The organism is Citrobacter portucalensis, from assembly GCF_002042885.1.
GTDB lineage: Bacteria > Pseudomonadota > Gammaproteobacteria > Enterobacterales > Enterobacteriaceae > Citrobacter > Citrobacter portucalensis.
Genome location: NZ_MVFY01000001.1, coordinates 229,292 through 286,218 on the forward strand (window position 1 = coordinate 229,292; position 56,927 = coordinate 286,218).

Here is a 56,927-nt window from a genome sequence, read left to right on the forward strand (position 1 = left end):
CAGGGGAATGACCAGGCCGACCAGTCCCATCACCACCGAAGAGATAATTGGTACAAAGCGGGTACCGCCGAAGAAGGCCAGTGCATCCGGCAGGCGAATGTTGTGGAAACGTTCATGCAGCATCCAGACGATGATCCCGGCAATAACAGCGCCGAGGATCCCGGTGTCGATCGACTGGATCCCCAGGATATTCTGTACGTTGTTAGCCTTCAGGATCGTGGCATCCGTGGTAGGCAAGATACCTTTCGCGGTTAACCAGAAGTTGACGGCAAGGTTCATCACCGCATAACCAACAAAACCGGCAAATGCCGCTACGCCTTTGTTCTCGCGGGCCAGGCCGAGAGGTATGGCAATACAGAACATCACCGGTAAGAAGCTAAACGCAAATGAGCCTACTTTGCTCATCCAGGTAAAAATAGCCTGCAGTACCGGATTACCCAATGCCGGAATCAGCGTTAAGACATCATGACTACTTAACGAGCTGCCGATCCCTAACATGATCCCGCAGAATGAGAGCAGAGCCACGGGCAGCATAAAGGTTTTGCCCAACTGCTGGAAAAATTCCCATAACGTAATTTTTGGTGTGGTTCTCGTCGTCATCAAACGACTCCTCGTAAAAGCTAGCTGACTAATGATGGCGAGAAGATAAAACGTTTTACCTAATTTTAGTGCGGTATAAATCACATTATCGAACGATAATAGGGCGTATAAATATAAGTGATTGATAAAACGTTTTATCCGTCACGTTATCAGGGAGTTTTCCGTTTTTATGGCTATAGCCAAAAAAATAACCATCCATGATGTTGCGCTGGCCGCGGGCGTTTCGGTTAGTACCGTCTCATTGGTGCTCAGTGGAAAAGGCCGTATTTCATCCGCGACCGGCGAACGGGTGAATGCCGCTATTGAGCAACTGGGGTTTGTGCGTAATCGCCAGGCATCAGCGCTGCGTGGCGGGCAGAGCGGGGTAATTGGTTTGATCGTGCGCGACCTCTCCACCCCGTTTTACGCCGAGTTGACGGCGGGTCTGACGGAAGCTTTAGAAGCGCAGGGGCGCATGGTCTTTTTATTACATGGTGGCAGAGATGGCGAACAGCTGGCGCAGCGTTTCGCTATGCTGCTTAATCAAGGGGTTGATGGTGTGGTGATCGCCGGGGCAGCCGGCAGTAGCGACGACCTACAACAACTGGCCGCCGATAAGGGGATTCCGGTAGTGTTTGCGTCTCGGGCCAGCTACCTGGATGACGTTGACACCGTCAGACCTGACAACATGCAGGCAGCGCAATTGCTGGTTGAACATCTGATACGCCATGGGCATCAGCGCATCGCGTGGTTGGGGGGGCAGAGTTCTTCATTGACCCGCGCAGAGCGTGTCGGCGGCTATTGTACGACGTTGCTAAAGTATGGTTTACCGTTTCATAGCGACTGGGTGCTGGAGTGCTCATCCAGCCAAAAGCAGGCCGCAGAGGAGGTGACCGCGCTGTTACGTCGTAACCCAACGATCAGCGCAGTGGTGTGCTACAACGAAACCATAGCCGTTGGCGCCTGGTTTGGCCTGATGAGAGCAGGGCGTCAGAGTGGTGAAATTGGCGTAGACCGCTACTTCGAACAGCAGATCTCGTTAGCTGGATTTGCCGATGTAGCGGAAAATGCACTGGACGATATCCCCATTATTTGGGCCTGTACGCCCGCGCGTGAAATGGGATATACCCTTGCTGAGCGCATGCTACAGCGCATTGGGCACGATGATGGTCATTCGCGTAACTTAACGCTTTCCGCCCGTCTGGTGGTGGCAAAATAAAAAAGGCCCGATAAACACACGGTTATCGGGCCTGTTGTCACGCGTATTTACTGTTGCGGAATAGCCGGGGCATCCGGTTCGCCGAGAGAAGGCATACCGAACATGCCAACAAACTCATCCAGCGACATTTTTTGTCCGTTTAAGGTAACCTGGCCGTTTGCGTATTGCAGGCTGGAGCCGATGACGTTGTCCTGCATCGTTGTAATACGGAACATCTGACCCATTGCCGCCAGGCCATTCACCTGTTGTTTCGCCAGATCGGCCGCTTGTTCCTGCTGATAGCCTTCAATTTTGGCAATCTGCGTCATGAACTCAGTCGCCATATCAACCGGAATCGTCAGCTTAGCATCCAGTGATTTGACCGAACGATCCACTTCCTGAGCCAGCGTTTGTGGTTCCTCAGTATTTGCTGTCGGATCTTTTAGCAGCAGTGACAGATTAAATGCAGTTTCACCTTTTGCATTTTTCCAGCTCAGCGGGGCTATGGTGATAGCCGGCTCGCCTTTCATCAGAATCGGCAGCGCATTGAAGAAGGCTTCAGTGACTTTTTGCTGATAAAGCTCAGGGTTTTGTACCACATCAATCTGCGCCATCAGCGCCTTGGTTTGGGCGCTATACTGCTGACTGAACTGGTGTAATGCTTCACCGTCAATCTGGCCAACTTTCAGCGTCAGTTTACCGCTACCCATATCCTGACCCTGCAATTTCAGACTGTTCAGCGTGTAATCCAACTGGCTGTTGACAGTTTTACCGTCGTTGATCAGATCGGATTTACCATCAATACCCATGCCTTCCAGAACCGCCAACTCTTTACCTTCGACGGAAATCGACAGTTTATCGAGTGACAATTTCTGGTCGCCTATGCGCTCACCAAAGCTGGCAATACTGCTGGAACCCTCAGTTTTCAGGTTATTGAAAGTCATTTGTACTTTCTGGTCATACTCGTTGACCGCATTGACCACGCCGCTTTGCGCATTGCCTGTCAGCGAGACAGCGTTACCTTCTTTGTCTGCTGTAAACTGGAATTCCCCGCCGCTGAAGGCTACTTTTTCGTCGCCTTTCTCATAGTTCAGTGGTTTGAGGGAGAGATCGGAACGGGTATCGCCGCTGTAGCCGATTCGGGAATTAATGACAAATGGCGACTCACCTTTGGCAATATCAAACAGTGGTTTGGTAACGTCGTTATTGACCAGAGTCGTTTTCACGGAGGCCATAGCCGGGACCAGATTCAGTGATTTCAACTGAGCCAGCGGGAATGGACCGTGATCGACGGTTTCATTCAGGACGATACTTTGCCCCGGTTTTAGCCAGGAATCTGCCTGCCCGGCGATTGGTTTCACCACCAATTGCAGTTGGCTATTGAACACCCCGCGCTGGTAGTTTTGATAACTCAGTTCAATGCCCGCCTCAGGGGAGAAACGTTTTAACTGATCGTTTGCCTGTGTCACCATCTCGGCGAGATGCGTTTCAAGTTTCTTACCTGTGTACCAGGCGCCGCCCGTCCAGACGATACCCAGCGCAACCACCACACCCGCAGCTACCAGCGATTTTTTCATTTCGATATCCATAAAATAAAACCAGGCGTTTGAAGACGCCTGGAGGAGTGACATGTCTTTAACACACTACAGCTTAGCAAGAGTTGTTAAAAATATCAGTATCTTGCTATAGCTTGTTATAAACCCGGGCTAAACGACCTGCGCCACTAATGTTAACCGGCGATTCATTCGCGCCAATAAAGGCCGATTCACCCGGTCGCAGAACCAGACGTTGCTCGCCTTTACTCAGCACGGCTTCACCCTCTATGCAGAACAAAATGGCTGCACTTTGCTGGCTGATATCTGCGCCATTGGTAGTAAGGTCATGCAGGGAGAACGCAAAATCGTCAACCGGGATTGGGAAGTCCAGTTCACCATCAGATTCAACCGGCGTGGTCAGTAACTGGTTTGCTGGCTTGGCGACAAACTTCACGTTGGCGACCAGTTCCGGGATATCAATATATTTTGGCGTTAGTCCGGCACGCAGCACGTTGTCCGAGTTAGCCATCACCTCAAGCGCCACACCTTGCAGGTAAGCGTGCGGGGTTTCGGCAAATAAGAACATAGCCTCGCCTGGATTGAGTTTCACCACATTGAGCAGCAGCGGGGAGAAAAGCCCACTGTCGTTCGGGTAGACGTCAGCGATCAGACGGATGGTTTGCCAGGGTTCACCCTGCTGGCTGTTCAGCGCTGATTTCAGGATCGCCAACGCATGGGATTTCTCCTCATCCTGCATATTCAGCAAGCTGGTGAAAAGATAGCTCAGACGTTCCGCACTCGGTTCTTCCAGGAAATGTGCAATAGCCGGATGTGCGGCGGAAACGGGTTGTAACAATGCAACAATGTCAGAGAACTCGCGGAATGCGTTCATCGCCAGGAAAGGCGTCAAAGCAAATACCAGTTCTGGTTTGTGGTTAGGATCTTTGTAGTTGCGCTCGGCGGCATCCATCGGGATCCCCGCGGCGTTTTCTTTGGCAAATCCAATTTCAGAATTGTGCTTGTTAGGATGAACCTGAATCGAAAGTGGTTGAGCAGCGCAGAGTACTTTAAACAGGAAGGGCAGTTCACCAAAACGTTGCGCTACGGCTTCGCCTAGCAGTGCGGATTTATCGTGCTCGATAACGTCGCGCAGAGCAACCGTCTGACCGTCAGCGCCCAGAACCTGCGAACTGCTTTTCGGATGCGCGCCCATCCACAACTCAGCCATCGGTTGCTGAGTGGGGTTGGCAATGCCATAGAGTTCCGTTAACGCCGTTTTACTTCCCCAGGCGTAGTTCTGCACTGAGTTGATGAGTTTTTGCATTATCAAGCCCTGTTTCAATGTTGAATTTTCTACGGCTATTAAACCAAGAAACCCTGAGGGAAGTAACCTGCACATGTAAAAAGTCGTACTTGTCTCAGTTTTTGTTAAAAAAATGTGTAGGATATGGTGACTCGCTTTTAATACCCTGAGTAATTCCGGTTGCAGAAAGCTCTTCCTTCTACAACCGGATCTGCGGCAGGGAAGCAGGGCAATGGAACATCTGCCCAGAGAATAACCAGACCGAGCAGTAAGTGAGAGCACAATGTCAAACAAACCCTTTCATTATCAGCATCCTTTCCCCCTCAAAAAGGATGATACCGAATACTATCTGCTGACCAGCGACTATGTCTCTGTTGCCGAATTTGAAGGGCAGGAGATTGTTAAAGTTGCACCGCAAGCCTTAACCCTGCTGGCTCGTCAGGCCTTTCATGATGCGTCGTTTATGCTGCGTCCCGCACATCAACAGCAGGTAGCTGATATTCTGCGCGACCCGGAGGCCAGCGAAAACGACAAATATGTGGCCCTGCAATTCCTGCGTAACTCTGACATCGCGGCAAAAGGCATTTTGCCGACCTGTCAGGACACCGGAACTGCGATTATCGTGGGTAAAAAAGGTCAGCGTGTCTGGACCGGTGGGGGTGATGAGGAGGCGCTGGCACGAGGCGTCTATAACACCTACATCGAAGACAACCTGCGCTATTCACAAAACGCAGCGCTGGATATGTATAAAGAGGTGAACACCGGTACCAACCTGCCAGCACAAATCGATTTGTATACCGTCGACGGAGATGAATACAAATTCCTGTGTATTGCCAAAGGTGGTGGTTCGGCGAATAAAACCTATCTGTACCAGGAAACCAAAGCGCTGCTAACACCGGGCAAATTAAAAGATTACCTGGTTGAGAAAATGCGTACGTTGGGCACTGCGGCTTGTCCGCCGTATCACATCGCGTTCGTAATCGGTGGAACATCGGCAGAAGCCACACTGAAAACGGTCAAACTGGCTTCTGCAAAATACTACGACGAACTGCCGACAGAAGGTAACGAACATGGTCAGGCATTCCGCGATGTAGAGCTGGAAAAAGAGCTGCTGATTGAGGCGCAGAATTTGGGGCTTGGCGCGCAGTTTGGTGGGAAGTACTTCGCGCATGATATCCGCGTGATCCGCCTGCCGCGTCACGGCGCGTCGTGTCCGGTTGGTATGGGCGTTTCTTGCTCAGCCGATCGAAATATCAAAGCCAAGATCAACCGCGAAGGTATCTGGATCGAAAAACTGGAGCATAATCCTGGCAAATTTATACCGGAAGAACTGCGCCAGGCGGGAGAGGGTGAAGCGGTGCGCGTTGACCTCAATCGCCCGATGAAAGAGATCCTGGCCCAGCTGTCGCAGTACCCGGTTTCTACGCGTCTGTCACTTAACGGTACAATCATTGTTGGTCGTGATATTGCGCATGCGAAACTGAAAGAACGGCTGGATAACGGCGAAAGTTTGCCGCAGTATGTTAAAGATCACCCGATCTATTACGCAGGTCCGGCAAAAACGCCGGAAGGCTATGCCTCTGGTTCGCTGGGGCCAACCACTGCCGGACGTATGGACTCGTATGTTGACCAGCTTCAGGCCGCTGGTGGGAGCATGATTATGCTGGCGAAAGGCAATCGCAGCCAGCAGGTGACCGATGCTTGCCATAAACATGGCGGCTTCTATTTGGGCAGTATTGGCGGCCCCGCCGCGGTGCTGGCTCAGGGCAGTATCAAGAGCCTGGAGTGCGTGGAATACCCGGAACTCGGGATGGAAGCCATCTGGAAAATTGAAGTAGAAGATTTCCCGGCATTTATCCTGGTAGATGACAAAGGCAACGATTTCTTCAAGCAAATTCAGACGTCGCAGTGCGCACGCTGCGTTAAGTAACGTCAGCCGCCCTTCGGGGCGGTTTTTTTTACCGCACGAACCACCAAACGACAGCTTTATCCTCGTTAATACTCATAAGACCAATGCAAATGGGCAATGTCGAAACATAACCTAATCAACTGTTAATGTAAGGAGCAGGTAATGGTAACGGTACGCCGCGAGAATGATTCAATGGGGGCGATTGATGTTCCTGCCGATAAGCTTTGGGGTGCGCAAACCCAACGTTCGCTGGAGCATTTTCGTATCTCTACGGAGAAAATGCCGGTCTCACTGATCCATGCGCTGGCGCTGACGAAACGCGCCGCGGCAAAGGTTAACCAGGATCTGGGGCTGCTGGCGGAGGATAAAGCCAGGGCTATTATGCAGGCTGCAGATGAGGTGTTGGCAGATAAACACCGCGATGAGTTTCCGCTGGCCATCTGGCAAACCGGCTCAGGCACGCAAAGCAATATGAATATGAACGAGGTGCTGGCAAACCGGGCCAGCGAATTGCTGGGCGGCGTGCGGGGGATGGAGCGAAAAGTACACCCCAACGATGATGTCAATAAAAGCCAAAGCTCGAACGATGTCTTCCCAACCGCAATGCACGTTGCCGCACTGCTGGCGCTGCGTAAATCTTTGATCCCACGTTTAAATGTGTTGACAAAAACGCTCAGTGATAAGTCCCACGCTTTCGCCGATATCGTTAAAATTGGTCGTACACATCTGCAAGATGCAACTCCACTTACGCTTGGCCAGGAGATTTCCGGCTGGGTAGCAATGCTTGAACATAACCTCAGACACATTGAAAACAGTTTACCGCATGTGGCAGAACTGGCGTTGGGGGGAACCGCGGTAGGTACCGGACTGAACACTCATCCCGAATACGCCCGCCGGGTCGCGGATGAACTGCGGGTCATTACCTGCGCGCCGTTCGTTACCGCTCCGAATAAATTTGAAGCGCTGGCCACCTGCGATGCCCTGGTTCATGCCCACGGAGCGCTAAAAGGGCTGGCAGCGTCGCTGATGAAAATCGCCAACGATGTACGCTGGCTGGCATCTGGCCCGCGCTGTGGTATTGGTGAAATTTCAATTCCGGAAAACGAACCGGGCAGCTCGATCATGCCGGGTAAAGTCAATCCTACCCAGTGTGAAGCGCTGACCATGTTGTGCTGCCAGGTGATGGGTAACGATGTCGCCATCAATATGGGCGGGGCGTCAGGTAACTTTGAGCTCAACGTCTATCGACCGATGGTCATCCACAACTTCCTGCAGTCGGTACGCCTGCTGGCGGACGGTATGGAAAGCTTCAATGAACATTGCGCGACGGGAATCGAGCCCAACCGTGAACGAATAGATCAGCTGCTCAATGAGTCGCTGATGCTGGTGACCGCGCTCAACACCCATATCGGTTACGATAAAGCGGCTGAAATTGCCAAAAAAGCGCATAAAGAAGGGCTGACGCTAAAAGCCTCCGCTCTGGCGCTGGGATATCTAACCGAAGCGGAATTCGACAGCTGGGTACGTCCGGAGCTGATGGTTGGCAGCATGCGGCCAGGCAGTTAATCCGCAACGTACAGGTGCAGCCGGGGAATAATCAATCTCAACGGCTGCGCCTGAGGTTTAAAGCGATGCTGAACGTTATCGGCATCGTAATTCAGTAACTCGCCGATATCCGGTACGGTCATACCGTTGTCGTTATTAAGCAAAGCAATCAGTGGCGTCGGGCAGGCATATTGCACCTGTTTTTGCTCTCCTTTGTACCAGACACGGGCAATAGGCTGCACTTTTACCGGCCTTTTAATTTTCAGGCGGGCCTGCTGCGGTAAGTCGGCGATATCCTGATATTCGCGTTCAAGCTTCGCCTGCCATTCTTCACGTGTCCAGGGATGTACGCTGCGCGGTGAGGTCAGGCTTTTTTCCAGTTGCTGCAGTACTTCATCACGTTTCAGGTTTTTAATAATGTGCTTGTTAGCCCAGCCGAATCGCAGGGTGGCAGGATCTCTGACAACGGTGAGCGTGCGATAGGCATTCAGTGTAATCAGCCCCGGCAGGTGGCGATGCACCCATTCGAAACGTGCTGCCGGCGCCAGCCCTGACTCTACTGTAACAATGCGCTCGAAGGTGGTTTTCAACTGGTTTATACGCTGGATTTGTTCTTCCAGAGCACATTGCGCCGCATTATCAACCTGGTAGCACAATACACCCGGTAGGCGGACGGCCGCTTTGCTGCTGCGGTTTTCGGACTGCTGCTGAATAAACAGGTGACGGTAATGGCGCAGTGCCAGCGCTTCAGCCTCTTTGCCTAAATGCTGCTTAACATCAATGCTCTGCAGAGGGGCATGCTCTGCCTCTTTGACCACTTCCGGTAACGAGAATACGCGGGCAATCAGCAGCGTCTGCTGCAACAGGTTTTCGTTCAGAAGCGCCAGTTCTTGTTCCATCTGGCGAAAGGTGCCGTTCAGGCGGTCAACGAGATCGTAACGGGCCATAGATTTACCATTTTAGTTACAACATACTTTTTTATAGCACAACATTCACCGCCTGGCCACCGAGCAGAATAGGTCAGGCAGCCGAAATTTCAGGAATGTTATGCCAGACGGGCCAACGGAAAGTAAACCGGGCGCCGCCAAGTTCACTTTCATCACAGACGACCGTCCCTCCCATAGCCAACGCTATTGAGTGGACGATGGCTAACCCAAGCCCACAACCCCCGGTCGCCCGGTCACGGCTGGGGTCAAGGCGTACAAACGGTTCAAAAACCTGTTCGCGAGCGTCTGGTGCAATACCGGGACCGTCGTCTTCCACTACCAGCGTGGCTTGATTGCCGTTCAGCAGCAGACTGGCTTGCACCGTTGACTGGCAATAGCGCAGGGCATTATTCAGCAAATTATCCAGGACCCGCTCCATCAGGCGCATATCCAACGCGCCGTAGTCGCCAGTTTCGAGATGACGTAATAGCACCGCACGGTCAGGATTTACGCTTTGCACATCCTCCAGATGGGTTGTCAACCAAGCAGGCAGGTCCGGTACGCTGAGTTTCAGTTCATTTTGTGGGCGATCCAGGCGGGCGTAGGTCAGTAACTCTTCGATCAACGCTTCCAGTTGGCCGATATCACGATTAAGCGCCTGAGATTCCTGCTCGGTGAGGTTATCACTCATTTCCAGCCGGTAACGTAAACGTACCAGCGGGGTACGAAGCTCATGGGCAATACCATCGATGAGCTGTTTTTTACTGGCGATCAGCGCATTGATATTGTCGGCCATTTGGTTAAACGCTACGCCCAGGCGCTCAAAGCTGGAACCGCTGTCAAAATGAAGGCGTTCACTCAGATGTCCTTCACCAAAACGTTGTGCGGCGGATTCGAGTCTGAGCATTTCCTGCCAGTGCGGGCGCATCCAGATCAGTACCGGGAAGGCCAGTGAGATAGCAATAAACGCCATCAGCGCGATGTCCAGCAAGCGCATTTGATGGAGAAAATAGAGGTAGGGAACCGGACCGACGGCCAGCACATAATGGCTGCGAGGAATGCGTTGAATGAAGGTGTATTGATCGTCAAGTGCCACAATATCGCCTTCGCGCAAACGCTGCATGGTTGGGGCATCCAGTGTGTACTTATTCAGCGGTTCAACGCGCAGGTCAAATGAGAGGTTTAAATCCATCTCCTTCAGCGTCTTACCCCAGTCGCGTGGCGGGATTTCGCGTAGTTCACTGCGCATCAGGTACAGCGAGCTTTTCATCAAATCGTCGAGCGACTGTCTGCCTGCGCGTTCTGCGGTGAATTTGTATACCAGACCGACCAACAGGGTCATCACCAAAAAGCAGACAAACAGCAGGAGGTAAAACTGCACAAACAGTTTCTTCATAAAAAATCACCGAACGCTCAATAAGTTAGCGAGTGCACGTGTCCCTCAGGGGAAAAGTGGGCACAGCGGTATCCGCCGATGCGTGGGTTCAGAAAGGTTCTCCGATCACCATCCGGCGTGCTTGTCCACGCAGAGTACACTGTATATCTCTTTTCTGCATTCTTATGGCTCCTACGGGCGCGGAATGACCTTTCGCTGGATCACGCATTGCTTTCTACGCTGTAAGTTAATCAAAATCGGGGTGGGGTTGTTCTGGCGTATGTCACGACCGCACCTAAAAGGTTACTTCGTTTCTCAACGTAGATGGTGTTGTTATATTCGTAGTTACCTTCGGGATAGCAAATTCTTATGTTAGTCCCGAGATCCGGATCGTCAACATCAGCCCCCGAACAGCTTTTAGAACTTCCTGTAGCATAGACGTATGTGGCGGTATAGGACGAGGGGACACCCGGAATGAACCAGGTTATCGCCATAACCATGATCACTGAAAACAGCACCATGGCAATGCTGATGCCACCAAATAATTTCAGATAGGTTTGGAAGGGACTTTTTTTCATTATCCCATTACCTACCAGAAATAAGGTAATTAACAATGACACTGCCAGAGAAATAAGCATGAGGTATTTGGATGTGAGCGGGTAGAGAAATGTCGCTCTGTATATCGTTACCTTCCACCAGTAAAAGAGAAAAATTGCGCCGAGAGATGAGACGGTAACAAAAAACAAATATGGATATGAGTATTTTCTCATCCTTGTGACTCCAGAACAATTTCTCCATTTGGGTTTAATAAATTACCATTTGTTTTGAATAATGAAAACGGCTCTCTTGTTTGAATTGTTAGGTACGCCGCAGACCAGAGAATTTGCGCTATCTTTGGGGATATAGGCATAATAATAAAAGGGATATTCTCACCCGTGGCAGGGATGACTGACCTTGCGTATAATGCGTGCCGATACTTCCTGAAAAGTGCTGTGACTGAAAATATGAATCTCAATCGCTGTTGTTATTCGCTACTCATTTTCGCAGCGGTCGGCTGCATTTTCACCGCTTATCCTCTTGTTATATGGTTTCTACTCGCCAACGTTCTGACGCTGCTGTTATACGGCGTGGACAAAATGGCGGCACGCAAGGACTGGCGCAGAGTGCCGGAATCCACATTGCTGGTGTTTGGCGTTGTGGGCGGATGGGGCGGCGCGATAGCGGGTCAACAAATCTTTCGCCATAAAACACAAAAGCAGCCTTTCAAAACCTACTTCATTATCAGTGTGATAGTGAGTGTTTCTGTGATGGGCGTGATTTATAAGTTCTATCCATTTTTACCTTCCTGAGCATGGTTGGTGAATAAACTGCGGTTTATTTGAGGCAGGAAATATATTTTTCACCTGAACGGCGCACAATCTCATCGGCATTTTGCGTAATATCTTTACCTTCAAATGCGCCGTAAAGTTGCTTAAATTTCACTGTTCTCAGGCGTTGGATGATGTCGCTGACGGTGGCGGCTGGCAACGGTAGCATATTGGGGTAGCTCCACATAAAAGAGACTGCATGGGCACCTGGTGTAACTTGAACGATGTCGCCAGAAAGCACCACGCCTTCGTCACGTGCCCAGTGCAGGACGCAGCCGCCAGCAAAGTGCCCGCCGAGACGTATCATCGTGACGTCACGGGTTAACTCAATGGTGTCGCCATCCCAGAATCTAATCCACGGGCTGTCACGCATTACCCACCTTCTGTCGCTGGCATGAAGGTAAATCGGCGCGCTAAATTCCGCAGCCCAGTCCTGCATGGTGGTGTAGTAATGAGGATGCGAAATCGCGATAGCCTTAAGGCCGCCAAGGGACGTTATTAGCGTTTTTGTGGCATCGTCGAGCGTGGCAATGCAGTCCCAAAGAATATTTCCTTCTGGGGTACGCACAAGAAACGCGCGCTGATCAATTGCAAAATCAGGAACGGTGCGGATGCTGAGGAGGGTACTGTCGTGTTGCTTCCACTTATTTGTATGCGATGCACACAGGGTGTCAAAATCGATCCATTTCTGCCCGCTTGTGGGGACATATTGACGTTCATCCAGGCAGATATCGCAATGTTCCGGATGGGCGCCAGTTACCTCATAGGATGTTCCACAGGTTTTGCATAACGTGATCATCGTGTCCTCCTCATATACCGAACACAGTCAGCATGGCACACAGATACACAAGGATGTGCCTGTTAGTGCTCTACCCGATAAGTCAGTGATGATGGAAGTGAGGGTTGTGGCTCAACCAAAAGAAAACAGGAATAATGCCAACACGGATCCTTTTGATTACCATCTTCCAGAGAAAAATGAGGATATTGTTTGGAAAATCGTCTGTTCAACACCTGGCTCAACCGTTGGGGGCTCACTCCAGATGGTGAACCGTTTGAAACGCACACATCGCAGCTTTTGCCTGTGGTGGTGGTCAAGGACGGGCAGAAAGCCATACTAAAGATCACCGATGATGACAGTGAACGGATCGGCTGTGAACTCATGGTCTGGTGGAACGGAAATGGCGCAGCGAAAGTACTTGCTCATGCAGCAGGGGCGATTCTGCTGGAACGTGCGACAGGGACAGAGTCTTTAGCGGACATGTCCTGGACTGGCAACGATGCGCAGGCCTGTCGCATTATTTGCCATGCTGCCAGTAGACTCCATCTCTCCCGAAATGCGTCTACGCCTGCGTTAACACCTCTGCACCATTGGTTTCGCGATCTGGCTCCTGCCGCGAAAAAGCATGGCGGTATCCTGACGCGTTGTGCTGCGGTGGCAAACTTACTGCTATCTTCACCCCATGATGCAGTCGTATTACATGGCGATCTACACCACGGCAATATTCTTGATTTCGGAACGAGAGGATGGCTGGCTATCGATCCCAAAGGGCTGGTGGGCGAGCGTGGCTTTGATTATGCCAATATCTTTACTAACCCCGATCTTGCCGAACCTACCAGACCTGTCGCCATTGAGCCTGAAAGATTCACGCAACGAGTCAACATTGTGTCTGAAATCGCCAGAATTGAACGGCAGCGTTTACTGATGTGGATTGTTGCCTGGTGTGGGTTGTCGTCCGTCTGGTTTCTGCAAGAGGGTGACAGCGCAACGGTACCTCTGCGTATTGCGGAGCTAGCGATGGCAGAACTTGCTTCAGGTGGTAATCAATTTTGATCTACGACACTGGGTTAGTAATTCTTAAGAGTTATCATTAGCCTGGTAAACGTTGTATTAATCAATCAATGAACGGCGGTGTGGTGTGTTGTTGAGCGAAAATTTGACAGGCCGGAAACAATGAACGCATTGTTTTCATTATTAAAAAAACGCCCGAATATTCTTTTGTTGATGGTCTTACTCATCGGGGCAAACATCGTAGCGTGGCTGTGGGCTTTCACCGCGTTTAGCAACAATACTTCCTTATTGGCACTGAGTCTGATTGCGTGGTGCTATGGTTTGCGCCATGCCGTTGATGCCGATCATATCGCCGCGATAGACAGCGCGACGCGTAAACTCATGCAGCAGAAAAAACGTGCCCTGACAACGGGGGCCTGGTTTTCTCTGGGACACTCTACCATTGTGGTGCTAGCCAGCATTGGCATTGCGCTAACTACCAGCGTGTTTAAGCAACATATGGCATGGTTTCAGAATGTCGGTGGTCTGATAGGAACTACGGTTTCTGCCGTATTTTTGCTGATTCTGGCTACCATCAATCTCATTATTTTCTGCCAGGTCTGGAAGGCATTCCGCCATCTTAAACGCACCGGTACTTACGATGGCACCACGGAAGACATTACAGTTTCAGGCCCTCTGAACTGGCTTTTCCGCTCAGCGTTTCGGCTGGTAGGTAAAGACTGGCATATGTATTTTGTCGGCTTTCTGTTTGGTCTGGGTTTTGATACCGCCACTGAAATTTCTCTGCTGGGAATTTCTGCTTCAAGCGCGTCCAGCGGCATGTCGATTTGGTCAATTCTCGTTTTCCCGGCGCTGTTTACCTGCGGTATGGCGTTAATTGATTGTCTCGACAGTATTCTGATGGTTGAGGCCTATGGATGGGCGTTCAATAAGCCGCAACGTAAGCTCTATTACAATATGACCATTACCGGGACTTCCGTGATTGTTGCGCTATTTATTGGCGGGCTGGAGGCGCTGGGACTTCTCTCTGACGCGTTTTCGCTTCAGGGGGGGGTGTGGGATACCGTCAGCAATTTGAGTGACCATATGGGGAATGTCGGTTTTGCGATTATTGGCGTCTTTATCGGCTGCTGGATTATCTCCGCCGTAAACTACCGTTGGAAAAAATACGACGGACTGACGTTTAGTTAGCTATCAATGTGACAGTGTAACGCCAGGTAATTAAGAGGGCCGATCAAAGTGACCGGCCCGGTTGGATTACTTATGAGGCTCGTCGTCCCAGGCGTGCGGTGCGAACAGATAACCTTTGTTGCGTACCGTTTTGATTCGATAGGGTTCAGTCGCGTTATCGAGAAGTTTTTTGCGTAAGCGGGAAATCGCGACATCGACGCTGCGATCCATACCGTCATAACTTACGCCACGCAGGTTTTTTAGCAACGCATCACGGTCCATAATCTGCCCGGCATGGGTTGCCAACTCCCACAGTAATTCAAAATCAGCGGTGGAAAGAGAGATTTGCTCGCCGCCGAGCAGCACGGAGCGGTTGGTGGGATCGATAGTGAGTGTGCCAAAGCGCAGCGTTGTGTGCGGTGTGATGGTTGCCGCTTGAATGCCTTTAGACTGTGCTGAGTGTTCATTCTGGCGCAGGTGCAGGCGCAGGCGAGCCAGCAGCACAGCTGGCGGCGTTGTCTTCAGGATGTAGTCACAGGCGCCCATTTCCAGCGCCAGGATATGGTTCATGTCGCTGTCCAGCGAGGTGAGCAGAACAATCGGGCCTTGCCAGCGTCCGCGTAGATCGCGGCAGATAGTCATCCCGTCTTTGCCCGGCAGCATGATATCTAATAACACCAGATCGGGTTGAACGTGCAGGATTTTCTCCTCGGCCAAATCACCACGAGGTTCAAGGATAACCTCAATATCATGCCGGGCCAGATAGGCTGCAATCAGTGAGCCAACTTCGGGATCATCTTCAACAAATACGATGGTGTTCATATCATTCATTTTGAATATAAAACGCCAACATACACCGCCCCGGTTTTTCCTTCCATTAATCTTTTCTAAACAAGAACGCTTCCGTTATGCTAGAGGCTGATGTTATTGATGTGTTAAGGCAGAGTGATGGGACTCGTTATAAAAGCGGCGCTCGGTGCGCTGGTGGTGGTGTTGATAGGTTTGCTGGCGAAAACAAAGAATTACTATATTGCTGGATTAATTCCACTGTTCCCGACGTTTGCGTTGATTGCCCACTACATCGTGGCCAGTGAGCGTGGGATCGAGGCGTTACGTACAACCATTGTATTCAGTATGTGGTCGATTATTCCCTATTTTGTCTACCTTGTTTCACTGTGGTATTTCACCGGGTTTATGCGCTTACCCATCGCGCTCGGCGGTGCAGTAGTGTGCTGGAGCCTGAGCGCGTGGTTGCTGATCTTTTGTTGGATCAAACTGCACTAACGCAGATGACGCCCGCCATCAAGGGCAAAACTACGCCCGGTGACAAAACAACTGGTTAGTAGGTAGTCAATTAAATCAATGACCTCTTTTTCACCAGGCGCGGTTTTCATCAGTGATTTGTTTAGTGCCTGCTGGCGATACTCTGCATCGTCGCCCTCGTTAAACAGGATAAGTGAGGGGGCAATCGCGTTCACTTTCACTTCCGGTGCCAGTTTGCGCGCGAACGAGCGGGTCATATTATCCAGCGCCGCTTTGCTGGCAGCATAAGCAATGTGTTTGTCGCTGCCACGCTCCACAACATAATCCGTAAAATGAATGATGTCGCTGGCTGCGTGCCCATGACCGCGTAGCAATCCTTCCAGCGCGTGGTTGAGCAGGTAGGGCGTATTGACGTGGATCTGCATCATACGTGACAGTACTTCGCTAAGCGGTGTGCCGGGTTTTTCGGCGACCCAGGCGCTGGCATTATGCACAATGGCGCGCAAGCCATCCGTCTGCGCTTTGACCTCATCAGCAAAGGCCAGTACGCCTTCATCCGTGGAAAAGTCAGCCGGGATACAAATCGCGCCCGCTTCTCGCAGGCCTTCAATGGCAGGATAGTGAGTTCGGTAGCTGACGATAACTGGCTGTTTTTGGTTCAGAAAGTGCCATGCGACGGCGAGGCCGATACGACGACCACCTCCGGTGATAAGAATTGGCAAAGGAGGTTTTTTACCCATTGTTATACTCAGGCTCCGTTAAAAACAGCATCTTACAAGAGAAAGGGTGTAAGTGGTGTAGTGATCAGTACAAACTCATGTGTACACAGTAGCACACAGGAATAAAGTTGTTGGGGTTTGTTACAGCATCCTGATTTAGCGGCGAGCACATTTTAGTCGGGCTATAGTCGAAGGAGTAATAGAGAGAGGGGGATTAACGTAATAGAATGATTAGTCATTAAAAAAGGGAACCAGAAAACAGGCTCCCCATTGTAGCTATGTTTTCCTAAGCTCTCTCAGTTTATCCATTATTTTATTGAATTCTTCTGTGAACTTTCTGTGATCTCTTTCTTCTGCTTCTTGCATAATACGAGCGGCTTCAAGCCTTCTTGCTTCAATCAATCTTTGTTCTCGTTCTTTAATCTGAATCTTCAATCTCTGTTCAAATTCTGATATGTCGATAGAAGCAACAATCACCGGATTCTCTAAGAGTTGGTAGAGTGGGGAAAATAAATCTGAATACTGATCTACAGCGTCTTCTGGCGGTGGTGAACGATAGAAGGTTAAACCTTTTCTCCATCGTGATAGTTGTGCATAGTTCAGCTTAGGTTTCTTGCCTGTGCCTTCATACGCCTCTTTCACAGCATCTAACACAGCGGCAGGTTTTACGTCCTTGCTTATCTTTAACGCTTCTTTCATTCGGCGTTCTTGTGGCTGTGTGCTGTCTCCGAGTAAGATCAGATTTACGTTCTTCATTGTCTACCCTTAAATGATTAAGGAAGCATGATAATACACACAGCCTCTTGTGTTCAATCTGATGGCTTCCAATTAGGAAAGATAGCCATCATCATCTCTATTGCTTTCTGTTTTGCCCGTGTTGCTGCCTTCTCTGCAAAGGCTTTTAGTTCAGCTTGTGATTCTTCTTCGATACGTTCGACGATACCCGCAAAAATGGCTTTCTGATTGTCCTCAGAAGCGATAGAAGCAATAACCTGATTTTGTTGTTGTGACGCTCTCAGTTCCGCTGTGAGACGGGCAACTTCTTCCTTTAGCTTTTCTTCTGTGCTCTTACTGGGGGACTGCTGAAATCGTGCGGGAATTTCTCCGAGATCATCGGCGAAAAACTTGTTTAACCATCGTTCTTGTAAACGGCAACCAGCAGATGCATTTAACCATTTGAGGAAAAAACGGAGATTTACATGACCTTCTTTTACAGCAAGGCGTAGCTTTTCTAATTCAATACCACGCTGAACAGAGACACCTGCTTCATTGTTTGGCTTCTTGAATGGTTCAAGATCAATAAGTTTTAGAAAATCTGCTGCTGTTAAAACTGACATAATTATTTCCTCTAAAAAGGCTGGATTGCTCCAGCCTCATTTAGTTTAGATATTCCAATACAAGATGACACTATCACCGAGTTTATCGTTATACACGGTAGTCGCTGGTGTGGCTGGGGTAATCGTTGATGCTGGAACAACGTGAACCACGACAGGAGGATTCACAGGCGTCGCAGGAGTCAGAGGAGTTACGGGTACAACGTGTACGACAACTGGAGTTGGTTGTGGTTGTGGCGGAGTGATATCGGTGATTGTTTTCACTTCACCCGTTTTCAGATTTTCTGCCTTCTCTGCATAGTGACTAGGGCCATATGCCCCAACAGTTGCTATGCCAAGTGAGTTGACTGAAGTTTCGATTGCATAACCATCTTCTTTAGCTACGCCCTTAGAGAAACCATACCCAACAGTCTCATTTCCAACATAACCACGAAGGTGAGTGATTGTGAGATCACCTTCTTTCACCATAACATTATGAGTACGCATGGTTGGTGCAATCACTGTTGATGCTACACGAGTCAGGTCAGCATTTTTGAGCGCGTGGGTAGTTTTCACTGCGTTGGATACATCGTTGTATGCAGTGACTGTACCAATAGCCTCATCACCTTCTTTAGTGCCGTGAATCGACAGGCCGCCAACGCCTTCAACATAGCTATGATCGGAGAAATGCGTTACATCACCGTTCGTCACGTCAACCGTGTGGGAACGCATTTCAGGCGACACAACAGTTGATGCTGTTTTGGTCACACCATCACGAGTAACTGTTGAGGTACGAACCACACCTGTTTCTTGACTGATTGTGGTTGTCGCAGAATATTGTTCATTAACACCGTTGTAGGCAATGTTTTTAGTGACGACACCATCTTTCACACTGATGGAACGAGTCGTGTTATCTGCAATGGGGTGATCGCTCATATTGATGGAGCCTTTAGAGAATCCTGTGAAGCCACCACCTGCATTCATGCGCTCCGCAAAATGACCACCAAACGAATGACCACTAAAAGCATGACCAATGTTACCACCATGGCCATGGCCACCAAAATTGTGACCGCCCATACCTCCATGGCCACCGTGACCATGAGCAAAAGCAGACATTGGAAGAACTATTAATACTGCAACCACTGATTTCTTAAACATTTTAATACTCCATTTAGGATTAATAGGGGGTGTCATCATTAATTCTTTATTTATCATTTTGTTTGTCCTTCAATGACTAAATACTGCCGACTACATAATTAATCGATGCAGTAACAGCTATTAATAAACCTTTTTTATTTCCGACATAATTGACGAGGGGAGTGTAGCTGGTGGGACCAGCGCACGGGTTGCATTATCATCAAACATAAATACCAACACAACTGCATGATAAATTCAACACAAGATAAAGCACAAATAGTTAATTGTGTGATGATTAAGTGTTCTTTTATTTGTCCATATATTATGATGTATGTGTGTTCGTGAAGTTTTTCTTTTTTATCTTTTATCAATATGAAAAGTGAAAAAAAATCGAGAAGGTTATGATGTGTTTCTGTATGTTATGTTGTGATTCATAAGAAGATAAAGCAGGTGATCGTGACTGACTGTTGCGCCGTAAAGCAGTTTGCGATTGTGAAGTGTAGAAAGAATAACTCGAACTCAATAGGGGGATCACACCTTGTGATGAGTCATCATCTGGAGAGCCGTGATAAGCGCTTCACACGCAGCAACAAATAGTGTGGGGGGCAAGCATGAAGGGAGAGCAAGAGCGATTATTTTCGATTAATCAGCGTTAACCATGATATCCCGATAGTCCTTTATCAGGATATTCATAGTCTGATATTTTCCGAAGCCAGCGATGGGTATAACGTTAGCTTATCAGCATCCAGGTAGCTGGCACAGCAGCAACAAGCAACAGGCCGATCAGCGCCATCTCCTGGCGTTTTAATACGTTTTCATGCGTGTGCGTTTTACGGGCATAAAGGAAAACCAACAGCCCTGGCGCATACAACACTACAGACAGCAGCAGATGCATCGGACCTGACGCATACAATAACCAGATGCCATAAATACTCGCGCCGATACCGACAGCCTTATGAATCGGACGGGTGGCAATTTTTAACAGAAATGCGCCGACCAGCAAATAGGGCACCAGAATCATCTCTGAGGCGATTGTCAGTAACGTATTGTAGTCGGAGCCTGTGAGCCAGATTAGCACAAGGCAGATTTGTACACAGATGTTGGTTAGCCACAGCGATGCCGATGGCGCACCCTGTGCATTCTGTCGTGCAAAAATACGCGGAAACGCTTTGTGCGTGGAGGCGAGGAACGGCACTTCCGCCGCCATAATCGTCCAGCTTAAATAGGCACCGCACACGGAAACAATCAGACCCGCGGCAATAATAATTTCGCCCCATGGCCCCATCATTTTAACCATCAGACCGGCCATTGATGGATTGCGGATCTCTGCCAGTTCTGGTCGCGCGACAACGCCGAGAGATAGCAGGGTGACTAACAGGTAAACGCCCAGTGCGGCGAGTACAGCTAACAGCGTGGCGCGACCAACATCGCGTTTATTTCTGGCGCGGGCAGATACCACCACCGCGCCTTCCACACCAATGAAAACCCACAGGGTGATGAGCATGGTGTTTTTGACCTGCTCCCACACAGGCACGCCCAACGCGACGCCGGTAAAATCGAGAGTAAAGGTGTCGAGCTTAAACAGCATGAATGCCAGCACGATAAAGAGGCCTAGCGGCAGTAGTTTTGCCAGAGTAGCGGCCAGGTTAATGCTGGCCGCGGTTTGTACTCCCCGCAACACCAGAAAATGGACTATCCATAACAGTACCGATGCGCCGACAATCGACTGCCAGGTATTACCGTCGCCGAACAGACGTAATTCCGGTGTGTCGGTAAAGAAACTGAGCGCAGAGAAGACGATGACCAGATACGAAACGTTAGCGATAACAGCGCACAGCCAGTATCCCCACGCAGAGCAGAAGCCAATCAACTCGCCGAAACCTTCACGTGCATAGGTGAAGATACCGCCGTCCAGTTCAGGACGGATACGCGTCAGGATCAGCATGGCAAAGGCGAGCAAAAGAATACCCGCACCGGTAATCGCCCAACCAATCAGTAATGCAGCCGGGCTGGCTACTGCCGCCATATTTTGTGGCAGACTGAAAACGCCAGCGCCGAGCATTGAGCTTAAAACCAGCGCGGTCAGTGCGCTCAGACCCAATTTCTTTTCCATTTGTATCCAGTTACAAAAACGAGAGTGAGAGAATAATTATTTTGGCAAACCGCATAAAAATGGTGAAAGCCACTAAGGCGCGGGATTTTACGGAGAGAAGAGAACGCATGCAATGGGGATAGAGAGATTTGTGACTAATAGTGTGAAAAGTTGTCTTAATACTGCTGTTTTTGTTTTATCTGGAAACAGAACTGCGCGAAATTATCAGGTCTACAAGGACTGTAGACCTGATAAGGCATTGGGTATTACTTATACAGATCGGCGCTGATCGTCACGTTGTTACCACGTTCTGACCACTGGCGGGTAATGTGATAGTACTTCGCGCCTTTCTTCGCTGCGCGTTTTGCTACCTGATAAGAGACTTCCGTCATGTTGCCGTAGTTACCGGTGAACTTGATGCTGTCGAACGGTACCATCATGGCGGCGGTCGCTTTGTTCAGCTCTTCAACTTTGGTTCCATTCGGCAGCGTGACAGTGTAACGTCCGCCTTTAGTGGATTGCGTTTCGAAGAAGCGGCCAACTTCAGCACTCGGAGAAGCGGTAGTTGCTACGCCCGGGATCTCAACTTTCTTCGCGGCTTCGCCACCTGCTGCTAATGCGGCACGACCAGCATCTGAATCTGCTGGGATCGCATCGGGGCTTTGTACAATGCGTTTTTTCGCATCAGCTTTATAGATGAATGCAGTAATACGCTGGTTGCCGCCCTGGTTGGCATCGACCTGACGCACGATATAGAAGGAGTAAGCACCTTTCTCTTTCGCTGCTTTGGTGATGGCATCGTTTACTTCAGGCTGGCTACGGTAGAAACCTTGCACTGTAACGGTGTCGTAAGGTTCTATCAGAACGGCCTGATCTTTTGGCAATTCCATAACGCCGTTAATGACACGGTTTTTTGACGCTTCCGCTTTTTCAGCGTCGGCTTTATAGACGTCGGCAACAACGCGCCAGTTACCGCCGCTGCCAAAATCTGAGGTATCAACAACATAAAAGGAGGCTGCACCGTCTTTATCTGCACGGCGTGAAACGGCAGCAACCGCATCACCGATAGCATTAAAACGACCGGTGACCACAATGCGGTCATAGGGTTTCAGGGCAGCCGCTTGCTCCGGCGTCAATTCTGTCGCTGCATTTACAGAAAAAGCAGTCGCAGAAATTAGTGCGGACGCCAGGAGAGTGTTCTTAAGCTTCATAAAAATAATCCTTCGCCTTGCGCAAACCAGGTACTGGTATTGTTATTGACTAGAAACGTCGCTGATTATTGCATTTAAATTGTGTCAGTGTCTGCGTCATTTTTCACTCATCGTGTCACGTTAGGTAACAACAGCGATAACATTTTGTGATATGCCGAAAATTTCGGCGTTTGGTGACCAAAACTGATAAAGCAGTTGAATTTCATAAGTTAATTTAATGTTAATTAATTGTTTTTGGCAGGTAGGTAATCATGTTTTGCCGCTTCGCTTGAGCGAATTATCAGCCTTTGTGGGCTATTTTTAGGGCATTTTATCTGTCTGAGGTTCGATTCATCTCTATTTCGCGAATTTCATAATAAATACTGTTTTTTGGCGCTAGATCACAGGCGTCATTTTCAGTAGGTTATACAGAGTTTGTTACTGTTTTATTTTATTGAGGTAACACTGACCTCTTTCGAGAGTGCGCGCATGCCTCGTGCGAACATTGATAAACCATCATCATAATTACAGATGGAAGGGAACATTATGCGAATTGGCATACCAAGAGAACGGTTAACCAATGAAACCCGCGTTGCAGCCACGCCGAAGACGGTTGAGCAGCTGCTTAAACTGGGTTTCAGCGTCGCGGTTGAAAGCGGTGCAGGTCAACTGGCGAGTTTTGACGATAAGGCGTTTGTACAAGCAGGCGCAGAAATTGTTGATGGAAATGCAGTCTGGCAGTCAGAGATCATCCTGAAGGTCAATGCGCCGGAGGAGGCGGAAATTCCGTTACTCAATCCGGGCACGACGCTGGTGAGTTTTCTTTGGCCCGCGCAAAACCCTGAGCTGCTGCAAAAACTTGCAGAGCGCAACGTGACGGTCATGGCGATGGACTCCGTGCCGCGTATTTCGCGTGCACAGTCGCTGGATGCCTTAAGCTCAATGGCGAACATCGCCGGGTATCGCGCTATTGTTGAAGCTGCACATGAATTCGGTCGCTTCTTCACCGGCCAGATCACCGCCGCAGGCAAGGTTCCACCTGCCAAGGTCATGGTGATTGGTGCGGGTGTGGCAGGTCTTGCGGCGATCGGTGCGGCAAACAGCCTGGGCGCTATTGTGCGTGCTTTTGATACCCGTCCGGAAGTGAAGGAACAAGTGCAGAGTATGGGCGCAGAGTTCCTTGAACTGGACTTTAAAGAAGAAGCGGGCAGCGGCGATGGCTATGCCAAAGTGATGTCCGAAGCGTTCATCAAAGCCGAAATGGAACTCTTTGCTGCGCAGGCGAAAGACGTCGACATTATCGTTACCACAGCGCTGATTCCGGGCAAACCGGCCCCGAAACTGATCACCCGTGAAATGGTCGATTCGATGAAAGCGGGCAGCGTAATTGTCGATCTTGCCGCGCAAAACGGCGGTAACTGCGAATATACTGTGCCTAATCAGGTGACCACCACCGAGAACGGGGTGAAGGTTATCGGCTATACCGATCTGCCAGGCCGTTTGCCAACGCAATCTTCCCAGCTGTACGGCACGAACCTCGTCAACCTGCTCAAACTGTTGTGCAAAGAGAAAGACGGCAATATCACTGTCGATTTTGACGACGTGGTTGTGCGTGGTGTCACGGTGGTTCGTGATGGTGAAATCACCTGGCCTGCGCCGCCAATCCAGGTTTCTGCTCAGCCGCAGGCAGCGCCAAAAGCCGCACCTGCGCCGAAAGAAGAGAAAAAACCTGTCTCTCCGTGGCGCAAATATGCGCTGATGGCGCTGGTAGTGATTTTGTTTGGCTGGCTCGCCGACGTCGCGCCGAAAGAGTTCCTTGGTCACTTTACGGTGTTCGCGCTTTCCTGCGTGGTGGGTTACTACGTGGTCTGGAATGTGTCACATGCGTTGCATACTCCGCTGATGTCTGTGACTAACGCCATCTCGGGGATTATCGTGGTTGGGGCGTTATTGCAAATTGGCCAGGGTGGCTGGGTGAGTTTCCTGAGCTTTATCGCGGTGCTTATTGCCAGCATTAATATTTTCGGTGGCTTCACCGTGACTCAGCGCATGCTGAAAATGTTCCGGAAAAACTAAGGGGTAACATATGTCTGGAGGATTAGTTACAGCTGCATACATTGTTGCCGCGATCCTGTTTATTTTTAGTCTGGCGGGGCTTTCGAAACACGAAACCTCTCAGCAGGGTAACAACTACGGCATCGCCGGGATGGCGATTGCGCTGATTGCCACGATTTTTGGTCCGGATACCGGCAACGTTGCGTGGATCCTGGTAGCGATGATCATCGGCGGCGCGATTGGTATTCGTCTGGCGAAGAAAGTCGAAATGACCGAGATGCCGGAGCTGGTGGCAATTCTGCACAGCTTCGTCGGTCTGGCTGCGGTACTGGTGGGTTTCAACAGCTACCTGTATCACGATACGGGCCTGGAGCCGATTCTGGTGAACATTCACCTGACGGAAGTGTTCCTGGGTATCTTCATCGGTGCGGTGACCTTTACCGGTTCTGTGGTGGCCTTTGGCAAACTGCGCGGCAAGATCTCCTCTAAACCGCTGATGCTGCCGAATCGTCACAAAATGAACCTGGCGGCGCTGGTTGTTTCTTTCCTGCTGCTGGTGGTGTTTGTTCGTACCGAAAGTGTGGGCCTGCAGGTTCTGGCGTTGCTGGTGATGACCATTATTGCACTGGCTTTTGGCTGGCATCTGGTGGCGTCCATTGGCGGTGCGGATATGCCGGTTGTTGTTTCAATGCTTAACTCCTATTCAGGATGGGCGGCAGCGGCGGCGGGCTTTATGCTGAGCAACGATCTGCTGATCGTTACCGGTGCGCTGGTCGGTTCTTCTGGTGCGATCCTGTCTTACATTATGTGTAAGGCGATGAACCGTTCATTTTTCAGCGTTATTGCGGGCGGCTTTGGTTCTGACGGTTCTTCTACCGGATCTGATGAAGAAGTGGGTGAACATCGTGAGATTACTGCGGAAGACACAGCAGAAATGCTGAAGAACTCGCACTCCGTGATCATCACCCCGGGCTACGGCATGGCAGTGGCTCAGGCACAGTATCCGGTCGCGGAAATTACTGAGAAACTGCGCGCGCGCGGCATCAAAGTGCGTTTTGGTATTCACCCGGTAGCAGGGCGCTTGCCAGGTCATATGAACGTGCTGCTGGCGGAAGCCAAAGTACCTTATGACATCGTGCTGGAAATGGATGAGATCAACGATGATTTCGCCGATACCGATACCGTGCTGGTCATTGGTGCCAACGACACGGTAAACCCGGCGGCGCAGGATGACCCGCGCAGCCCGATCGCCGGCATGCCGGTGCTGGAAGTGTGGAAAGCGCAGAACGTAATTGTGTTCAAACGTTCAATGAACACCGGCTATGCAGGTGTGCAGAACCCGCTGTTCTTTAAAGACAACACCCATATGCTGTTTGGCGATGCCAAAGCCAGCGTGGATGCGATCCTGAAAGCGCTGTAACTGCCAGTAAAAGTAAGACGGCCTCTGCGGAGGCCGTTTTTTTTATACATCCAGTTTACGCTGGGTGATCCATTCCACACGAGCCGGATCGCGATGCGAGAAGAACGCGCTGGTTCCGCTGTCCATCGCGGCAATTTGCGTCATCTCTTCCGCCGTTAGGGCAAAGTCCAGCACCTGAATATTCTCGGCCATCCGCGTTTTACGCACGGTTTTCGCCAGCGAAATTATCCCACGTTGATAAATCCAACGCAGCACGACTTGACCAACGCTTTTGCCATATTTTTCACCAATAGCCGATAAGACCGGGTTCTGAAACAGGTCATTGCGTCCTTCAGCGAACGGCGCCCAGGCTTGCGGTTGAATATTCCGGCTCTGCATCCAGGCTACGGCATGCGGTTGCTGATGAAAAGGATTCACCTCAATCTGGTTAACGGCTGGAATAATGCGATTGAAAGCGATTAAATCCGCCAGACGATCCGGATGAAAGTTACTCACGCCAATCGCGCGGATTTTCCCTTCTTCATATAATTCTTCCATCGCGCGCCAGGCACCGTGCACATCGCCATAGGGCTGATGAATCAAATAAAGGTCAATATAATCCAGTTGAAGCCGTTGCAGAGAACGTGCGAATTGCGCCTTTGCGCCTGCATAGTTGGTATCCTGTAACCACAGTTTGGTAGTCACAAAAAGCGCCTCGCGGGGGACTCCGCTTTGCTTAAGTGCATTGCCGACCTGAGTTTCATTCTGGTAGGAGGCTGCGGTATCAATCAGGCGATATCCTGTATCGATGGCATCCCGTACGGCTTGCTCACATTCGCTGGCATCAGTCATTTGATAAACGCCAAATCCGAGCAGGGGCATCTCAACTCCGTTATTCAGAACTGTTGTATTCATTGGGTTCTCCTGAGCATCATCGTTGCATTGGCTGCAGATTAGCAAATCTGTGTTGATACGATTAGTCTGTGAAATTCGCATGGACCTATGAGTAGAATTCATTTCTAAAAGGTAATTGTTGGAAGTCAGTCACAAAATATGACGCATATGATTTCACCATTCATGATTTCAGTTCATAAACTCATGCGGTTTTAACCGTCTAATCACGGCAATACGTTGTCTATATACTGCGACCTGACTTTTTAGAACATGACAGGGCACTATGCGTACACGTGAACATGCCTCACCGGTAACTACCGCAAGCCAGACCGGTCTTACTTTTATTCTGATCCTCAGTGGCCTGATGGCCTTTACATCGCTTTCTACCGATATTTATCTTCCAGCAATGCCGACGATGGCCGAGGATTTACATGGCAATGTTGAGCTGACGATTACTGGTTTCTTAATTGGTTTTACTATCGCACAGTTGATTTGGGGGCCGATTAGCGATCATATGGGGAGGCGCAAGCCGCTGTTTATCGGCATGGTGCTATTTATCATTGGTTCCGCAGGGTGTGCGCTGTCTACAAGTATCACGCAAATTGTTTTCTGGCGGGTATTTCAGGCGCTTGGAGCCTGTACCGGACCTATGCTGGCGCGAGCGATGATCCGCGATCTCTTTGCACGTACTCGTGCGGCGCAAATGCTCTCGACCCTGGTGTTGGTGATGGCGATTGCGCCAATCGCCGGACCGTTGATTGGCGGACAAATTATTCGCCTGAGCACCTGGCACTCAATTTTTTGGCTGCTGGTGGTGATTGGTGCGCTGATGTTTATCTCCCTAAACTGGCTGCCCGAAACATTGCCGGAAGATAAACGGGTGAAAGCCTCTTTGGCTGGCGCATTTCGTAATTACCGCTCGTTGTTAACGAATGGGCGTTTTATGCGCTATACCCTGAGCCTGACGTTTTATTACGTCGGTGCGTACGCGTTTATTACCGGGTCACCGTTTGTTTATATTAGCTATTACCATGTTGATCCACAGCATTACGGCTGGTTGTTTGCGCTAAACATTATCGGTGTTATGGCGATGAGCGTGGTTAACCGTCGTCTGGTTCAACGACATGCTCTGGAACAACTGCTGAAATATGCGACGATGCTGGCGGCGCTGGCCGCAGTGGCGCTTGCACTGCTGGTTAAACTGGAGTCAGGCGGAATTGTTGCCATTATCGTTTCCATTTTTCTGCTGTTCTCGATGAATGGCATTATTGCCGCGACATCGACTGCTGCGGCGTTGGACGCGGTACCGAACATTGCGGGTTCAGCTTCGGCGCTGATTGGCGCGTTGCAATATGGCAGCGGTATTATCTCATCGTTGCTGCTGGCCGCCTTCAGTGATGGCACGCCCTGGACCATGGCGTGGATAATAGCGCTATTTACGCTGTTAAGTGCCGTTTTGGCTTTCCGCGTGAAACGATAAAGGAAATGCCCCGTAATGGCGGGGCGAAAACTCATTCTTTGTTCAGATCGCTAAGCAGCACGGCAATGCTTTGACCGCCGTTGGTTTGCTCAAGCGCGATTTTCACGATGATGGTCAGCGGCACAGAAAGCAGCATCCCCACGGGACCGAGCAACCAGCCCCAGAAGATTAACGACAGAAATACTACCAGCGTGGACAGCCCCAGCCCGCGGCCCATGATCCGCGGCTCGAGGATATTCCCGAATACCAGGTTGATGACCAGATAGCCTGCCAGAACCACCAGCGCATCGTAAAGACCGCTGAATGCCAGCACCTGAGCAATAGGGGGAATGGCCGCCAATACAGAACCGATATTAGGGATGTAGTTCAGGGCGAAGGCCAGTAATCCCCAGACAAAGGCAAAGCGCACATCCAATGCAGCAAGCATGCCCCAGGCGACCAACCCGGTCACAATGCTGATTGCCGTTTTAAGCACCAGATAGTGGGAGACGCTGTCGATGGCGCGTTGAATCGCCGCCATACCTTCAATGGGGCGACTCATCATTTGTTTGAGTTTGTTGGGCAGTTGCGGTACTTCCAGCAGCATAAAAACTACCGTCAGTAGCAGTAAAAATATCGATGACATAGCATTTGAAAGCTGCGCCAGTAAATTGGTCACCAGCGTCATTGCCGCGTTCGGATCGATATATTTGACGAGCTCGTCCACGGAAACGCCGATCCCTGCGCGTTGTAACCATGGTTCAAGATTTTTCAGTGGGATAACCAGTGAAGAGCGATATTGCGGTAGCGTTCGCGCAAGTTCATTTAAGGATGTACCTAAATACGCCAACAGCAGCACCATTAACATTACAATAATAACGATAAGCAATGACACCGCAATTACGCGCGGTATGCGAAGCTTGACCATCCGCTGCACCACGGGATTGAGCACAACGGCTATAAATAACGCCAGAATAAAGGGGACGATGATATCTGCGGCAAAGCGAATACCGCTCAGGATGATAACCAGCATGCCCAGCATAATGACTATTTTTAGACCGTTAAGCGTGATGATCGGTTTCGCCATGTGTATTCCCGCATTTTTCATTTTTGAATCTGCATAATAATGTGATTTGCGTCGAGCCGTTATAACAAAAATCAAACGGGGCAGGTAAAGAAGTGAAAAGACTTTGAGTTCGTCTTGAAGCTATGATACAAATCATCTGTGTTTAACTACCGAGGACAATTATCATCCGCGATGATGAGAAGCAACACTGCGGATAATTGTAATATTATGGACAATATGTTCAGGATGTTTTTGCGTTTACCTACACTTCTTCGTACCTCCTCCACTTTCTTGCTTGCGGGTGAGCAACACTGGCGCAACGCGCTTTAGTCCCTTCTTCTGCCTGAGCTGGCGCTGTGCGCTGAGCTAACTAATTTTATTTTTTGGTTTACTGCATGCAGTAGGCCTAAAGGACTATATTCTCAAGCAGGAGAAGCATCATGTTTTACTGGATATTATTAGGTCTGGCCATCGCGGCTGAAATTACTGGTACGCTGTCAATGAAATGGGCAAGCGTTGGTCATGGTAATTCAGGCTTTATTTTAATGCTGGTAATGATCGCCTTATCATATATTTTTCTTAGTTTCGCTGTTAAAAAAATTGCCCTTGGTGTGGCCTATGCCTTGTGGGAAGGTATCGGTATTTTATTTATTACGCTGTTTAGTGTGTTGTTATTTGACGAAACCTTGTCCACGATGAAAGTGGCTGGACTGGTCTCGCTGGTATTAGGCATTGTGCTGATTAAGTCTGGTACTCGAAAACCTGCCAAAACGAGCAAAGAGGTGACCCATGCAGCAGTTTGAGTGGGTTCATGGTGCCTGGCTTGGCATGGCCATCGTGCTGGAAATAGTCGCTAACGTCTTTTTGAAATTTTCTGATGGATTTCGCCGCAAGGTTTATGGCTTGCTGTCGCTGGCTGCCGTGTTAGCGGCCTTTAGCGCGCTGTCGCAGGCGGTAAAAGGTATTGACCTTTCTGTTGCCTACGCTTTGTGGGGCGGGTTTGGGATTGCCGCGACGTTAGCGGCTGGTTGGGTGTTGTTTGGTCAGCGCCTGAATAATAAAGGCTGGATCGGCGTGGCGCTGCTGCTGGCCGGAATGGTGATGATTAAACTTGCCTGATATCCGTGCTGCCCGTTAATGCGGGCAGCATATGTTACTCCTGCGCCAACTCTTCCAGCTTATCGCGAAAACCGGTCACGGATATGGCGCGATTATCGGCTCGCCAGCGATCTTTCGCCGCCGGAGCGGAGCTTTGTACGCCAATCAACTGCCAGCCTGAATCTGTCTTCAGCATCAACGGTGAACCGCTGTCGCCCGGGAGCGTGTCGCACTGGTGCGACAAGACGGTATTCTGCGCCCAGCCGGTCACCACGCAATCCTGATGGGTGTACAAATCGTCCAGATGATCTTCCGGATAGCCCGACTGTGTGACTTTGCGATCGGCGGTTTTCAACGCCGCGGTTAACGCCGCTTTATCACCTTCAAATAATGGTAGGGGCGTGATTCCGGAAGGCGGGTAACGCAGCACCACCAGACCAAAATCCCACGGGGCTGCTGATGGCGGCACAATCCAGCCATCGCCATCGGCTTTCAAACGCTTACCGAGTGAGGAATCAACCCGTCCTTCGATTCCATGGATTTCATAGCGCCAGACACCCTTTTTCGACACAAAGCGTAACGCGACGGCTTTATCCGGCTTGCCTTTCGGTGGAGCGAGCAAGCAGTGTCCGGCAGTCAGGGCCAGATGCGGTGAAATGAGCGTGGCGGTACACAGATTACCACTGGCGGTTTCCAGTTGTCCGATAGCGTCCCACGGTGATTGCGTTGGGTCCGTTACTTTCGTGCGATCGTCATGACCAAAAAACAGCGTTTTTATGCTTTCTGCTTCAGCGGTGGTCGTTGCTGGCTGATCCGCATGCGCAACAACAGGAAAAAAACAAATTGAGCCCAGTAATACAGCAATGGTTTTATGCATATCACACTCTGGTGGGGAATTATGATTATAAACAGCAAACCCTCAGTTAATACTATAGACGGGACGGCGAGAAAGTGGGAGTAAAATCAGATAACTACACTCAGGAAAGATAAAAATGCATGGCAATAAGGGCGCAAATTATCAGAGTAATAAGAATGAACTCAAAGCGGTAATGTGACACCATTTTACCCTCCGAAAGGCGGCGCTACATCAGGTTGATCTAGCGCCGTATGCTATGGCGTGGGGGACGCCATAGTGACTACAAATGCGTTATGCTGCAGGTTGAGCTGCTGGTTTAGCGGTGTCGTGTTTTACGGCTTTTTTGGTGTGTTTTTTAGCGGCCTGAGCTTTCTGCTCTGGTGCTTTTTGTTCTGCTGCTGGCTTGGTTGCTGCTTTTTTGGTGTGTTTTTTAGCAGCCTGAGCTTTCTGCTCTGGCGCTTTTTGTTCTACAGCCGGTTTAGTGGTGGATTTTTTAGCGTGTTTCTTGGCAGCCTGCGCTTTCTGCGGCGCTGCTTTGTGCTGTTTTTTATGATGCGTGGTTTTTGCCGGCGCTGCTTTGGTGGTTGCAGCAGCAGTCGGAGCGGTAGTAGCAGTTGTTTCAGCAGCAAAAGCAGCAGAAGACAGACCCATAGCAGCGGCAACAACCAGAGCTAATACTTTTTTCATTCTCATACCCTCGATTTGGTTTTTCATTCAACCCCACTGCGGGGCCGTTGAAATAACTATATCGCTGTAAACACAGGGCTTCCGTGAGTCATTGGTTTCGGCGTGTAACGATATGTACAATGACTCACGGTATGAGATTACAAATAGCGGGCTTCCAGATGAGAACGGAAATAACGGCTGCTGAGCGGCTCTCCGGTCGCCTGGGTAATAAGCTGTTCAGTAGTAAAGCGGCTGCCATGCTGCCAGATATTCTGACGTAACCAGTCAAACAGAGCACCAAACTCACCTTGGGCAATAGACTGATTCAAATCAGGCAATGCGCGGTTAGCGGCACTGAACAACTGCGCTGCATACATGGCGCCTAAGGTATAGGAAGGGAAGTAGCCAAAGCCGCCGTCAGTCCAGTGAATATCCTGCATACAACCGTTACGATAGTTTCCGATCGTTGACAGCCCCAGCCAGGCCTGCATTTTCTCGTTCCACAATGCCGGGATATCATCCACTTCAATATCGCCATTAATAAGCGCACGTTCGATTTCATAACGCAGGATCACGTGAGCGGGATAGCTTACCTCGTCGGCATCAACACGGATAAACCCGGGTTTGACCTGCTGGTTCCAGGCGATGAAATTGCTTTCTTCAAACGCTGCCTGATCGCCAAAGTGGCGCGTTACAGCCGGAATCAACCGCATCAGAAAGGCTTTACTGCGTCCCAGTTGCATCTCAAAGAACAGACTCTGGGACTCATGAATGGCGGTTGAGCGTGCCAGAGCAATAGGTTGCCCAGACCAGCTGCGTGGCAGGTTTTGCTCATAGCGCGCATGACCGGTTTCATGGATCACGCCAAACAGCGCGCTGAGTAATTCGTTTTCATCATAGCGGGTGGTAATGCGAACATCTTCTGGTACGCCGCCACAGAAAGGATGTGCACTGATATCCAGCCGACCAGCGGTAAAGTCGAAACCTAGCTGTGCCATTGTTTCAAGACCCAGCTCTCGCTGTACAGCTGTTGGGAAGGGACCTACCGGGGCGATGAGCGACTGCTGAGACTGCTTTGCCACCACCTTGTTTAACAGATCGGGCAGCCAGCTTTTAACGTCTGCGAAAAGGACATCCAACTGAGCGCTGGTCATTCCTGGTTCAAAGATGTCCAGTAGCGCGTCATACGGCGAACAACCTTTAGCTTCTGCGCGCAGTCGGGCTTCTTCGCGGCTGTACTTCACAACTTCTTTCAGGTTATCGGAAAATCCTTCCCAGTCATTAGCTGGTCGCTGGCTACGCCAGGCATGCTCACAGCGGCTTCCCGCAAGAGATTTTGCTTCTACCAACGATTCGGGCAACAAGGATGCCTGGTGATGCAATCGCGACATTTCGCGCAGGTTCGCCTGTTCTACATCGTTGAGATCTTCCTGTTGCGCTGCGGCGATCCACATTGCCACTTTCGGATCGGTTAACAGTTGGTGCTCAAGCACGCTCAGCTCGGCCAGCGCTTCGCCTCGGGCTTTACTGCCTCCTGGCGGCATCATGGTAAACATGTCCCAACTGGCGATTGCCGAGAGGTGGGAGAAGCGAGAGAGCCGCTGGAACGTGCGGGTGAGCTGATGGTAATTATCATTGTTACTCATTTTTTGTTCTCGTTCTGTTTAGGTGTGGTTAAGAAGTTTACCGTGATTCACTCACTTTTCATAAACACACCTTTGTACCCGGTTTTCCGCAACAGCTTTTTATAGCGAAAAGCCAGCAGAACCACAAAACAGATGGCGTAGATAATAGGGAGCGGTGATAACACTTTTACCGACCACAGATAATGCAGCGGTAGCAAAATGACGGCCAGGTAGACGTAGTTGTGCAATGTTTGCCAGCGTTTGCCCATTTTACGCTGAGCGGCTTGTGTCGAGGTCAACGCCAACAGGAATAAGATAATCCAACCGGCCATACCCAGCATTAGCCATGGGCGTGAAACCAGTTCACGACCCAACAATCCCAGGTTTTGTATACCCAGTTCCAGCAGAGCATAGCTGGTTATATGCAGTGTGGCCCAGGCAAAGCACCATAAACCTAACAACCGCCGGGTACGAAACAACAAAGGCTGCTTTGCATAGCGCGCAAGCGGCGATACCAGCAGGGTAGCCAGCAAAAACTTCAGCGCGGTAATGCCCGTAAAGTGCTGGATATCTTTTCCCGGGTCGGCACCCAACCCGCCATGCTGCGCGGCCCAGAAGAGCCATAGCAGGGGTATAAAACCGGCGAGATGCAGCAGCACTTTCAGACCGGTTATCTGTTTTGCAGTCAACCTCACTTAAAAATACTCCCGAAGATCCATGCCCTGATATAACGATGCCACCTCATCGGCATAACCATTAAAAGGTAACGTGGGCTGTCGCTGTACATCGAGAATGCCACCCGAACCGATAAAACGCTCAGTAGCCTGAGACCAGCGAGGGTGATCGACCTGCGGATTTACGTTGGCGTAAAATCCGTATTCATTCGGTGCTGACATATTCCAGGTCGTCGGCGGCTGCTCACGCGTCAGCTTGATACTGACTATCGATTTAATGCCCTTGAAGCCGTATTTCCAGGGCACGGTCAGGCGTATCGGCGCCCCGTTTTGCGGTGGCAACGCTTTGCCATATACGCCTACGGTGAGAAGTGTAAGCGGGTGCATGGCCTCATCCAACCGCAGACCTTCGACATAGGGATATTTCAACCCACCGCCAATAAAGCGGTCTTTCTGGCCCGGCATTTCATCAGGGGCGTAGCGTGTTTCAAAAGCGACGTATTTGGCGTGACTGGTTGGCTCAACCAGCGCCAGTAATTTATGCAACGGAAAACCCACCCACGGCACAACCATTGACCAGGCCTCAACGCAACGCATCCGATAAATACGCTCTTCTAATGGAAAGCGTGTGGTCAGCGCATCATGATCTAAGGTTAAAGGTTTGTTGACCTCACCGCTGATGGTTAACGTCCAGGGATCGGTTTTCAGGCTACCGGCATTGGCGGCAGGATCGGCTTTATCCAGACCAAATTCGTAGAAATTGTTGTAGCCCGTCACCTTGTCTTCTGGCGTCAGTGACAGTCTGTTTTGCCAGCGTTCGGGCTTTGTGAACTCAAGCGCTTTGCCTGCGGGTGCGGGTGGACGATCGTTGCCTTTAAACCAATCCAGCAAATTAGCCTGTGTAGGGGAGGACAGCGTGGCCGCAGCAGCACCTATCCCAAGTGCTTTGAGGATCTGTCGTCGTTGCATAAAAAATACTGACTCGGCTGTAACATCTGCTTCCCGAAGTGGACGTTTTTTTAGCATGACTTTTCCTTCTTATTTTCATGTTAAGGAAAACAAGCGACGTTTCCCTGTTGATGTCTGACGTGTCTATAACGACATACTGCTCGCATGCGTATCCCTGGATCCTCACGAAAAGTTAAAAATTTTGTGATAACTTCCGCCCCTTGCCTGAGGTAAGCTTTCAGCACGACGAGAGGGGGATGACACTGATGGCAGGCGCGAAAAAGATATTTTTGGTTGAAGATGACAGCGATATTGCCTCACTTTTGCAGCTTAGCCTGAAGGATGAGGGTTACGAGATTGTTCATGAGGCAGACGGAGCTCGTGCGCTTGAACAACTGGAGAAACACGTCTGGGATGCCGTTATCCTCGATCTGATGCTGCCGGGTGTCGACGGGCTGGAGATCTGTCGTCGCATTCGCCAAATGAGTTTTTATTTGCCCGTCATTATCATCAGCGCCCGCACCAGCGAAACGCACCGTGTATTGGGGCTGGAGATGGGTGCCGATGATTATCTGGCCAAACCTTTCTCGGTGCTGGAGTTGATGGCCCGGGTAAAGGCATTGTTTCGTCGTCAGGAAGCGATGAGTCAGAACCTACGTATGGAGGCGGGGATTATCACCGTTCATGGCGTAGAGATTGACCCATTAGCCCGGGAAGTCCGGCTGCATGGTAAATCCCTCGATTTAACGCCGCGCGAATTCGATCTGCTCTATTTTTTCGCCCGTCATCCAGGCGAGGTCTTTTCGCGTCAGGCGCTGTTAGATCAGGTGTGGGGCTACCAGCATGAAGGGTATGAGCATACGGTGAACAGTCATATTAATCGCCTGCGGACCAAAATTGAAAAGGATGCTGCGGAGCCGGAAATTATTCTCACGGTTTGGGGACGAGGCTATAAGCTTGCTGCGGTTAACGCGGAGCATCAGCCATGATTTATCGCCTGTCGCTGAGCCAGCGTCTGACCCTCGTCTTTACCGCCATTATGCTGATTTGCGCGGTTACCGTCAGTGTTGTCCAAATCCGCAGCAGTAAACAGTATGGCGACGCCATGGTGCAAAGGCTCTCGCTGGAGCTGGCGAGCAAGATTGTCAAAAGTGAGTCGCTTATTGATACCAGCGGGCAGATTAATCGCCAGACCTTAAAAGGATTGTTTAATCACCTGATGACGCTTAACCCCAGCGTGGAGCTGTATCTGATTTCACCGTCAGGTGACATACTTGCTGATGCCGCACCGCCGGGGCATATCCAGCGGCAGAAAATTAGCGTACAGCCGATACAGGATTTCCTTAACTCAGCTGCGTTGCCCGTCTATGGCAACGATCCGCGTAGCAGCCAGCAAAAGGTATTCAGCGCCGCGCCAGTTTTATATAACGGTGAGCTACATGGCTATTTGTACATTATTCTGCAGGGCGAAGATCTGAATATGCTGGCGAATACCGCCTGGCAAAAAACGCTCTGGAATACCGTTGCCTGGACGTTAATACTGGTTTTATTAGCCGGTGGAATTGCAGGTTTTCTGGTGTGGCGATGGGTGACTAATCCAGTAAAAAGGCTAACCGAACAGGTGGTAAAACTGGAGAAGGACAGCATTGCCGTCATCAAACAATTGGCACAAAAAAATCCCGAACCGGCACCGGAGAATGAAATAGCGCTGCTGAACAATGCGTTTATCGAGTTGGCGCAGAAAATTGCCCAGCAGTGGGATTTATTAGCAGACAGCGATCGTCAGCGCAGAGAGTTTATTGCCAATATTTCGCACGACCTACGCACGCCGTTGACTTCGCTGTTGGGGTATCTGGAAATGCTGTCGCTGAAAGCCGATACGATGACGCCTGAGGAAAACCGGCATTATCTTAGCATCGCGCTGCGCCAGGGGCATAAAGTTCGCCATCTGTCACAACAGCTGTTTGAGCTGGCAAGGCTGGAGCATGGCGGTATAAAACCGCAGCGTGAACGTTTTGCTATTGGTGAATTGATCCAGGACGTGGCACAGAAATTTGATCTCCCTGTTGCCACGCGTCATTTGCAGTTGCACCTTGACGTAACGGGGCCGTTACCGCTGGTGAATGCCGATTTATCGATGATAGAAAGAGTCGTGACGAATTTGCTGGATAACGCTATCCGTCATACGCCTGACGGAGGCGAAGTGCGGCTAAAAGTCTGGCGTGATGAAGACCGTTTGTTAGCCGAAGTGCAGGACAGCGGGCCAGGGGTAGAAGAAGCTGTGCGAGAAGTATTGTTTCAGCGCCCGACCGCGTTAATTCCCCGTGAGCAGCGGGCCGAGCGCGGCGGTCTGGGCTTACTGATCGTGCGTAGAATGCTCGAACTGCATGGAGGAGATATACATCTGGTTAGCTCAACTGCAGGGGCCTGCTTCCGTTTCTCGTTGCCGCTGGCGGATTCTCCTCTGAGTAGTTGACGGTGAAGTTCCGGAGTAAAGAGGGTTTTGGCATTGTACTCATGGGCATTGCGTAAAAGTTGGTAGGTTGTCAGTGATAATGAGAATTTTTATCATGCATAGGTAATTCATCAACTTATCTTCGATGAGCGCAAGGAGATCGTATGTCACAGGATGCCGACAACCTGTATATCGCCAGGACTAAAGCAGTTGCTGGCTGCTTTTCAATGTTTTTACTGATGTTTGGCCTCACGTTTACCCCGTTGTTTTTCCCCGCGAGTCAGGACCTGCTTGCTAAAGGATTACTTTTTCCGCTGCTGTTTGCGCTGGAATTTGTTGTGCTGGTTCCGCTGTATTATTTCTTCTTTAGAAAAAGAGAGGGACTGGGCAAAGGCATTTTCAACGCCAGGTGGTTTGCCATTTTGTTCGCGGGGCTGCTGTTTATTCAGCTTATCCTGCCATTGATTTTGGGGCTCAGACAAACCGAAGCGTGGGTGACCAGCCAAATATCCTTAAGTAGTTATGCGTTGTGGTTATCTACGTTGACCCTGATATTTATCGCGCCAGTTTATGAAGAAATTGTTTTCAGAGGCTGTTTATTCAACGCGTTCCAGTACTGGTTCAATAATAAAACCTGGCTGTCGTCAGTGGTGGTATCGGTCATTTTTGCCATCATGCATACGCAGTATGTGGATCTACGCACGTTGCTGATGTTGTTTCTTGTGTCGCAGGTGTTGATCCTGGCCAGACTGAAAAGCAACGGTCTGTTGATGCCAATTTTGCTGCATATAGTGATGAACGGGACAGTTGTTGCTCTGCAGATGGCGGCTCAGACGTTACAGCCAGGGTGATGAAGGTGATGCCCGGAACCCGGGCATCGCGGATTATACGTGCAGACGATGGTGCAAACGCGCACCGACCAGCAACGCCAACACCAGCATCAGGGCGATAAATCCGCCCACGCCGTTCCAGCCATAGCTGTGCCAGAACACACCGCCCAGCGTACCGGCAATACTGGATCCCAGATAATAGCTGAACAGATACAGGGAAGAAGCCTGGCCTTTAGCGCGTTTTGCTCGTGGTCCAATCCAACTGCTTGCTACGGAGTGCGCGGCAAAGAACCCGGCTGAAAAGAGCAGCATCCCGGCGAAGATCAGCCATAGCGATGTGAACAGGGTCATCAAAAGTCCAACCAGCATCACGCCTGTTGAAAAGAGCATTACCGGGCCACGACCATAACGAGTGGTCATAGAACCCGCCTTTGGCGAACTCCATGTCCCGGTCAGATACGCCACAGATAACAAACCTACAACCGCCTGGCTGAGCTCCCACGGGGAGAGCATCAGGCGGTAGCCGATATAATTAAACAGCGTGACAAACGATCCCATCAGTAAAAAACCTTCCGCAAACAGCAGCGGCAAACCTTTGTCGCGCCAGTGCAAACGGAAGTTGATAAACAACGTTTTCGGGCGCAGCGATGTGGGTCTGAAATGACGGGATTCCGGTAAGATTTTCCAGAACATCAGCGCAGAGGCAAGGGCAAAACAGCCGATCGCCGCCAGCGCGATACGCCAGTTAAAAAAGTCGGTAAACACGCCGCTGATCAAGCGACCACTCATTCCGCCAATTGAGTTACCGCTGATATACAGGCCCATTGAGAAGGCGACGAAACTGGGATGAATTTCTTCACTCAGATAGGTCATCCCTACCGCCGCGACGCCGCTCAGTGAAAGTCCTATCAGAGCACGCATGATTAAAATACCGTGCCAGCTGGTCATCATTGTTGAAAGCAGCGTACAACAAGAGGCGAGCAGCAGCGCGGTAACCATCACCGGCTTGCGGCCAATAGCATCTGAAAGTGGGCCGGTAAACAGTAACCCTATCGCCAGCATCGCCGTCGAGATGGAAAGCGAGATACTGCTGCTTGCGGGAGAAACCCCAAACTCGTGCGAGAGCACTGGCAGTATGGGTTGAACGCAATAGAGGAGGGCAAAAGTCGCCAGTCCGGCGGAAAACAGCGCCAGCGTGACGCGCATAAATGGGGATGTTCCGCGTTTGATAAATCCATCCGGCGGGGTAACTATCTGTTCATCAACATCGCTTGTTGGCGCGGTATCGACAGTTGTTGTACGGCTCACTTGAAATCCTTGCTCATTCAATTACGTCTACAGGACCAGCCTTAAGAGTATGAAAATCACAATATTCTGTCTAATATATTAATAATCTCAAATAATATGTTAAAAATATGAATATCGAACTGCGTCATTTACGTTACTTTGTGGCCGTTGCCGAAGAGTTGCATTTTGGTCGGGCGGCGGCGCGGTTAAACATTTCGCAACCGCCGCTAAGTCAGCAGATCCAGATCCTTGAACAGCAGATTGGCGCCCGGTTACTTGCCCGAACTAACCGTAGCGTGGCGCTGACCTCTGCCGGAAAGCAGTTTCTGGCGGACAGTCGACAGATCCTCGGGCTGGTTAATGAAGCCGCCGCCAGGGCTGAGCGTTTGCATCTGGGAGAAGCAGGGGAATTACGTATCGGCTTTACGTCGTCCGCGCCGTTTATCAAAGCGGTTTCAGATACGTTATCGCTGTTTCGCCAAAGCTACCCGGCAGTGCATATGCAAACCCGTGAAATGAACACGCGTGAGCAAATTGCCCCGCTCAATGAAGGAACGCTGGATTTGGGACTTCTGCGTAATACGCAGCTTCCGGAAACGCTGGAGCGTGAAATCATTCTGCATGAACCACTGATGGCAATGATCCCACGTGCGCATCCGTTGGCGCAAAAACCCGTGGTCACGTTGGCCGAACTGGCGAATGAGCCATTTGTCTTTTTTGACCCCCATGTGGGGACAGGGTTGTATGACGATATTCTGGGCCTGATGCGTCGCTATGGACTGAAACCGACGATTGCGCAGGAGGTTGGCGAGGCGATGACTATCATTGGGCTGGTGGCCGCAGGATTAGGGGTTTCTATACTTCCTGCTTCTTTTAAACGGGTGCAACTGTATGAAATGTGTTGGATCCCGATAGCGGAAGAAGATGCTGTCTCGGAAATGTGGTTAGTGTGGCCAAAGCATCATGAGCAAAGTCACGCCGCGCAACGCTTTCGCGAGCAGCTGCTGGCGGCCGTTCAGGCGATTAATTTAGTTTAAAAATGGGTGAAAATGTGCAGTAAATCACAAGGCTAAGTAAAAAGTTGACGGAAGCCATTGAAGTGCTTCACCATAGCCCGCAGATTATTTCGGAGCGCGAAAATAAAGGGAGTAAGTGGTGGTTGCTGATAGTCAGCCTGGGCATATCGATCAAATTAAGCAGACCAATGCGGGTGCGGTTTATCGCCTGATTGATCAGCTGGGTCCGGTATCGCGTATTGATCTCTCCCGCCTGGCACAATTGGCGCCTGCCAGCATTACCAAAATTGTCCGCGAAATGCTCGAAGCGCATCTGGTGCAAGAGCTGGAAATCAAGGAAGCGGGTAGCCGTGGACGTCCGGCCGTTGGGCTGGTTGTCGAAACGGAGGCCTGGCACTACTTATCCATTCGTATCAGTCGTGGCGAGATTTTTCTGGCGCTACGCGATCTGAGCAGCAAGCTGGTGGTTGAAGATTGTCTTGAAATGGCGCTGGTCAGCGAAACACCGTTGCTGGATCGCGTGATAACCCAGGTCGATCAGTTTTTCATCCGCCACCAGCAAAAGCTGGAGCGCTTAACCTCCATCGCCATCACCTTACCCGGTATTATCGATACTGAAAACGGTATCGTTCATCGCATGCCATTTTACGAAGATGTCAAAGAGATGCCGTTGGGCGAAGCGCTTGAGAACCATACCGGCGTGCCGGTGTATATTCAGCACGATATCAGCGCCTGGACGATGGCCGAGGCGCTTTTTGGCGCATCGCGCGGTGCGCGCGACGTCATTCAGGTGGTGATCGATCATAACGTGGGTGCAGGGGTGATCACTGACGGCCATTTGCTGCATGCAGGCAGCAGTAGCCTGGTGGAGATTGGCCATACGCAGGTCGATCCCTACGGTAAACGCTGCTACTGCGGCAACCATGGTTGTCTGGAAACAATCGCCAGCGTCGACAGCGTGCTCGAATTGGCGCAGGTGCGCCTGAAGCAGTCAATGAGTTCTTCTCTACATGGACAACCGTTAACGGTAGACGCGCTGTGTCTGGCGGCCATGCAGGGTGATTTATTGGCGAAAGATATCATTAGCGGCGTTGGGACCCACGTCGGTCGAATTCTTGCCATCATGGTGAATTTGTTCAACCCGCAAAAGATATTGATTGGCTCTCCGCTCAGTAAAGCGGCAGATATCTTGTTCCCTACCATTGCGGACAGCATTCGTCAGCAGGCGCTTCCGGCTTACAGTCAGCATATAGTCGTTGAAAGTACCCAGTTTACCAATCAGGGGACGATGGCGGGGGCGGCGCTCGTGAAGGACGCGATGTATAACGGTTCTTTGTTGATTCGTCTATTACAGGGTTAACATTTTTTAACTGTTGTACGAAAAATTGCGCTATCTCAAGCTGATCCTGGTCGTCATACCTTAGACTTTCTCCACTGTTTTATTTTCCTGACTTATATTTTCAAAGCATAACGGTGGAGTTAGTGATGCTGAAGCGTTTCTTTATTACAGGTACAGACACTTCTGTTGGGAAGACCGTGGTTTCCCGCGCATTACTACAAGCGTTAGCGTCAGGGGGTAAAAGCGTAGCAGGTTACAAACCAGTAGCCAAAGGCAGCAAAGAGACGCCCGAAGGTCTGCGCAACAAAGATGCACTGGTGCTGCAAAGTGTGTCATCTATCGAGCTGCCCTATGAGGCAATTAACCCAATTGCGTTGAGCGAAGATGAAAGTAGCGTGGCGCATAGTGGTCCGGTCAATTACACCCTGTTATCCAACGGTCTCGCAAGCCTTAGCGAAAAAGTCGATCACGTCGTCGTGGAAGGCACCGGAGGCTGGCGGAGCTTGATGAACGATCTGCGTCCGTTATCGGAGTGGGTGGTGCAGGAACAACTGCCGGTGCTGATGGTAGTGGGTATCCAGGAAGGCTGTATTAACCATGCGATCCTCACCGCGCAGGCGATTGCCAGCGACGGACTGCCGCTGATTGGCTGGGTTGCGAATCGCATTAACCCGGGGCTGGCACATTATGCGGAAATCATTGATGTGCTGGGTAAAAAATTACCTGCACCGCTGATCGGTGAACTGCCTTATCTGCCTCGTGCAGAGCAGCGTGAGTTGTCGCAGTACATCCGCCTTTCAATGCTCGGCAGCGTGCTGTCGGTAGATAGAGTCGTGGCGTAACGTACGCGACAGTACCGACGCCAGGACACAGGCGATCAGTAATCCGGGGAGCAGGCGATACTCCCCGGTCATTTCACAAACCATCAACGTCGACATTATTGGTGCATGCGTGGTAGCCGCCAGCAGCGTGGCCATCCCCGTTAATCCCAGCAAAATGGCAATTTCATCCGAGCCCGGAAGCCATAATCCCCATACCTGACCCAGCAACATGCCCACCGACAAGCCGACAAACAGCGTTGGCGTAAACACGCCACCCGGAGCACCGGATCCACTGCTGGCAAGCACCGCCAGTAATTTGCAGATAAAAATCCCGCCAACCACGGCCAGCAGCGGTGGTGAAAGTAAATATGACTGCACCACGCTGTAGCCATTACCCCAGACCGTAGGCGTGAGCAATGAAAGCAGGCCAACGATCAACCCGCCAAGCGCCAGTTGCCACGGTGGCGAGAGTTTTAAGCGCAAAAATACATTATGGCTGGCGGTCATCAACCACATGAAGAGCGGTCCGCAGATGCCAGCAGCCAGACCGGTGCTGACAATCATAACGTATTCCAGAGCATGTAATTCCCGCGACAGGTGCACGGTATACAGCAGCGCATTGCTGCCGCTAAGCAGATTGGTGGTGAGTAATGCGACTACGGCGGACACCACTACCGGCCCCAGTGAGGCGAGGATCAGTGTGCCAAACAATACTTCGGCAATAAATAAACTGCCCGCCAGCGGGGCATGATAGGCTCCAGCCATACCTGCAGCGGCGCCGCAGGCAATCCATAACTTCCATTCTGTACGCGGGGTAAAGCGTTGAGCAAAGCAGGAGGCTGCCAGGGCCGCCAGTAAAATCATGGCACCTTCACGTCCGATGGCGCTCCCGCTGGCAACGACCAGTAACGATGCCAGCGATTTCACCAGGCTTGCACTGACGTCAAATTGTCCGTCGGTTTGCAGGGCTTCCATATAATCAGTGGGAGCCTGCGGACGTAAACGGTTAAATTTTTGCCAGCCCCACAGTAGTAATCCAGCCGCCAGACCGCCGAGTGCAGGTGTCAGCATACGCCTTAAGGGCGAAAGGTTTGTCGCTGCGTTGACCAGACTTCCCGTGTTGTTGCTCAGAAACAACCATTCGAGAAGCAGCATGGCATGACGAAATCCTGCGACGGCCAGCGCAGCAAGGACGCCAATCAACGCGGCGATCAGCAGGCGGCGGAACATGGCACGCAGGTCAGGGTAAGCATGTAAATGATGCATGAGTGGCCAGACTGGAAAATTCAGACGCTCTATTTTGCGGCTATTAGGCAACAGAAGCAAAAGCTCAGCGTGCGCAACAGGATGCACCACAGGCAGGACAATTCCTGCCTGTGACGAAATTAACGGAACAAAGGCTTATCGGCTACCGGGATCAGTAACGGTGATTGCCACTGTGCCAGCGTCAGGCGCGCCAGCTCACCAAGCGCCTGGTAGAACGGGTGATCGGCTTTTTCGATAAACACATTAAGAAAGCGTGATGACCATGGGAACAGATGCCAGGCCAGCAGTTGCTCGCACTCGGTGTGGCGTTCGTTCTCGGCAAGCCAGGCCGTCAGCAACAGCAGCGAACCAAAGTGATCTTCTGGCTCATTTTGCTGCATGGCAAACTGGATGCCGTTGTCCCGCATCCACTGGCGTAATGCCAGCGTGGAGTCGCCAAACAACACGTTTTCACGATCCAGCCAGACGGATCCCCATGGCGGAGAAGGGAGCGCATAGGGGCCAACAAACAGACGTTGCCAGGCCTGCGGGAGAGACTCATCGGCCTCAGCCTGAAACTGAGCGACTAACGGCGAAAGCGTTGTCTTTTCAAGCGGCCACTGCGCCTGCCAGCCATCGGTTCTTAACGCACTGACCAATGCCGAAGCTTCCGCACTGTCTGGGGCATAGTAAAACAGCGCGCCAAGCACGCGCGCTGCGGTAGAAAAGTTGTCACGTTGTGAAAAATGGGTCATGCAAACAATCCTGAACAGTGCGGGTTGCCCCGCACCCGAAAGTTAACCTGCGACAGCCATTCCGACTGTCATATGTAAACCGTAAAACAAACCGCGGCCAATGATTTCACCGACAAGCACCAGAATTAACCCGAGCGCCAACCCGCCAACTGACGGTCCTTTGCGACGGATCAACGGACATATCCAGCAACCCAGACCCGCGGCCAGCAGCAGGACTCGCCAGACCTGTAAACTGCCGTAGTCGGGAACCAGTGCGCTGGCGGATTGTACCGAACTGTGGATCTCGCCGAGTGACAGTCCCTGCAGCACAATAACGGCCACCGTAACCAGCAGAGCCAATACGCTTATACCGGCGAATCTGGCGGCGTTAAAAGAAACACCTGCAGCACGCAGCAGCAGAGCGGCAAATAGCGGTCCACTGAGCAGCATCGTCATGAAAAACGCCAGTGTAGTATAGCCGTTATACCAGGTTGGGACGGTGTCTATCTGGTAGACGTTGGTCATCGCAAAGACAAATACCAGGCCCAGCAGCATGCTCAATAGCATCCAGATTTTACCTAACGCTGCGGGCATTTTACCGAGAAACGCCACCAGCCACCACAGGCCACCGACGGCGAAAAACAGCGAACCGCTGGCGATTTCGTTACTTAGCGCCGATGCGCCAATTTTGTTCAGCGAGTTAAACGCGCGCAGCGGCGAACCTAAATGCATGACCGAGGCGAGAAAGGCGATGCCCATCACCAGCCAGAGAAAAAACATACTGCGAACGATACGTTGTTTTGCCAGCTCGTCTTTAGCGGTCAGCCAGCCGCAACCACTGACGATCAGCGCCCCGGCTACGCACTGGCCCAGCACCGTAAACAGTACCAGCGGCCATTCATGCCATCCATTTCCCATATTACACCTCCTTTGGATTAGCCAGAAAACCCGTGGTATCCCCGGTCGGGCGGCAATTGGCGTTTGGTTTGATCACAATACTCGGTTTGGTGAAGTGCGCACCAGGCAGCGGGGCGACGGCAGCCAGTTCACCATGTTTTTTGCGCAGTTCGTCGATGGGGCCAAAATCCAGCGCACGCAGCGGACAGGATTCGACGCAGATGGGCTTTTTGCCGTCTGCCACGCGATCATGACAGCCATCGCACTTGGTCATATGTCCTTTCGCAGCATTGTACTGTGGCGCACCGTACGGGCAGGCCATATGACAGTAGCGACAGCCAATGCACACGTCTTCATCGACCACCACAAAACCATCCTCACGCTTATGCATCGCACCACTTGGACAAACCTTGGTGCAGGCCGGATCCTCGCAGTGGTTACAGGAGATGGAGAGATAGTAGGCAAAAACGTTCTGGTGCCAGACGCCGTTGTCTTCCTGCCAGTCACCACCTGCATATTCGTAAATCCGCCGGAAACTGACGTTAGGAGTGAGGTCTTTGTAGTCTTTGCAGGCCAGTTCGCAGGTTTTGCACCCGGTGCAACGACTGGAATCAATAAAAAATCCATACTGAGTTGTCATGGGTTAGTCCTTAAACCTTCTCGATCTCGACCAGATTAGTGTGCTGTGGGTTGCCTTTTGCCAGCGGTGAAGGGCGCTGTGTTGTCAGCGTATTGACGCAGGCGCCATGGTCAATTTTGTCGCCGGCCATATCGGCATCGTGCCATGCACCCTGGCCCATTGCGCTGACGCCAGGCAGGATCCGTGGCGTCACTTTGGCCGGAATACGAACTTCCCCGCGGTCGTTAAAGACCCGCACCATATCGCCATTTGCAATACCACGCTTTTGGGCATCGACGGGGTTGATCCACACTTCCTGACGACAGGACGCCTGCAGAACATCAATATTGCCGTAGCTGGAGTGCGTACGGGATTTGTAATGAAAGCCAAACAACTGCAGCGGAAATGCGCTGCGTTTAGGATCGTCCCACCCTTCAAACGTGGAGGCGTAGACGGGAAGTGGACTAATTACTTCATCCTTCTGCAACTCCCAGGTGTTGGCAATTTTCGCCAGCCGGCTGGAGTAAATTTCAATCTTTCCAGACGGTGTTTTGAGCGGATTGGCCTGCGGATCGTCGCGGAATTTTTTATAAGCGACAAAATGCCCGTTAGGATCTTTGCGTTTATAGATCCCCATTTTTTTCAGCTCGTCATAAGAAGGGAGCGCGGGGTCCTTGGCCAGCATTTTTGCATACAGATACTGGAGCCATTGTTCCTGAGTACGGCCTTCCGTAAACCGTTGATAGATATCATTGCCAAGGCGTTTGGCGACTTCGCTCATTATCCAGTAGATCGGTTTGCGCTCGAACTTCGGTGACGTCGCGGGTTGAATAAAAATGAGGTATCCCATGTTGCCCGCATAGTCGTTAGGAATGATGTCTTCCTGTTCGACGGTCATTAGGTCCGGCAGCAGGATATCGGCGTATTTCGCCGAAGATGTCATGAAATTTTCGATGACCACTATCATTTCGCATTTCGTATCATCCTGAAGGATCTCATGTGTTTTATTGATATCTGAGTGCTGATTAGTAATGGTGTTACCCGCGTAGTTCCAGATAAATTTAATCGGTACATCGAGCTTATCTTTACCGCGCACGCCATCGCGGGTTGCGGTCATTTCCGGACCCCGGGCGATGGCGTCGGTCCAGCTAAAGCAGGATATTTGGGTTTTGATGGGATTATCCGGCAGCGGCATGCGTTCAATCGTGATGGTGTAGGTTGATTCTCGTGCACCGCTATTGCCGCCGTTGATGCCAACGTTGCCAGTCAGGATTGGCAGCATTGCGATCGCGCGCGAAGTCAGTTCGCCGTTAGCCTGACGTTGTGGACCCCAACCCTGACAAATATACGCCGGTTTTGTACTACCGATTTCTCGTGCCAGTTTAATGATGCGCTCGGCCGGGATCCCTGTGACATGCGAGGCCCATTGGGGCGTTTTAGCGACACCGTCATCGCCATTGCCAAGTATATAGGCCTTGTAATGTCCGTTAGCGGGGGCGTCAGCGGGTAGGGTTTTCTCGTCATAACCGACGCAATATGTGTCAAGGAACGCCTGGTCGACGAGATCTTCGTTAATCAGGACCCAGGCGATTCCCGCTACCAGTGCGGCATCGGTTCCCGGACGGATAGGGATCCACTCATCTTCACGACCCGCAGCGGTATCGGTATAACGCGGGTCGATGACGATCATGCGGGCATTAGAACGCTCCCGGGCCTGCTCAAGGAAGTATGTTATACCACCGCCGCTCATGCGCGTTTCGGCAGGGTTATTGCCGAACATCACCACCAGCTTCGTGTTTTCAATGTCGGAGGTACTGTTGCCGTCATTTGAGCCGTAGGTGTAAGGCATTGCCGCCGCGATTTGTGCGGTACTGTATGTGCCGTAATGGCTCAGGAATCCGCCATAGCAGTTCATCAATCGAGCGACCAGCGAGGCATAAGGGGAGGAGCGAGTAATATTGCCGCCGACAATGCCAGAGGTGTAGTTGATATACACGGCCTCATTACCGTATTTCTGTACGGTATTTTTTAAACTGGTGCTGATGGTATCCAGCGCTTCCTGCCAGGTTATGCGTTCGAATTTACCCTCACCGCGTTTGCCCACGCGCTTCATAGGATAATTGAGGCGATCCGGATGATTGATCCGTCGACGGATTGAGCGTCCACGTAAACAGGCACGCACCTGGTGCTGACCATAAATATCGTCTCCGGTCGTATCAGACTCTACCCATACGACCTCGTCATCTTTGACGTGGAGTTGCAGGGCACAACGACTGCCGCAGTTCACGGAACAAGCGCCCCAAACCACTTTCTCTTCAGCCGGTTGTATCGCCTGTTGTACCGCAGCAGCTGCGGTGCGCATCCCAAAAGGTAACGATAACCCGCCAGCGGCAAGCGCCAACGAACCTATAGCCGAGGATTTCACTAACATCCTGCGGCTAATGCCTCCATATTGCTCAGTATCAGACATAACTCACTCCATTATAGTTATCGCTATATATTAATCTCTATAGCGAAATTAATAGCATGCTAATAATAGAGCGAGTTTACCCATTTATGAGTATGGCATCTTAATGCATATCAAACTGGAGTAACCCTCCGCGTACGGAGGGTATGATTTATTGCGGTTCGGCGACGTGCCCGTCCTGTGCAGGCGAGCTGTTGGCAGGGGCGTTTCCACTGTTAGTCCGGGTGTAGAGAATTTTGTGCGTATCGTTTGCACAATGTCCTACCACCAGCGAATCAGGTTGATCGGCCTGATCGTTGGGGACAATGTTCAGCGTAAAACTGGACTCTGCGACGCCATTATTGATGATGCGCTGCTCGATATCGCTTTTCACGCGTTCACATGACGCAGGTGCGGCCAGAACCTGTGGGGATGCAACTGCCAGTAAGATCGCGGCAATTCCTGTTACGTATTTCATCATCAGCTCCTTTATGATCGACATAGACTAAGATTAGCATTTCTGGTGTAAATAACTGTATTTGCTAATATGATTGAGAATTATCTTCTTATCCCGGTGAAAAATGTGAAGAAACAGACCCTGTTAGGTTTCCTGTGTGTCGTGCTGGTTGGGTGTGATAACGCCAAAGGGCTGGTTTCCTTTACGCCGGAAATGGCCAGTTTTTCCAATGAATTTGATTTCGATCCGCTGCGCGGGCCGGTGAAAGATTTCAGTCAGACGCTGCTCAACGACAAAGGTGAGGTCACTAAGCGCGTTGCTGGTACCCTGTCACAGGAAGGGTGTTTCGATACACTTGAACTGCACGATATCGAAAACAATACCGGTATGGCGCTGGTCCTGGATGCTAACTACTATCGGGATGCCGAAACGCTGGAAAAAAAGATCCGCTTACAAGGTAAATGCCAGCTAGCGGAACTGCCTGCTGCCGGTGTGGTGTGGGATACCGACGATAACGGCTTTGTCGTTTCCGCCACGGGGAAAGAGATGAAGGTGCAGTATCGATATGATGCCGAAGGCTACCCGCTGGGCAAAACAACCGTCAGTAAGGACAGCACTTTGCAGGTTGATGCTAAACCGTCGGTTGACCCATTGAAGAAGTTAGATTACACCGCGGTGAGTCTGCTCAACAATCATCCGTTAGGCAATGTCAAACAAACGTGCAAATACGATGAATACGCAAATCCGATCAACTGCCAGCTCGTTATCGTGGACGAGAGCGTGAAGCCGGCAGTTGAGCATCATTACTCGATTGAAAACACTATCGATTACTACTAATCGCCTTTACTGAGCGGTAGGTTGCAACAGGTTAGGGCCTGCCGTTTTGTGTTCTGCCAGATACTGCTGCTGGAAGATGCACATGCGGATAGTGTTGCGGTATTGGCCGTTGATAAAGAACTCATGGATCAGCTCGCCTTCCACCATAAAACCGAGTTTACGGTAGATGTGGATAGCCTTTTCGTTCTCTTTATCGACGATCAGATACAGCTTATAGAGGTTGAGCACGGTAAAGCCATAGTCCATTGCCAGCTTTGCTGCCTGTGAGGCCAGACCCTTCCCCTGATATTCCGGCGAAATAATAATCTGGAACTCGGCCCGGCGGTGTACATGGTTAATTTCAACCAATTCCACCAGCCCGGCTTTTTCACCGTCGCACTCCACCACGAAGCGGCGTTCGCTTTGGTCGTGGATGTGTTTGTCATACAGGTCTGACAGCTCAACAAACGCTTCGTAAGGCTCTTCGAACCAGTAGCGCATTACGCTGGCATTATTATCAAGCTGATGGACGAATCGTAAATCTTCACGCTCCAGCGGGCGCAACTTAACACTGAGGGCGCTAGTCATATCGTATCCTTTCAATATCCTTCAAAGTGCAATGATTATGGGGCAACGGTGCGGCCAGTACGGCGGTCGAGGCAGCGCAAGGTGTTAGGTTCCCAGTACGCATTAATATTAGCGCTCTGCTCGCACTTATCACGGCTATCAAAGGCCGTATCGGCTTTGTCCCACTCTTTCTCTGCACGTTTATTGACTTTCTGGCGAAGCTGACGCGTATCGTTCCATTGTTCCTTTTCCATTGCGGCTTGTTGACGACTTTGCGCACTATCTCCGGATTCAATGACCAGTTTACTGGTTTCAGCAAATGCGGAAGAGGTGTACACAGCCGCAGCCAGCGTCAGCATAGCCGTCAGGCACAGGCGTTTGGTCAGTGTAATTTTCATGGTGAATTCCTTTTATGGGAAAGGGTAAAAACGATAAAACAGGGTTAAATTCTACACTATTCCAGTTTGCGGGCATACCCACCCGGTGGATATGGATACGCTAACGAGATTCTGTCGTATCATGGTTAAACCGAAGGTAACTGAATAACATCAATGCTTAAGACCACATTTCTTTTTTTCATCACCGCGTTATGCGAAATTATTGGCTGCTTTTTACCCTGGCTTTGGCTTAAGCGAGGAGCTACAGCCTGGTTGCTGATACCCGCCGGGGTGTCACTGGCTTTATTCGTCTGGTTGCTGACACTGCATCCGGCAGCCAGCGGGCGTGTATACGCAGCCTATGGCGGTGTTTACGTGGTGACCGCGCTGCTATGGCTACGTATTGTCGATGGTGTAAAACTCAGTTTATATGACTGGTCTGGCGCGCTGGTGGCGTTGTGCGGCATGCTGATCATTGTGGCTGGATGGGGGCGCGCATAGCGCCTTTTTTTGTGATCAAACAGCGTTTTTTTGATCTTTATACTTGTATGGTAGTAGCTCAGTTGAGTAAATTTCCTGCATCACAAGAACAGATGTAGGGAATAAGAAATGAAGATTGTTGGGGCTGAAGTGTTTGTCACCTGTCCTGGGCGTAATTTTGTAACGTTGAAAATTACGACAGAAGATGGGATCACCGGGCTGGGAGATGCCACGTTAAATGGACGCGAGCTGTCCGTGGCGTCCTATCTGAAAGATCACGTGTGTCCGCAGCTTATTGGTCGCGATGCGCATCGTATTGAGGACATCTGGCAGTTTTTTTACAAAGGCGCGTACTGGCGTCGTGGGCCGGTCACCATGTCGGCGATTTCCGCCGTGGATATGGCTCTCTGGGACATCAAAGCGAAAGCGGCGAATATGCCGTTGTACCAGTTGCTCGGCGGTGCTTCTCGTGAAGGGGTTATGGTCTACTGCCACACCACAGGCCATACCGTTGATGATGTACTCGAAGATTATGCGCGTCATAAAGAGATGGGCTTTAAAGCGATTCGCGTGCAGTGCGGCGTGCCAGGCATGAAAACCACTTACGGTATGTCTAAGGGCAAAGGACTGGCCTACGAACCCGCCACCAAAGGGCAATGGCCGGAAGAACAGTTGTGGTCAACGGAGAAATACCTGGATTTCACGCCAAAACTGTTTGCCGCCGTGCGTGACAAGTTTGGTTTCAACGAACATCTTTTACACGATATGCACCACCGTCTGACGCCAATTGAAGCGGCCCGTTTCGGCAAAAGCATTGAACAGTACCGTTTGTTCTGGATGGAAGATCCAACACCAGCTGAAAACCAGGAGTGCTTCCGCCTGATCCGCCAGCATACCGTCACGCCGATTGCGGTAGGGGAAGTGTTCAACAGCATCTGGGACTGTAAACAGCTTATTGAAGAACAACTGATCGACTATATCCGCACCACCATCACCCATGCGGGTGGTATCACCGGTATGCGCCGGATTGCTGATTTCGCGTCGCTGTATCAGGTTCGTACCGGTTCACATGGACCTTCCGATCTGTCGCCTGTGTGCATGGCCGCCGCGCTGCATTTTGATCTGTGGGTGCCGAACTTCGGCGTACAGGAATATATGGGCTATTCCGAGCAAATGCTGGAAGTGTTCCCACATAACTGGACCTTTGATAACGGCTATATGCATCCAGGAGACAAACCTGGTCTTGGGATCGAGTTTGACGAAAAACTGGCGGCGAAATATCCGTATGACCCTGCATATCTGCCCGTTGCTCGCCTGGAAGATGGCACGCTGTGGAACTGGTAAATATAAATTTTACGTACGAAAGATGTTGATTAACCCAATACCCTACAGAAGGTTAAACTTATGGTTAGTTCAGTCGATATTAAAAATAACGTAGATAATAAGCCTATTATTCGTCGAGTGGCTTCAGCATCCGCAATTGGTACTGCTGCTGAGTATTATGATTTTTTTGCATACGGGACTGCAGCTGTACTCTTTTTTGGTCATCTATTTTTCCCGAGTGACGATCCGTTAATAAGTACTCTCGCTGCTTTTGCAACCTATGCTGTTGGTTTCCTTGCAAGACCATTAGGAGGAATCGTCTTTGGGCATATTGGCGATAAGGTTGGGCGTAAAAAAGCACTGGTTATTACTATATTAATTGTTGGTTTGGGGACGTTCTGTATAGGGTTATTACCTACATATGAGAAAATAGGTGTCTGGGCTCCAGCTTTACTTATTTTTATTCGTGTATTACAGGGATTTGGCGTTGGAGGTGAGCAAGCTGGTGCAGTACTGATGACGGCTGAATATTCTGAACCCAAACATCGTGGATTTTTTTCCAGTTGGGTTCAAATCGGTGCGCCGGTTGGTTTCCTCCTGCCGTTAGCGCTCTTTGCGCTGTTAAATGCCACACTTTCTCCAGAGGCAATGATGGATTACGGGTGGCGTATACCGTTTCTGTTGAGTCTGTTGCTGGTTATTGTTGGACTGTTTATCCGCTTAAAAATTGATGAATCACCTGTCTTTGCTCAGATTAGGGAGACAAAAGCAGAAGAATCACGTCCATTAGTTGAAGTTATCCGCGATTTTCCTGGCATTGTTGCCAAGGGGGTCTGCGCGAAACTGATTGAAGCTTGCACATTTGCAATGTTCACAGTGATTGTTTTGGCTTACGGAAAGGCAAACAATCTTGATGCTAATATTTTGATGGAGACAATGATCGTTGCGGTCATAATAGAAATAATTGCAATACCGTTGATGGGGTCGCTATGCGATAAAATTGGACGTAAACCAGTCTATATTATCGGTGCGCTGCTGCAGGTCGTTATGATTATTCCTTTCTTTCTTGCGATTAATCAGGATAGTTTTTGGCTTACACAAATAGTAATGATCCTGGTACTGAGTGTTGGGCATAGTATGTGTTATGCACCTCAGGCTTCTTATTTTCCGGAGCTTTTCCCAACTCATATTCGCTGTAGCGGAATAGCTTTAATTTGGCAACTGGGGTCGCTAATAGGCAGTGGCATTCTTGGACTGGTAGCAGTAAAAATTCTGCAAGTAACAGGTGGACATTACTATGGACTTGCAACCTATGTGATTGTACTTGGAGTTATCTCAATTATTGGTTTGTTGATGATGCCGGAAACCGCTCCGCAAAGACTTAAGCGTGAATACCAGCAGTGGCAGAAACATTAATATCCTTTGGCGGCAGTATGCCGCCAAATTCACTGACTTTGGTATATAACTCAACAAATGATGTCATACCAATCATAAAAAGCTTAATGCAAATCAAAACATACAACCATACAGGCGTTACTCTGGAACAGTCCTGATTTCATTTATAAGTAGGCCATACCATGCAAAACAAGCTCTTAGCGGCAAAGGCTGCACTTCCTGACTACGATCGTACAAAACTGGTTCCGCGTATTGTTCATCTGGGGTTTGGCGCGTTTCATCGCGCACATCAGGGTGTTTACGCTGACATTCTGGCCGCCGATCACGGCAGTGACTGGGGCTACTACGAGGTGAACCTGATTGGCGGCGAGCAGCAGATTTTCGATCTGAAACAGCAAGATAATCTGTATACCGTTGCAGAGATGTCTGCTGATGCCTGGACTGCGAGAGTCGTGGGCGTGGTGAAAAATGCATTGCATGCGCAGGTTGATGGTCTGGAAAGCGTACTGGCAGCGATGTGTGAACCGCAGGTCGCGATCGTTTCCCTGACCATCACCGAGAAAGGATACTGCCATTCTCCGGCGACCGGCCAACTGATGTTAGACAACCCGATGATTGCCGCCGATCTGCAAAACCCCAAACAGCCTAAAACTGCGCCGGGCGTGGTGGTTGAAGCCCTGGCACGTCGCAAAACCGCGGGTTTAGCCGCCTTTACCGTGATGTCCTGCGATAACATGCCAGAAAACGGTCATGTGATGCGCAATGTTGTCATTGCATATGCCCGAGCGGTAGATATGGAACTGGCCGCGTGGATCGAACAACATGTGACATTCCCATCAACAATGGTTGACCGCATTGTCCCGGCGGTTACGCAGGAGACGCTGGACAAAATTGAACATATCACCGGTGTACGCGACCCGGCAGGCGTGGCATGCGAACCGTTCCGCCAGTGGGTAATTGAAGATAACTTTGTTGCCGGCCGTCCTGAATGGGAAAAGGCCGGGGCGGAACTGGTAGCTGATGTCATTCCGTTTGAAGAGATGAAACTGCGTATGCTCAACGGCAGCCACTCTTTCCTTGCGTATCTTGGGTATCTGGCGGGATATCAACATATTAACGATTGCATGGGCGATGAAAACTATCGTCTTGCTGCACGTGCGCTGATGTTGCAGGAACAAGCACCTACGCTGAAAGTAAAAGGTGTTGACCTACAGCGCTACGCCGATCTGTTAATTGAACGCTACAGCAATCCGGCGCTGCGTCATCGTACCTGGCAGATCGCCATGGACGGTAGCCAAAAACTGCCGCAGCGTATGCTTGATTCCATTCGTTGGCACATTGTGCACGGTAGTGACTTTGCGCTGCTGGCACTGGGTGTCGCTGGTTGGATGCGTTACGTCGGTGGTGTGGATGAACAGGGCCAGGCGATTGAAATTAGCGATCCACTGTTGCCGGTGATCCAGAATGCGGTGCGTAGCAGCAACGAAGGCGAAGAGCGCGTTCAGGCGCTGCTGGCAATCGATGCTATTTTTGGCCGTGAACTGCCACAGGTTGAACTGTTCAACCGTCAGGTCACACAAGCGTATCTTACTTTACTGGCTGAAGGGGCGAAGGCGACGGTTGCGAAGTATGCAGCAAAACTGAAGTAACGAAGATTATGCTTTATGTCGCCATCTGGCTTGCAACGGCCAGATGGCGCTGTGTTTTCTGGCATTCACACCAATTAGTTCATGCCTAAACGAATCAGCTCGAGGGGGGCGTATTTGCCTTCACATCCTTCGATTTCCACTGTTTTCCCGCGGCGAATCTGCTCAGCGGTCAGGCCATCAGTATCTATTGCTGTAATGCGGCCTGTGAGTCCGGTGTCGCTGATCATGACGCGGCTGCCAGTGGTGATTGCGTTACGGTTACGATCGTATGTTTTCATGGTGTTTTCTCCTTTCCAACTTACCGTCAAAGCCCGTGGGCTTTTAGTCCCACGTAACGGGCGCAATATAAATACGCTTCTCATTAATGATTTTTTTTGTTTTCGATCAAAATCACAGCTTTTTTTATGCAGTTATGCGGGCGCTGGGAAAACGCAGGAGAAACTCACCCCGGAGTGAGGTGAGCGTAGTATTAATCTTCGCTGAACCAGTCGCTATTTTCCTGGCGAATAAGCTGAACGGACTCACCAATTTCCTGAAGATGGAGCATCATTGCGCGCTCGACCGCATCGCCATCATGCTTCTCAAGGGCGGCAAAGATATCGTGATGCTGGCGTAGCAGCATCTCAGGCGGGGAAATATGATCCAGGCTCATATAACGAACGCGGTCAATTGTAGCCTTTATATTCTCAACGGTATCCCAGGCGAGTTGGCACTCGGCGATTAAAGCCAGTTTCTGATGAAACTCATCATCAAGCTGGAAGAAATCATTAATCTGTTTTCGGTCAATTGCGATGCGCTGCTGATGCAAATTCTGTTCAAGCTGATAGCACTGTTGATCGTTGATCAGTGATGCGGCGCGGCGTACCACGGCACATTCAATTGCCTGGCGAACAAAACAGCCGTTTTGCACCTGCGACAGCGAAATTTTATTCACGTAGCTGCCACGCTGCGGGCGGATCTGAATCAGACCGTTCTCGGCCAGTTTGATGAATGCTTCTCGTACCGGCTGGCGTGACACATTAAA

At 50.6% G+C, this 56,927-nt stretch carries 57 protein-coding genes (2 of these 57 running past the window's edge); 24 read left to right on the forward strand and 33 right to left on the reverse strand.

What is annotated here, in order from left to right; all coding sequences use genetic code 11:
* Nucleotides 1-600 carry the 5' end (the start) of a maltose/glucose-specific PTS transporter subunit IIBC gene (gene malX, locus BZK40_RS01165; protein WP_032943348.1) on the reverse strand. Its footprint begins 993 nt before the window's first position, so 600 of the gene's 1,593 nt are visible here — the first part of the coding sequence; its start codon is at nt 598-600; its stop codon lies beyond the left edge, outside the window.
* Nucleotides 601-769: 169 nt separating this feature from the next.
* Between malX and BZK40_RS01170 the strand changes: the two genes are divergently transcribed.
* A complete protein-coding gene (locus BZK40_RS01170; RefSeq protein WP_048226587.1) occupies nt 770-1,798 on the forward strand; it encodes a Mal regulon transcriptional regulator MalI in 1,029 nt (342 codons plus the stop codon).
* 47 nt (nt 1,799-1,845) lie between these two features.
* Here BZK40_RS01170 and BZK40_RS01175 read toward each other — a convergent pair whose 3' ends face one another.
* Both BZK40_RS01175 and manA read right to left on the reverse strand, forming a co-directional pair.
* Nucleotides 1,846-3,354 carry a YdgA family protein gene (locus BZK40_RS01175; protein ID WP_079934113.1) on the reverse strand — a complete coding sequence of 503 codons (1,509 nt, stop codon included), beginning with the start codon at nt 3,352-3,354 and terminating at the stop codon, nt 1,846-1,848.
* A gap of 106 nt (nt 3,355-3,460) precedes the next feature.
* On the reverse strand, nt 3,461-4,636 hold the full coding sequence (gene manA / locus BZK40_RS01180; protein WP_079933990.1) for a mannose-6-phosphate isomerase: 1,176 nt from the start codon (nt 4,634-4,636) through the stop codon (nt 3,461-3,463).
* A gap of 262 nt (nt 4,637-4,898) precedes the next feature.
* Here manA and fumB point away from each other — a divergent pair, with 262 nt between their 5' ends.
* Together fumB and fumC are read left to right on the forward strand one after the other, a co-directional pair.
* A complete protein-coding gene (fumB, locus tag BZK40_RS01185) occupies nt 4,899-6,545 on the forward strand; it encodes a class I fumarate hydratase (protein WP_008784695.1) in 1,647 nt (548 codons plus the stop codon).
* Nucleotides 6,546-6,686: 141 nt separating this feature from the next.
* Nucleotides 6,687-8,090, forward strand: a complete 1,404-nt coding sequence (gene fumC / locus BZK40_RS01190) for a class II fumarate hydratase (RefSeq protein ID WP_079933991.1) — start codon at nt 6,687-6,689, stop codon at nt 8,088-8,090.
* Here fumC and tus read toward each other — a convergent pair.
* From tus to BZK40_RS24950, 3 genes are all read right to left on the reverse strand, one after another.
* The gene (tus, locus tag BZK40_RS01195) at nt 8,087-9,016 is read right to left on the reverse strand and encodes a DNA replication terminus site-binding protein (RefSeq protein WP_079933992.1); all 930 of its coding nucleotides are present in this window, start codon (nt 9,014-9,016) and stop codon (nt 8,087-8,089) included. The genes fumC and tus overlap by 4 nt on opposite strands.
* Nucleotides 9,017-9,089: 73 nt before the next feature.
* Nucleotides 9,090-10,391: a two-component system sensor histidine kinase RstB gene (gene rstB / locus BZK40_RS01200; protein WP_079933993.1), complete on the reverse strand. Its 1,302-nt coding sequence runs from the start codon at nt 10,389-10,391 to the stop codon at nt 9,090-9,092.
* A 230-nt stretch (nt 10,392-10,621) separates the two neighbouring features.
* Nucleotides 10,622-11,140 carry a hypothetical protein gene (locus BZK40_RS24950; protein ID WP_079933994.1) on the reverse strand — a complete coding sequence of 173 codons (519 nt, stop codon included), beginning with the start codon at nt 11,138-11,140 and terminating at the stop codon, nt 10,622-10,624.
* 234 nt (nt 11,141-11,374) lie between these two features.
* On the opposite strand from BZK40_RS24950, the gene BZK40_RS01210 reads away from it, so the two are divergent.
* Nucleotides 11,375-11,719 (forward strand): DUF1294 domain-containing protein, encoded by a 345-nt coding sequence (locus BZK40_RS01210; protein ID WP_032944411.1) that lies wholly within the window; start codon nt 11,375-11,377, stop codon nt 11,717-11,719.
* A gap of 25 nt (nt 11,720-11,744) precedes the next feature.
* On the opposite strand, the gene BZK40_RS01215 is transcribed toward BZK40_RS01210, so the two are convergent.
* Nucleotides 11,745-12,536 (reverse strand): MBL fold metallo-hydrolase, encoded by a 792-nt coding sequence (locus BZK40_RS01215; RefSeq protein ID WP_079933995.1) that lies wholly within the window; start codon nt 12,534-12,536, stop codon nt 11,745-11,747.
* 189 nt (nt 12,537-12,725) lie between these two features.
* Between BZK40_RS01215 and BZK40_RS01220 the strand changes: the two genes are divergently transcribed.
* Both BZK40_RS01220 and BZK40_RS01225 read left to right on the forward strand, forming a co-directional pair.
* The gene (locus BZK40_RS01220) at nt 12,726-13,568 is read left to right on the forward strand and encodes an aminoglycoside phosphotransferase family protein (protein WP_079933996.1); all 843 of its coding nucleotides are present in this window, start codon (nt 12,726-12,728) and stop codon (nt 13,566-13,568) included.
* Between the two features lie 120 nt (nt 13,569-13,688).
* A complete protein-coding gene (locus BZK40_RS01225; RefSeq protein WP_079933997.1) occupies nt 13,689-14,717 on the forward strand; it encodes a HoxN/HupN/NixA family nickel/cobalt transporter in 1,029 nt (342 codons plus the stop codon).
* A gap of 66 nt (nt 14,718-14,783) precedes the next feature.
* Here the strand turns inward: BZK40_RS01225 and rstA are convergent, their stop codons facing one another.
* Nucleotides 14,784-15,527, reverse strand: a complete 744-nt coding sequence (gene rstA, locus BZK40_RS01230) for a two-component system response regulator RstA (RefSeq protein ID WP_057095100.1) — start codon at nt 15,525-15,527, stop codon at nt 14,784-14,786.
* 117 nt (nt 15,528-15,644) lie between these two features.
* Between rstA and BZK40_RS01235 the strand changes: the two genes are divergently transcribed.
* Nucleotides 15,645-15,980 (forward strand): GlpM family protein, encoded by a 336-nt coding sequence (locus BZK40_RS01235; RefSeq protein WP_008784705.1) that lies wholly within the window; start codon nt 15,645-15,647, stop codon nt 15,978-15,980.
* Here the strand turns inward: BZK40_RS01235 and folM are convergent.
* The 6 genes from folM to ydgH all read right to left on the reverse strand — a co-directional run bounded on the left by folM (nt 15,977) and on the right by ydgH (nt 22,431).
* On the reverse strand, nt 15,977-16,699 hold the full coding sequence (gene folM / locus BZK40_RS01240; RefSeq protein WP_079933998.1) for a dihydromonapterin reductase: 723 nt from the start codon (nt 16,697-16,699) through the stop codon (nt 15,977-15,979). The two genes, BZK40_RS01235 and folM, sit on opposite strands and share 4 nt — an antisense overlap.
* 255 nt (nt 16,700-16,954) lie before the next feature.
* The gene (locus tag BZK40_RS01245; RefSeq protein WP_048235422.1) at nt 16,955-17,434 is read right to left on the reverse strand and encodes a hypothetical protein; all 480 of its coding nucleotides are present in this window, start codon (nt 17,432-17,434) and stop codon (nt 16,955-16,957) included.
* A gap of 53 nt (nt 17,435-17,487) precedes the next feature.
* Complete coding sequence (locus tag BZK40_RS01250) at nt 17,488-18,015, reverse strand: hypothetical protein (protein ID WP_079933999.1); 528 nt, start codon at nt 18,013-18,015, stop codon at nt 17,488-17,490.
* A 45-nt stretch (nt 18,016-18,060) separates the two neighbouring features.
* Complete coding sequence (locus tag BZK40_RS01255; protein ID WP_139762104.1) at nt 18,061-19,206, reverse strand: hypothetical protein; 1,146 nt, start codon at nt 19,204-19,206, stop codon at nt 18,061-18,063.
* Between the two features lie 652 nt (nt 19,207-19,858).
* On the reverse strand, nt 19,859-21,241 hold the full coding sequence (locus tag BZK40_RS01260) for an amino acid permease (protein WP_079934001.1): 1,383 nt from the start codon (nt 21,239-21,241) through the stop codon (nt 19,859-19,861).
* Between the two features lie 245 nt (nt 21,242-21,486).
* Nucleotides 21,487-22,431: a DUF1471 family protein YdgH gene (ydgH, locus tag BZK40_RS01265; protein WP_079934002.1), complete on the reverse strand. Its 945-nt coding sequence runs from the start codon at nt 22,429-22,431 to the stop codon at nt 21,487-21,489.
* A gap of 525 nt (nt 22,432-22,956) precedes the next feature.
* Between ydgH and pntA the strand changes: the two genes are divergently transcribed.
* On the forward strand, nt 22,957-24,486 hold the full coding sequence (gene pntA, locus BZK40_RS01270) for a Re/Si-specific NAD(P)(+) transhydrogenase subunit alpha (protein ID WP_020996412.1): 1,530 nt from the start codon (nt 22,957-22,959) through the stop codon (nt 24,484-24,486).
* Between the two features lie 10 nt (nt 24,487-24,496).
* Entirely contained in the window at nt 24,497-25,885 is a 1,389-nt protein-coding gene (gene pntB, locus BZK40_RS01275) for a Re/Si-specific NAD(P)(+) transhydrogenase subunit beta (RefSeq protein WP_003832859.1), read from the forward strand.
* Between the two features lie 42 nt (nt 25,886-25,927).
* On the opposite strand, the gene BZK40_RS01280 is transcribed toward pntB, so the two are convergent.
* Complete coding sequence (locus tag BZK40_RS01280; RefSeq protein ID WP_079934003.1) at nt 25,928-26,779, reverse strand: aldo/keto reductase; 852 nt, start codon at nt 26,777-26,779, stop codon at nt 25,928-25,930.
* Between the two features lie 262 nt (nt 26,780-27,041).
* Between BZK40_RS01280 and BZK40_RS01285 the strand changes: the two genes are divergently transcribed.
* Entirely contained in the window at nt 27,042-28,238 is a 1,197-nt protein-coding gene (locus tag BZK40_RS01285; protein ID WP_048235417.1) for a multidrug effflux MFS transporter, read from the forward strand.
* A gap of 31 nt (nt 28,239-28,269) precedes the next feature.
* On the opposite strand, the gene BZK40_RS01290 is transcribed toward BZK40_RS01285, so the two are convergent.
* The gene (locus BZK40_RS01290) at nt 28,270-29,304 is read right to left on the reverse strand and encodes an AI-2E family transporter (RefSeq protein WP_003832866.1); all 1,035 of its coding nucleotides are present in this window, start codon (nt 29,302-29,304) and stop codon (nt 28,270-28,272) included.
* 138 nt (nt 29,305-29,442) lie between these two features.
* Here BZK40_RS01290 and BZK40_RS25000 point away from each other — a divergent pair, with 138 nt between their 5' ends.
* The 3 genes from BZK40_RS25000 (at nt 29,443) to mdtI (ending at nt 30,402) form a co-directional block, all read left to right on the forward strand.
* Entirely contained in the window at nt 29,443-29,613 is a 171-nt protein-coding gene (locus BZK40_RS25000) for a protein YdgV (protein ID WP_087050578.1), read from the forward strand.
* Nucleotides 29,614-29,720: 107 nt separating this feature from the next.
* Nucleotides 29,721-30,086, forward strand: a complete 366-nt coding sequence (gene mdtJ / locus BZK40_RS01295) for a multidrug/spermidine efflux SMR transporter subunit MdtJ (RefSeq protein WP_162623449.1) — start codon at nt 29,721-29,723, stop codon at nt 30,084-30,086.
* Nucleotides 30,073-30,402, forward strand: coding sequence for a multidrug/spermidine efflux SMR transporter subunit MdtI (gene mdtI, locus BZK40_RS01300; RefSeq protein WP_079934004.1), 330 nt, complete (start codon nt 30,073-30,075; stop codon nt 30,400-30,402). Before mdtJ ends, mdtI begins: the two co-directional genes overlap by 14 nt.
* 34 nt (nt 30,403-30,436) lie before the next feature.
* Here the strand turns inward: mdtI and BZK40_RS01305 are convergent, their stop codons facing one another.
* From BZK40_RS01305 to msrP, 6 genes are all read right to left on the reverse strand, one after another.
* Complete coding sequence (locus tag BZK40_RS01305) at nt 30,437-31,258, reverse strand: trypsin-like serine peptidase (protein WP_079934005.1); 822 nt, start codon at nt 31,256-31,258, stop codon at nt 30,437-30,439.
* A gap of 100 nt (nt 31,259-31,358) precedes the next feature.
* The gene (ydgU, locus tag BZK40_RS25055) at nt 31,359-31,442 is read right to left on the reverse strand and encodes a small membrane protein YdgU (RefSeq protein WP_049259791.1); all 84 of its coding nucleotides are present in this window, start codon (nt 31,440-31,442) and stop codon (nt 31,359-31,361) included.
* Nucleotides 31,443-31,528: 86 nt separating this feature from the next.
* A complete protein-coding gene (asr, locus tag BZK40_RS01315) occupies nt 31,529-31,924 on the reverse strand; it encodes an acid resistance repetitive basic protein Asr (protein ID WP_048214236.1) in 396 nt (131 codons plus the stop codon).
* A 137-nt stretch (nt 31,925-32,061) separates the two neighbouring features.
* Complete coding sequence (locus BZK40_RS01320) at nt 32,062-33,549, reverse strand: carboxypeptidase M32 (protein ID WP_008784716.1); 1,488 nt, start codon at nt 33,547-33,549, stop codon at nt 32,062-32,064.
* A 47-nt stretch (nt 33,550-33,596) separates the two neighbouring features.
* Nucleotides 33,597-34,223: a protein-methionine-sulfoxide reductase heme-binding subunit MsrQ gene (msrQ, locus tag BZK40_RS01325; protein WP_079934006.1), complete on the reverse strand. Its 627-nt coding sequence runs from the start codon at nt 34,221-34,223 to the stop codon at nt 33,597-33,599.
* Complete coding sequence (gene msrP, locus BZK40_RS01330) at nt 34,224-35,228, reverse strand: protein-methionine-sulfoxide reductase catalytic subunit MsrP (protein ID WP_079934007.1); 1,005 nt, start codon at nt 35,226-35,228, stop codon at nt 34,224-34,226.
* Between the two features lie 188 nt (nt 35,229-35,416).
* Between msrP and BZK40_RS01335 the strand changes: the two genes are divergently transcribed.
* The 3 genes from BZK40_RS01335 (at nt 35,417) to BZK40_RS01345 (ending at nt 38,456) form a co-directional block, all read left to right on the forward strand.
* Nucleotides 35,417-36,139 (forward strand): winged helix-turn-helix domain-containing protein, encoded by a 723-nt coding sequence (locus BZK40_RS01335; protein ID WP_008784719.1) that lies wholly within the window; start codon nt 35,417-35,419, stop codon nt 36,137-36,139.
* The gene (locus BZK40_RS01340; RefSeq protein ID WP_071446479.1) at nt 36,136-37,626 is read left to right on the forward strand and encodes a sensor histidine kinase; all 1,491 of its coding nucleotides are present in this window, start codon (nt 36,136-36,138) and stop codon (nt 37,624-37,626) included. The genes BZK40_RS01335 and BZK40_RS01340 overlap by 4 nt, the downstream gene beginning before the upstream one ends.
* A 143-nt stretch (nt 37,627-37,769) precedes the next feature.
* On the forward strand, nt 37,770-38,456 hold the full coding sequence (locus BZK40_RS01345; RefSeq protein WP_071446478.1) for a CPBP family intramembrane glutamic endopeptidase: 687 nt from the start codon (nt 37,770-37,772) through the stop codon (nt 38,454-38,456).
* 33 nt (nt 38,457-38,489) lie between these two features.
* On the opposite strand, the gene ynfM is transcribed toward BZK40_RS01345, so the two are convergent.
* Nucleotides 38,490-39,743 (reverse strand): multidrug efflux MFS transporter YnfM/SxtP(Kp), encoded by a 1,254-nt coding sequence (gene ynfM, locus BZK40_RS01350; RefSeq protein WP_003832886.1) that lies wholly within the window; start codon nt 39,741-39,743, stop codon nt 38,490-38,492.
* A 107-nt stretch (nt 39,744-39,850) separates the two neighbouring features.
* Here ynfM and ynfL point away from each other — a divergent pair, with 107 nt between their 5' ends.
* The 3 genes from ynfL (at nt 39,851) to bioD (ending at nt 42,919) form a co-directional block, all read left to right on the forward strand.
* Entirely contained in the window at nt 39,851-40,759 is a 909-nt protein-coding gene (gene ynfL, locus BZK40_RS01355; RefSeq protein ID WP_079934008.1) for a multidrug efflux transcriptional activator YnfL/SxtR(Kp), read from the forward strand.
* Nucleotides 40,760-40,877: 118 nt separating this feature from the next.
* Complete coding sequence (gene mlc / locus BZK40_RS01360) at nt 40,878-42,098, forward strand: sugar metabolism global transcriptional regulator Mlc (RefSeq protein ID WP_003832888.1); 1,221 nt, start codon at nt 40,878-40,880, stop codon at nt 42,096-42,098.
* Between the two features lie 125 nt (nt 42,099-42,223).
* Nucleotides 42,224-42,919: a dethiobiotin synthase gene (bioD, locus tag BZK40_RS01365; protein WP_020996409.1), complete on the forward strand. Its 696-nt coding sequence runs from the start codon at nt 42,224-42,226 to the stop codon at nt 42,917-42,919.
* On the opposite strand, the gene clcB is transcribed toward bioD, so the two are convergent.
* The 6 genes from clcB to BZK40_RS01395 form a co-directional block, all read right to left on the reverse strand.
* Nucleotides 42,875-44,164, reverse strand: a complete 1,290-nt coding sequence (clcB, locus tag BZK40_RS01370; RefSeq protein ID WP_048216317.1) for a voltage-gated ClC-type chloride channel ClcB — start codon at nt 44,162-44,164, stop codon at nt 42,875-42,877. The genes bioD and clcB overlap by 45 nt on opposite strands.
* 119 nt (nt 44,165-44,283) lie before the next feature.
* A complete protein-coding gene (gene dmsD, locus BZK40_RS01375) occupies nt 44,284-44,898 on the reverse strand; it encodes a Tat proofreading chaperone DmsD (RefSeq protein WP_079934009.1) in 615 nt (204 codons plus the stop codon).
* 42 nt (nt 44,899-44,940) lie between these two features.
* Nucleotides 44,941-45,795, reverse strand: a complete 855-nt coding sequence (locus tag BZK40_RS01380) for a dimethyl sulfoxide reductase anchor subunit family protein (RefSeq protein ID WP_071446476.1) — start codon at nt 45,793-45,795, stop codon at nt 44,941-44,943.
* A gap of 1 nt (nt 45,796) precedes the next feature.
* Complete coding sequence (gene dmsB / locus BZK40_RS01385) at nt 45,797-46,414, reverse strand: dimethylsulfoxide reductase iron-sulfur subunit DmsB (protein WP_079934010.1); 618 nt, start codon at nt 46,412-46,414, stop codon at nt 45,797-45,799.
* 10 nt (nt 46,415-46,424) lie between these two features.
* Nucleotides 46,425-48,863, reverse strand: a complete 2,439-nt coding sequence (gene ynfE / locus BZK40_RS01390) for a selenate/tellurate reductase subunit YnfE (protein ID WP_071446475.1) — start codon at nt 48,861-48,863, stop codon at nt 46,425-46,427.
* 148 nt (nt 48,864-49,011) lie between these two features.
* A complete protein-coding gene (locus BZK40_RS01395; protein ID WP_008784729.1) occupies nt 49,012-49,320 on the reverse strand; it encodes a DUF1161 domain-containing protein in 309 nt (102 codons plus the stop codon).
* Nucleotides 49,321-49,422: 102 nt separating this feature from the next.
* On the opposite strand from BZK40_RS01395, the gene BZK40_RS01400 reads away from it, so the two are divergent.
* Entirely contained in the window at nt 49,423-50,133 is a 711-nt protein-coding gene (locus BZK40_RS01400) for a YnfC family lipoprotein (protein ID WP_079934114.1), read from the forward strand.
* A gap of 6 nt (nt 50,134-50,139) precedes the next feature.
* Here the strand turns inward: BZK40_RS01400 and speG are convergent, their stop codons facing one another.
* Nucleotides 50,140-50,700: a spermidine N1-acetyltransferase gene (gene speG, locus BZK40_RS01405; protein WP_079934011.1), complete on the reverse strand. Its 561-nt coding sequence runs from the start codon at nt 50,698-50,700 to the stop codon at nt 50,140-50,142.
* Between the two features lie 35 nt (nt 50,701-50,735).
* Nucleotides 50,736-51,077, reverse strand: coding sequence for a DUF1283 family protein (locus tag BZK40_RS01410; RefSeq protein WP_003032382.1), 342 nt, complete (start codon nt 51,075-51,077; stop codon nt 50,736-50,738).
* A gap of 153 nt (nt 51,078-51,230) precedes the next feature.
* On the opposite strand from BZK40_RS01410, the gene BZK40_RS01415 reads away from it, so the two are divergent.
* From BZK40_RS01415 to BZK40_RS01430, 4 genes are all read left to right on the forward strand, one after another.
* Nucleotides 51,231-51,557, forward strand: a complete 327-nt coding sequence (locus BZK40_RS01415; protein ID WP_008784733.1) for a YnfA family protein — start codon at nt 51,231-51,233, stop codon at nt 51,555-51,557.
* Nucleotides 51,558-51,665: 108 nt separating this feature from the next.
* Nucleotides 51,666-52,880 carry a starvation-sensing protein RspA gene (gene rspA / locus BZK40_RS01420; RefSeq protein ID WP_003832907.1) on the forward strand — a complete coding sequence of 405 codons (1,215 nt, stop codon included), beginning with the start codon at nt 51,666-51,668 and terminating at the stop codon, nt 52,878-52,880.
* Nucleotides 52,881-52,940: 60 nt separating this feature from the next.
* Complete coding sequence (locus tag BZK40_RS01425; protein WP_008784734.1) at nt 52,941-54,275, forward strand: MFS transporter; 1,335 nt, start codon at nt 52,941-52,943, stop codon at nt 54,273-54,275.
* Between the two features lie 161 nt (nt 54,276-54,436).
* The gene (locus tag BZK40_RS01430) at nt 54,437-55,903 is read left to right on the forward strand and encodes a mannitol dehydrogenase family protein (RefSeq protein ID WP_008784735.1); all 1,467 of its coding nucleotides are present in this window, start codon (nt 54,437-54,439) and stop codon (nt 55,901-55,903) included.
* 74 nt (nt 55,904-55,977) lie between these two features.
* Here BZK40_RS01430 and ydfZ read toward each other — a convergent pair whose 3' ends face one another.
* Both ydfZ and BZK40_RS01440 read right to left on the reverse strand, forming a co-directional pair.
* Nucleotides 55,978-56,181, reverse strand: coding sequence for a putative selenium delivery protein YdfZ (gene ydfZ, locus BZK40_RS01435; RefSeq protein WP_003032393.1), 204 nt, complete (start codon nt 56,179-56,181; stop codon nt 55,978-55,980).
* A 191-nt stretch (nt 56,182-56,372) separates the two neighbouring features.
* Nucleotides 56,373-56,927 carry the 3' portion of a GntR family transcriptional regulator gene (locus tag BZK40_RS01440; protein WP_003032396.1) on the reverse strand. The gene runs 132 nt beyond the window's last position, so 555 of the gene's 687 nt are visible here — the last part of the coding sequence; its start codon lies beyond the right edge, outside the window; the stop codon is at nt 56,373-56,375.

What these genes read in the sequence shown, in the direction of transcription:
- BZK40_RS01170 (WP_048226587.1), top strand. Translation starts at nt 770, where the DNA reads ATGGCTATAGCCAAAAAAATAACCATCCATGATGTTGCGCTGGCCGCG.
- BZK40_RS01175 (WP_079934113.1), bottom strand. Translation starts at nt 3,354, where the DNA reads ATGAAAAAATCGCTGGTAGCTGCGGGTGTGGTGGTTGCGCTGGGTATC.
- manA (WP_079933990.1), bottom strand. Translation starts at nt 4,636, where the DNA reads ATGCAAAAACTCATCAACTCAGTGCAGAACTACGCCTGGGGAAGTAAA.
- fumB (WP_008784695.1), top strand. Translation starts at nt 4,899, where the DNA reads ATGTCAAACAAACCCTTTCATTATCAGCATCCTTTCCCCCTCAAAAAG.
- fumC (WP_079933991.1), top strand. Translation starts at nt 6,687, where the DNA reads ATGGTAACGGTACGCCGCGAGAATGATTCAATGGGGGCGATTGATGTT.
- tus (WP_079933992.1), bottom strand. Translation starts at nt 9,016, where the DNA reads ATGGCCCGTTACGATCTCGTTGACCGCCTGAACGGCACCTTTCGCCAG.
- rstB (WP_079933993.1), bottom strand. Translation starts at nt 10,391, where the DNA reads ATGAAGAAACTGTTTGTGCAGTTTTACCTCCTGCTGTTTGTCTGCTTT.
- BZK40_RS24950 (WP_079933994.1), bottom strand. Translation starts at nt 11,140, where the DNA reads ATGAGAAAATACTCATATCCATATTTGTTTTTTGTTACCGTCTCATCT.
- BZK40_RS01210 (WP_032944411.1), top strand. Translation starts at nt 11,375, where the DNA reads ATGAATCTCAATCGCTGTTGTTATTCGCTACTCATTTTCGCAGCGGTC.
- BZK40_RS01215 (WP_079933995.1), bottom strand. Translation starts at nt 12,536, where the DNA reads ATGATCACGTTATGCAAAACCTGTGGAACATCCTATGAGGTAACTGGC.
- BZK40_RS01225 (WP_079933997.1), top strand. Translation starts at nt 13,689, where the DNA reads ATGAACGCATTGTTTTCATTATTAAAAAAACGCCCGAATATTCTTTTG.
- rstA (WP_057095100.1), bottom strand. Translation starts at nt 15,527, where the DNA reads ATGAATGATATGAACACCATCGTATTTGTTGAAGATGATCCCGAAGTT.
- BZK40_RS01235 (WP_008784705.1), top strand. Translation starts at nt 15,645, where the DNA reads ATGGGACTCGTTATAAAAGCGGCGCTCGGTGCGCTGGTGGTGGTGTTG.
- folM (WP_079933998.1), bottom strand. Translation starts at nt 16,699, where the DNA reads ATGGGTAAAAAACCTCCTTTGCCAATTCTTATCACCGGAGGTGGTCGT.
- BZK40_RS01245 (WP_048235422.1), bottom strand. Translation starts at nt 17,434, where the DNA reads ATGAAGAACGTAAATCTGATCTTACTCGGAGACAGCACACAGCCACAA.
- BZK40_RS01250 (WP_079933999.1), bottom strand. Translation starts at nt 18,015, where the DNA reads ATGTCAGTTTTAACAGCAGCAGATTTTCTAAAACTTATTGATCTTGAA.
- BZK40_RS01255 (WP_139762104.1), bottom strand. Translation starts at nt 19,206, where the DNA reads ATGATAAATAAAGAATTAATGATGACACCCCCTATTAATCCTAAATGG.
- BZK40_RS01260 (WP_079934001.1), bottom strand. Translation starts at nt 21,241, where the DNA reads ATGGAAAAGAAATTGGGTCTGAGCGCACTGACCGCGCTGGTTTTAAGC.
- ydgH (WP_079934002.1), bottom strand. Translation starts at nt 22,431, where the DNA reads ATGAAGCTTAAGAACACTCTCCTGGCGTCCGCACTAATTTCTGCGACT.
- pntA (WP_020996412.1), top strand. Translation starts at nt 22,957, where the DNA reads ATGCGAATTGGCATACCAAGAGAACGGTTAACCAATGAAACCCGCGTT.
- pntB (WP_003832859.1), top strand. Translation starts at nt 24,497, where the DNA reads ATGTCTGGAGGATTAGTTACAGCTGCATACATTGTTGCCGCGATCCTG.
- BZK40_RS01280 (WP_079934003.1), bottom strand. Translation starts at nt 26,779, where the DNA reads ATGAATACAACAGTTCTGAATAACGGAGTTGAGATGCCCCTGCTCGGA.
- BZK40_RS01285 (WP_048235417.1), top strand. Translation starts at nt 27,042, where the DNA reads ATGCGTACACGTGAACATGCCTCACCGGTAACTACCGCAAGCCAGACC.
- BZK40_RS01290 (WP_003832866.1), bottom strand. Translation starts at nt 29,304, where the DNA reads ATGGCGAAACCGATCATCACGCTTAACGGTCTAAAAATAGTCATTATG.
- mdtI (WP_079934004.1), top strand. Translation starts at nt 30,073, where the DNA reads ATGCAGCAGTTTGAGTGGGTTCATGGTGCCTGGCTTGGCATGGCCATC.
- BZK40_RS01305 (WP_079934005.1), bottom strand. Translation starts at nt 31,258, where the DNA reads ATGCATAAAACCATTGCTGTATTACTGGGCTCAATTTGTTTTTTTCCT.
- ydgU (WP_049259791.1), bottom strand. Translation starts at nt 31,442, where the DNA reads ATGGTGTCACATTACCGCTTTGAGTTCATTCTTATTACTCTGATAATT.
- asr (WP_048214236.1), bottom strand. Translation starts at nt 31,924, where the DNA reads ATGAAAAAAGTATTAGCTCTGGTTGTTGCCGCTGCTATGGGTCTGTCT.
- BZK40_RS01320 (WP_008784716.1), bottom strand. Translation starts at nt 33,549, where the DNA reads ATGAGTAACAATGATAATTACCATCAGCTCACCCGCACGTTCCAGCGG.
- msrP (WP_079934007.1), bottom strand. Translation starts at nt 35,228, where the DNA reads ATGCTAAAAAAACGTCCACTTCGGGAAGCAGATGTTACAGCCGAGTCA.
- BZK40_RS01335 (WP_008784719.1), top strand. Translation starts at nt 35,417, where the DNA reads ATGGCAGGCGCGAAAAAGATATTTTTGGTTGAAGATGACAGCGATATT.
- BZK40_RS01340 (WP_071446479.1), top strand. Translation starts at nt 36,136, where the DNA reads ATGATTTATCGCCTGTCGCTGAGCCAGCGTCTGACCCTCGTCTTTACC.
- BZK40_RS01345 (WP_071446478.1), top strand. Translation starts at nt 37,770, where the DNA reads ATGTCACAGGATGCCGACAACCTGTATATCGCCAGGACTAAAGCAGTT.
- ynfL (WP_079934008.1), top strand. Translation starts at nt 39,851, where the DNA reads ATGAATATCGAACTGCGTCATTTACGTTACTTTGTGGCCGTTGCCGAA.
- bioD (WP_020996409.1), top strand. Translation starts at nt 42,224, where the DNA reads ATGCTGAAGCGTTTCTTTATTACAGGTACAGACACTTCTGTTGGGAAG.
- clcB (WP_048216317.1), bottom strand. Translation starts at nt 44,164, where the DNA reads ATGCATCATTTACATGCTTACCCTGACCTGCGTGCCATGTTCCGCCGC.
- dmsD (WP_079934009.1), bottom strand. Translation starts at nt 44,898, where the DNA reads ATGACCCATTTTTCACAACGTGACAACTTTTCTACCGCAGCGCGCGTG.
- BZK40_RS01380 (WP_071446476.1), bottom strand. Translation starts at nt 45,795, where the DNA reads ATGGGAAATGGATGGCATGAATGGCCGCTGGTACTGTTTACGGTGCTG.
- dmsB (WP_079934010.1), bottom strand. Translation starts at nt 46,414, where the DNA reads ATGACAACTCAGTATGGATTTTTTATTGATTCCAGTCGTTGCACCGGG.
- ynfE (WP_071446475.1), bottom strand. Translation starts at nt 48,863, where the DNA reads ATGTCTGATACTGAGCAATATGGAGGCATTAGCCGCAGGATGTTAGTG.
- BZK40_RS01395 (WP_008784729.1), bottom strand. Translation starts at nt 49,320, where the DNA reads ATGATGAAATACGTAACAGGAATTGCCGCGATCTTACTGGCAGTTGCA.
- speG (WP_079934011.1), bottom strand. Translation starts at nt 50,700, where the DNA reads ATGACTAGCGCCCTCAGTGTTAAGTTGCGCCCGCTGGAGCGTGAAGAT.
- BZK40_RS01410 (WP_003032382.1), bottom strand. Translation starts at nt 51,077, where the DNA reads ATGAAAATTACACTGACCAAACGCCTGTGCCTGACGGCTATGCTGACG.
- BZK40_RS01415 (WP_008784733.1), top strand. Translation starts at nt 51,231, where the DNA reads ATGCTTAAGACCACATTTCTTTTTTTCATCACCGCGTTATGCGAAATT.
- rspA (WP_003832907.1), top strand. Translation starts at nt 51,666, where the DNA reads ATGAAGATTGTTGGGGCTGAAGTGTTTGTCACCTGTCCTGGGCGTAAT.
- BZK40_RS01425 (WP_008784734.1), top strand. Translation starts at nt 52,941, where the DNA reads ATGGTTAGTTCAGTCGATATTAAAAATAACGTAGATAATAAGCCTATT.
- BZK40_RS01430 (WP_008784735.1), top strand. Translation starts at nt 54,437, where the DNA reads ATGCAAAACAAGCTCTTAGCGGCAAAGGCTGCACTTCCTGACTACGAT.
- ydfZ (WP_003032393.1), bottom strand. Translation starts at nt 56,181, where the DNA reads ATGAAAACATACGATCGTAACCGTAACGCAATCACCACTGGCAGCCGC.